Consider the following 57,332-nt stretch of genomic DNA (forward strand, 5'->3'; position numbering starts at 1 on the left):
CGCGAGTCACCGTGGGTTCAAATCCCACACCCACCGCAGAGAGACGGCCCCTGACCAGGCAACCTGGTCAGGGGCCGTTCCCGTGGCCGACGTGGTCGGGACGTGGCCCCGGTGACCGTCTCCGTGGTTGGCGGGGCGGGCGTCGGATCGAGGGCTCGGTCGGCGCTCGCTGACGTCATTTCAGGAGCTGAGCGGCCCCTTCATCGGCTCGGCCGCTGGATGGTCAGGCGGGCGGCCGAGGCGATCGCGGCGCGTGCTTCCTGCTCGGTGAGGCCGGTGGCGACCGCCGCCTCGGTGAGTGCGGGGGCGAGGTCGTCGCCGAAGCCGTGTTCGTACGCGCGGCAGGCGGCCCAGAACAGCCGGGTGTTGCGCTGGCCCTCGTGTGCGGCGCGTACGAACTGGACCAGGCCCTCTCCCTGCCGGGCCTGCCGCTCCGAGGACGCCGGGACGGCGGAGGAGCGGCGGGGGCGTGGTGGCGGTGTGAGCAGGCGCAGGAGGGGGCGGGGGCAGGGGGCCGGTGCCAGATGTGCCGTGCCCGGGGCGAGCCGGTACCGGCCGTGGGTCGTGACCGAGCCGGGGCCGACGAGGTAGCCGCCCGCCCCGCGTACGTCGATACCGGGGGCCAGCCGGCCCGCGGAGTTGGGTACGGAGACCCCCGGCGGGCCCGTCAGCCAGAGGTGCCGGCCGCCGCTGGGCGTGAGCACGGTGACGGTCGGCGGGATCGTGAACAGGTGCTGGAGTGCCAACTGCCGCAGTGCGGCCACGGAGTCGTTGCCGTGCGTGGTGTCGATGTCGAGGTCGATGCCGATCAGCCGGTGCGGCTGCCGTCCGCAGGCGATGCCGTACCCGGTGGCCCTGGGCGCCGCCGCGAAGAGCGCCCGGACGGTGGCCGGGTCGGTGGTGGCGTCGTGGACCCCGTGGCCGGGGAGCCCGCAGGCGCCCCGGCAGTGCACGGGAGGGGTCTCGTCCCGGTGCGGTGAGCGCAGCGCGGGGAGCTTGGAGGCGGACAGGGGGAAGACGGGGAGCCCGCGCTCCGCGGCCGAGAGCGCATGGGCCAGGGCCAGAGTGGCGGTCTGCCGGTCGGTGGTGGCCATGGAGCCATTTTCGTACAAGCGTTCGAAGAAAGGAAGGGGGCAGGGCCTGCCTGCGGTGGAAGGGTCACTCTCGCGGGAGGTTTACCGGGCGGGGCTCATACGTGCGGGGGAAGCGCGCGTCATGGGTGGTTCGGCTCGGATGCGGCGGGCATCTCTGCACCCGCGACGTCGTGACCAGTACCGGGGCGGTCGGCCAACTGCTTCGGAACCAGCCGTATCAAGCCGCATTTTGGGTTCCTGGAGGAATTGACATGGCAACCATCCGTACCGCTCGCGCTCTCGCCGCCGTCGCCGCTCTGCCGCTGGCCGCCGCCCTGTTCGGGGGAGTCGCCGCAGCCGACAACGGTGCGTTCGCGAGTGACGGGTCGAACGCGGGGGTGGCGACCATCGGGTCCGGCGGCGTCGGCGGGGACAACACCGGCAATTCGTCCACGTCGCAGCAGCAGGCCGTGGGCGCCGGTGCTTCCAACCACAGCAACACCGTCCAGGTCAGCCAGTCGCCCTTCGCCTACATCGATCAGTCCACCTACAACGTGTACGTGATCTTCTCGCCGCTCTGGGTGAACTGACCGGGGGCCCTGCGGCGGCGTCGGCCGGCGCCGCCGCACGGGCGGCCCTTGTCGACGGTGCGAGCGCCCGCCCCGGGGTGAGGACCCTGAGGCGGGTGTGCCGTTCCTCCACCTTCAGGAGGTGGGGGCCGCCCGACCCCTACAACCTGAGGCGGACGTGGCTTCGGGACCTGGGGCCGATCCCCTCGTGCGCGCCCGCTCCTAGCGTGGAGGTATGACCACGCCAGTCTGCACCGGCGCCTCCAGGGCGGCCGCTGCCTCCGCCGGACACCGCCGCTATCCGTCGTTCTCGTCGTACGTGCGCGCCCGGGGCCCCGTGCTGCTGCGCACCGCGCGTTCCCTCACCGCGAACCCGAGCGACGCCGAGGACCTGCTGCAGACCGCCCTGACCAAGACGTACGTCGCCTGGGAGCGCATCGAGGACCACCGGGCGCTCGACGGGTACGTCAGACGTGCCCTGGTGAACACCCGGACCTCGCAGTGGCGCAAGCGCAAGGTCGACGAGTTCGCCTGCGAGGAACTGCCCGAGAGGGAGACCGCGCCCGCCCCCGACCCGGCCGAGCAGCAGTCCCTGCACGACGCGATGTGGCGTGCCGTGCTCAAGCTCCCGGACCGGCAGCGGGCCATGGTCGTCCTGAGGTACTACGAGGACCTCAGCGAGGTGCAGACGGCCGAGGTGATGGGTGTGTCCGTCGGCACGGTCAAGAGCGCCGTCTCCCGGGCGCTCGGCAAGCTCCGCGAGGATCCGGAGCTCAGCCCGGTCCGGTGAGCGGGATCCGTCCGTGACCGGACTGCCGTGACCGGACTCCCGTGACCGGACTCCCGTGACCGGACTCCCAATGACCGGACTCCCGTGACCGGACTCCCGCCCGGACGCGACGTCTTCCGCACGGTCGTTCCGGGCGCCTTTCTGCCGGCCGGCACCGGACGACACCGATTCGTACTCCCGGAAGTAGTGACATACCGCTTGGTATGTGAGCAGAATCAGCGCACCCTTACCGCCGCGTAGCGCCCACCGGGAGGACGCCGTGCTGAGCACCATGCAGGACGTACCGCTGACTGTGACCCGCATCCTGACCCATGGGATGACCATCCACGGGAAGTCGCAGGTGACGACCTGGACCGGCGAGCCGGAGCCGCACCGGCGGAGTTTCGCCGACATCGGCGCCCGTGCCTCCCAACTGGCGCACGCCCTGCGCGACGAGCTGGGGGTGGACGGCGACCAGCGGGTCGCGACCCTCATGTGGAACAACGCCGAGCACGTCGAGGCGTATCTGGCGATCCCCTCGATGGGCGCCGTGCTGCACACGCTCAACCTGCGGCTCCCCGCCGAGCAGCTGGTCTGGATCGTCAACCACGCCGACGACAAGGTCGTCCTCGCCAACGGTTCGCTGCTGCCGCTGCTCGCACCCCTGCTCCCCCACCTGCCCTCCGTCGAGCACGTGGTCGTGTCCGGCCCCGGCGACCGCTCGCTGCTCGACGACCTCGCGCCCACGGTGCACGAGTACGAGGAGCTGATCGCCGGCCGTCCCACCTCCTACGCCTGGCCCGAGCTGGACGAGCGCAGTGCGGCGGCCATGTGCTACACCTCCGGGACCACGGGGGACCCCAAGGGGGTCGTCTACTCCCACCGCTCCATCTACCTGCACTCCATGCAGGTCAACATGGCCGAGTCGATGGGGCTGACCGACAAGGACACGACGCTGGTCGTCGTGCCCCAGTTCCATGTGAACGCGTGGGGGCTGCCGCACGCGACGTTCATGACCGGCGTCAACATGCTGATGCCCGACCGTTTCCTCCAGCCGGCCCCGCTCGCCGAGATGATCGAGCGCGAGCGTCCGACCCACGCCGCAGCCGTCCCCACCATCTGGCAGGGGCTGCTCGCCGAGGTCACCGCGAAGCCGCGTGACCTCTCCTCCATGGCCAGCGTCACCATCGGCGGCGCCGCCTGTCCGCCGTCCCTGATGGAGGCGTACGACAAGCTCGGCGTGCGTCTCTGCCACGCCTGGGGCATGACGGAGACGTCGCCGCTCGGCACCATGTCCAACCCGCCCGCCGGGCTGACCGACGAGCAGGAGTGGCCCTACCGCATCACCCAGGGCCGGTTCCCGGCCGGTGTGGAGGCGCGTCTGGTCGGACCCGGGGGCGAACACCTGCCGTGGGACGGCGAGTCCGCCGGTGAGCTGGAGGTGCGGGGTGCCTGGATCGCCGGCGCGTACTACGGCGGTGCGGACGGCGAGGACCTGCGGCCCGAGGACAAGTTCAGCGAGGACGGCTGGCTGAAGACCGGCGACGTCGGCGTGATCAGTGCGGACGGGTACCTCACGCTCACCGACCGGGCCAAGGACGTCATCAAGTCCGGTGGCGAGTGGATCTCCAGCGTCGACCTGGAGAACGCGCTCATGGCGCACCCGGACGTGGCCGAGGCCGCGGTCGTCGCGGTGCCCGACGAGAAGTGGGGCGAGCGCCCCCTCGCGACGGTCGTCCTCAAGGAGGGCGCCACCGCGGACTACGCGGCGCTGAGGACCTTCCTCGCCCAGTCGGTCGCCAAGTGGCAGCTGCCCGAGCGCTGGACGATCATCCCCGCGGTGCCGAAGACGAGCGTCGGCAAGTTCGACAAGAAGGTGATCCGCAGGCAGTACGCGGACGGCGAGCTGGACATCACCCAGCTCTGAGCCGGGGTCGCCCCGGCGCCACGACGCACGACGAGGGCGGTACGGATCCTCCCGTACCGCCCTCGCCGTGTGCGCTGTGCCGCAGGTGCTGTCCCGTGCGTCCGTGCCGCCTGACAGGGTGCTGCTCGCGCCGCACGTGCCGCGTGCCGCCCGTGTCACGTGCCGCCCGTGCCGTGTGGCACGGTGCCGTCCACGTCGCGTGCCACGGTGCCTCTCGTGCCGTCCGCGCGTCCGAGGACGTCCGGCGTCAGTTGGTCCCTATCTTCGCCAGCAGGTCCACGATCCGTGCCTGTACCTCGTCGCTCGTGGAGCGCTCGGCGAGGAAGAGCACCGTCTCACCGGAGGCGAGCCTCGGCAGGTCCCCCTCCTCCATGCCGGCCGAGGTGTAGACGACCAGTGGCGTGTGGTTCAGGGCGCCGTTCGCGCGGAGCCAGTCGATGATCCCGGCACGTCGGCGGCGTACCTGCATCAGGTCCATCACCACCAGGTTCGGCCGCATCCGGGTGGCGAGATCGACCGCCTCGCTGTCGCCCGAGGCCCGGGCGACCTGCATGCCGCGGCGCTCCAGCGTCTCCGTGAGCGCCAGCGCGATCTCCTCGTGCTCCTCGATGACCAGGACCCTCGGCGGATGCTGATCGCTGTCGCGCGGGGCGAGCGCCTTGAGCAGCACGGCCGGGTCGGCGCCGTACGCCGCTTCCCTGGTCGCCTGCCCCAGACCCGCCGTCACCAGCACCGGGACCTCCGCCGCCACGGCCGCCTGACGCAGTGACTGCAGCGCGGTACGGGTGATCGGCCCGGTCAGCGGGTCGACGAAGAGGGCGGCGGGGAACGCCGCGATCTGCGCGTCGACCTCCTCCCGGGAGTGCACGATCACCGGACGGTAGCCACGGTCGCTGAGGGCCTGCTGGGTGGAGACGTCCGGGGCGGGCCAGACCAGCAGCCGGCGCGGATTGTCCAGCGGCTCCGGGGGCAGTTCGTCGTCGACGGGCTGCGGCTGCGGACGGTTCGCCACCTCGACCGCGCCGCCGGGGCCGTCGAGCGGCTCCGGGCCCTCGGCACCCTCGTCGGGGGCTCCTATCGCGTACGCACGCCCCTCGGAGGCGGGCGCGGGCATGAGGCGCCCGGTGCCGGACCCCTGCACGGTGCCTCCCTGCGCGCCGACGGGCTGCGGCGGCACCGGAGCCGGGACGGGCTGCGGTGGCGCGGGGGCCATGGCGGGCGGAGCCTGCCGTTCCGCCTCGGGCGGGGCGGCGAGCTTACGGCGCCGTCCGGCACCGCCGAGCGTCTGGTTCTGCTGATGCGCGAGGTGCTGGGCGAAGGGCACGCCCTGCCCCAGCGTCCGCACGCTGAACGCGCGGCCCTGGGTCGAATCCGCGGAGTCCGGCATCGGCTCCTCGGCGGGCAGCGGCTGGCGTCGCGCGTCCGGAACGGGTGCGGCTACGTCGCCGTCGGCCGGATGCGGCTCAGGGGCGGACGCCTGCGCCGGCGCGGCCGGGGGACCCGCGGGAGCGGCGACGGTGCCGGTGCCGGTGGTGTGCGCGGTGCTGCCGGGAACCGCCCGGGACCCGTCACCGGCCTGGTCCACGCCGTCCACGTGCGCCGGTCCCGGCACCGAGGCGTCGTCCTGCGCCCAGTCGGGCTGCGGAGGGACGGCGGGCAGCGGCTGCCCGGGAACGGGATGGCCCGGCCGGGCCTGCTGCTCAGGTCCCTCCGCGGGCCGTGCCCTCCGGCGGCCGGACGGCGCGGGGTGCGGCTGGGGCGGGGTGTGGTCCGCGTCCGGCGCCGTCCGTACGGCGTCGTGGCGTTCGGGCATCGGGGCGCCCCCGCCCGGGGCCTGCTGGGCGTCGGAGGGTGCCGGCCGGGGCACGGCCGGTGCGGGCACCGGCTGCGGGGCGGGCGAGGCCGGGGCGACGACGGACGGCGGTGCGACGACCGGGGAGCCCGGAGCCGTCGGAGGGATCCGGTCCGCCGCGGCCGGCGGCAGCGCGAACGCGGTACGAGGTCCCGTGGGTTCGGCGGCGGTGGCGCGTTCCTGCGCGGCGGCGAGAGCCCTGCGGGCCCGTCGCCCTCCGGGCTGCTGCTGCCCCTGCTGCGGCTGGTCCGGCCGTGGCTGCTCCTGCCCCGGTGCCTCGGGCGAGGCGAGGGCGGGCAGCGCGGGCTGGGCGGGCTGGGCGCCGCCCTGGCGTGCCGGGCGGCCGGAGGGATTCTGCGGCACGCCCTGGGGGGGAACGGTCGGCCCGAGCTGCGGGCGGCCGCCACCGCCCTGCGCGCCCTCGGCCGCAGTGACCACGGACCCCTCGGAGGGGGAGGAGGCCGCTGCGGGAAGAGCCAGCGCCTGCCGGGGCTGTCCGGCCGGGGACTCCGCGCCCGTCTCGGCCGGGCTGGGCCGGCCGCGCCTGCGGCCGGACCCCTCGCTCGGCCGAGGCGCGGTCATGTCCTGTTCCTGCTCCTGCGGGTCCGCGGACCCACGGCGCGCCCTGCGCCGGCCGGTCGGCTCCGCGGCCGCCGTATCACCGGACTCCGGAGCCGCTCCCCCGTCGACCGGGCTGTCCAGGAACGCGTCCGTCGACGCCCTGCGCGCCCGCCGCCGGCCGCCCTGCGTGGGGGTCTGGGGGGCGGGCTCCGGTACGGCGGGCGCTGCGGTCTCCGCGGGCGCCGGGAGCGGCTCGGGTACGGCGGCCTCCGTGGGCGCCGGGAGCGGCTCGGGCACGATGGTCCCCGCACCTGTGCCGAGCGGCACCTCCAGGACGTACGCGCTGCCGCTCATCCCCGGCATCTCATGGGTCTGGAGCACACCGTCGTGCGCGCGGACGATCCCGCGCACGATCGGCAGGTGCACCGGGTCGCCGCCGGCGAACGGCCCGCGCACCTCGATGCGTACGACCTCACCGCGCTGTGCCGCGGCGACGACGACCGTGGAGTCGACGTACCCGCCGCCCGGTACCTGCCGGGCCTTGCCGGTCGAGTCGACACCGGCCACGTCGGCGACGAGGTGGGCGAGGGCCGTGATCAGCCGGCCGGCGTCGACCTCGGCCTCGATCGGAGGCGCGTGCACCGCGAACTGGGCGCGTCCGGGGCCGATCAGCTCGACCGCCCCGTCGATGCCCGCGGTCACCACGGCGTCGAGCAGCACCGGCTGCTTGACGAGCTCCTCGGTACCGGTGTCCAGCCGCTGGTAGCTCAACACGTTGTCGACGAGTGTCGTCATGCGCGCATAGCCGGCGGCGAGATGGTGCAGGATCTGGTTGGCCTCGGGCCAGAGCTGGCCGGCCGGGTCCGCCGCGAGGGCCGAGAGTTCGCCCCGCAGCTCCTCCAGCGGCCCGCGCAGCGACTCGCCCAGAACGGCCGTCAGCTGGGTGTGCCGGTCGCCGAGGCCCGCGAGACGCTCTGCCTGCTCCTCCAGCTCGGCGGCGTACCGCTCGGTCCGGTCGGCGGTCTCGGCGGCGTGCTGCCCGGTGAGCGCCTCGACTTCGGCGCGGTGCTTCTCGGTGAGCTCGGCGATCTCGGCCGCATGCCGTTCGGTGAGACCGTTGACCTCGTCGTTGTGCCGTTCGGTGAGACCCGTGACCTCGTCGTTGTGCTGCTGGGTCAGTTCCTCGTGGGGTCTGCGGTCGGTGAACGTCATGACGGCGCCGACCAGCTGGTCCCCGTCCCGCACCGGTGCGGTCGTCAGGTCCACCGGCACCTGGTCACCGCTCTTGGACCAGAGGACCTGGCCGCGCACCCGGTGCTTGCGGCCGGACCTGAGGGTGTCGGCGAGCGGCGACTCCTCGTACGGGAACGGGCCGCCCTCCGCGCGCGAATGCAGGATCAGCGGGTGGAGTTCCTGTCCGCCGAGGTCGCTGGCGCGGAAGCCGAGGATCTGGGCGGCGGCGGGGTTGACCAGGACGACCCGGCCGTCCGTGTCCGTACCCACGACGCCTTCGGAGGCCGCCCGCAGGATCATTTCCGTCTGGCGCTGCGAACGGGCCAGCTCGGCCTCGGTGTCGACGGTGCCGGAGAGATCGCGGACGACGAGCATCAGCAGCTCGTCACCGGTGTAGCTGGAGTGGATGTCGTTGTAGCCGGCCTGGCCGCTGTCCAGTGAGGCGCTGGTGACCTCGACGGGGTACTCGGTGCCGTCGGTCCGGCGTGCGATCATCCGCGTCGGCTTGGTCCTGCCCTGCTCGTCCGCAGTGTCCGGCCTCCGCATCGACCCCGGGATCAGCCTGGAGTCGAACTCCGGAAGCAGATCGAGCAGTCCGCGCCCCACGAGCGCGGTGCCCGGGGTCTCGAACATTTCGAGGGCGATGGTGTTGGCGTTGACGACCGTGCCGTTGCAGTTGACGAGCAGCAGCCCGTCCGGAAGGGCGTCGAGTATGGCTGCGAGGCGAGCAGCGCCTCGGGATGGCCTGCTGCTCACGAGACGCTTCCTCCCTGAATACCGCACCTTGCCGACAGCGGGCCCCATCCTGCCCCTCGGGCCTCAGGCTGTCACTGGAGGAGTCTAAAGGCAGGAGCGCACGACGGGCGGCGGATGAGGGGGAGCTCTCACCAAGGTTCTGTGGACACGGTGTACGCCGGTGGCCTGAGTCGTGACCGCGAGCGCCCCCTCTGACGTGCTCCGACGGGATCGACGGGGCGTAGGGGAGACCACCCGAACAGGCCCTGGAGCGTGCGCCGGAGGCCCTCAGGGCGGGGCGGCGCGCGCCCCGGCGTGCGCCGTCCGCCCAGGCTGAAGTTCCGGCGCACGCCCCGCCGAACCGGTTACCGGGCGGAGGGGAGCACCGGCACGAGGTTGTTCCAGCGCGCGATCTCGCAGCCGTTGGCCCGGCTGAAGCGCGCGTCGACGTTTTCCCCCTGCCATGTGCCCTGCACCCGGGCGGCCGCGGGTCCGCCGGCCTGCTGGGTGCACATGGCGTTGCGGTCCGTCGCCACGAACGGGTTGTCGCCCGCTTCCGCGGCCTCGTCCAGCAGGTCACAGGCGCGCTGAGCGGCGGGGTGGCTGCCGCCCGCCGGGTCGCACTCCAGCTCGAAGACGCCGTCGGCCGACGGATTGCCGGACTCCGAGACCGTCACGGTGAGCCGGGTCTCCGTGTCCTGCGCCGTCGGCCAGTCCCCCTGGAGCAGGGGGAGAGGAGGCAGCGGTACAAGAGGGGAGGCGGCGGTGGCGGGCACGGCGGCGGACAGCGCGGCGAGGGACGCGACAGCGGTGAGGGCGATACGGCGCAGCATGCGGGGCTCCTGTTGTTCTGGCGCGCCCAGGAGCGCGCCGGCCCGCTCGGGCACGGGCACCGGGTGGTGGCGCGCGCCGGGCGGCACGGGGGTGTCGGACGGAGGGCGGAGCCCTCGTACTCTCTAACGCTCCTTACGCCCGCACGTTGCGCAACTCATGGGGGGCCGACCGGAAGAGGCACTCCTCGGACACCCGACCGGCGGCGCCGGATGTCGTGGCGGGGTCCGGGGAACCGCGTCCGGCACCAGGAGGACCTCTTGTGGCCACGAAGGGTGGACCGGGTACCCGCCGCCGATGCCACGACGGCCCCGGCCGGGGTGCGTGTCGGCGGGCTGACCCGGGCAGGACATCCGCCGCAGGGCGCTTTGCCTCGTCGGCCGCCCGCCTAGTACCGTGGGCGGCGATTGGTGACAGCGCGCTCGTCTGTGTCATCATCTGCACGCACCACCCGCGCTCGCGTGGGGTGTGCTGGAGGCGTCGCCTAGTCCGGTCTATGGCGCCGCACTGCTAATGCGGTTTGGGTCTTAAAGCCCATCGAGGGTTCAAATCCCTCCGCCTCCGCAGAACCCGAAGCCCCGTGCCCCAGGCACGGGGCTTCGGTCGTTCCCAGGTGCGGAAACCGGCCGCCGAAAGCATGTTTCCGCAGGTCGGAGCAGGTCTGGGCAATGGATTTCGCGTCACGGCGCAGGTCATGTAATGTTGTTCTCGCAACGCCGACCGGGGAGAAAAAAACCGGGGAGCGGGACCGAGGCTCACGCCGAGGACAAGCACTCGTAGCTTAACGGATAGAGCATCTGACTACGGATCAGAAGGTTGCAGGTTCGAATCCTGCCGAGTGCACAGCAGACCAGAGGCCCCCAGGAGAAATCCTGGGGGCCTCTCGCGTTGATGTGTCGGTCTGCCGGTTCAGGGGTGCCGGGGCGGTGCTTGCCCTCGTCCTCGTCCTGGGCGGAGTCCGGAGGGCCCTCCTGTTCCAGGCCTCGTCCGGAGAGTCCTGGAACAGGAGATCGGGCAGGTCACGCGGTTCAGGCTGATTACCGGACCGTCGGGGAGACTCCGGTCCGGTCCTGTGCGAGGCGGCGGGCCCTGGTCGGCATGCCCAGCAGGGGGTTGACGACGCCCCAGGCCGCGCCCTTGCAGACGAGTTCCTTGTAGACGGCGGCGATCCGGCCGGTCAGCGCCGCCCGTACGGCGCGGTCGTCCGCGGTGACGTACTGGATGAGGCCGTCCTTGCGGCCGAGCGAGATGCACTGGTTGAAGTAGCGGAGCGGCATGTCCGGGAGCTTGCCGCCGGTCAGACGTGCCGCGATGGAGTCGGCCGCCTGCCACGCCGTGGGTGTGCCCGAGGCGCACGACATCCGCAGCGGCTTGTCGCCGGGGCCCATGGCCATGGCCGCGTCGCCGATGGCGTACACGTCGGGGTGCGAGACCGAGCGCATGGTCCCGTCGACCACGATGCGGCCCGTGCCGTCGACCTCCAGGGTGGTGGCCCGCGCGATCGGGTGGACCGCGAAGCCGGTGGTCCACACGGTGACGGCGGCCGGGAGGGACGTGCCGTCGGCGGTGGTGACATGGCCGGCCGCCACACCGGTGACAGAGGTGTTCTCGTGCACGGTGACGCCGAGCCTGGCGCAGACCATCCGCACGTGTGCGCGGCCCTTGGGCGAGAGCCAGTCGCCGAGTCCACCTCGGACGGCGAGGGCGACGTCGAGGTCCGGGCGGGTCTCGGCGATCTCGGTCGCGGCCTCCAGCCCGGTGAGGCCGCCGCCCACGACGACCACGGGCTCTCCGACGTCCAGGCCGGCGAGGCGTTCACGCAGCCGCAGTGCTCCGGGGCGGCCGGTGATGTCGTGGGCGTGCTCGGAGATGCCGGGAACGCCCTGGGTGTTCCAGCCGCTGCCGAGGGCGTACACGAGGGTGTCGTACGCCAGCTCCTGGGCGCCGTTCGCGCCATCGACGGTGACCGTCCTGCTGTCGACGTCGACACCGGTGACCTTCGCGAGCTTCAGCTCGACGCCGGTGTCCGCGAACATCTCGCTGAAGGGCCGGGTCCTGAGGTCCTGGCCGACTGCCAGCTGATGCATGCGCACCCGCTCGACGAAGTCGGGCTCGGCGTTGACGAGGGTGATGGCGACGTCCTCGGGGCGCAGTCGCCGGGCGAGGCGGCCGGCTGCGACGGCTCCGGTGTATCCGGCTCCGAGAACGATGATGCGGTGCTTCATGTCCCTGCTCCTGTCTCACGCGGGTTCGCCCCTTGAACCGGGCAGCCCGCCGTTTCCTGACAGGGGAGCGGTGTGAAGCACCTCACACGGCGGTCAGCTCGCGTCGGCACCGCACGGAGCGGCCTCGCGCGGCGGTCAGAAGAGGATGAGCAGGGGCTCCCCGTGGTCGGAGGCGGCCCATCGCCGGGTCGCGCGTTCCAGCTTGTCCGGGTTGACCTGGCTGCGGAGGCCGGTGATGCCGTCGGCTCCGATCTCCATGCACATGACGCCGATGACCCGGTCGTCGACGACCACCACAAGGGCGGGGGCATTGTTGGCGGTCGTGGCGAAGACTGCGGGGGAACCGCCCGCGAGGGCGCGCTTGGCCGGGCCGGGCTTGAACAGACCCCGCATGAACTTCGCGACGGCGAGGGCGCCCTCGACGGCCCTGGCGCGTGCCGGGATCTTCCCGCCCCCGTCGCCGATCGCGACGGCGTCGTCGCTGAGCAGGTGGACGAGCGGTTCGGTCCGGCCGCTGGTGGCTGCGGCGAGGAACTCGTCGACGATCCGCTTCGCGGCGGCCCCGTCGACCTCCGTGCGTGTCCTGCCTTCCGCGACGTGCTTCTTGGCACGGTGGAAGATCTGCTGGCAGGCGGCCTCGGAGATGTCCAGGATCTCCGCGATCCTCCGGTGGGGGTAGCCGAAGGCCTCGCGCAGCACGTAGACCACCCGCTCGTTCGGAGCGAGGCGCTCCATGAGGGCGAGGACCGCGTACGAGACGGATTCGCGCTGTTCGGCGGTGTCCGCGGGGCCGAGCATCGGGTCCCCGGCGAGCAGCGGTTCGGGGAGCCACTGGCCCACGTAGGTCTCGCGCCGTGCGCGGGCGGAGGTGAGCTGATTCAGGCACAGGTTGGTGAGGACCTTCGTCAGCCAGGCCTCGGGTACCTCGATCCGGCCGATGTCCGCGGCCTGCCAGCGCAGGAACGTGTCCTGCACCGCGTCCTCGGCGTCGCTCGCGGAGCCGAGGAGGCGATACGCGATGGCTTCCAGGCGGGGCATCGATGCCTTGAACCGGTCCATGTCGTTCATGGTCAGAGCCATGGCCCGGATCCTAGCCCTCGCGGCTCACGGCCGTCCGTGGGCCACGAGAACGGTGTCGGGCGGTGAGGGGCGATGTCAGGTCGTGGCCCCCGTCGCACCGCCGGTCCCCCGGCCGTGACGCTTCACCGCGGTGATCACGAGGGTCGACGCGGTGGTCGCGAGGAGGCTTCCCACCATGAGCATGGCGACGCCGATCGCGAAGAGTCCGCTGGAGTCGTCCGACCAGTCGTAGGCGGCGGCCACGGTCAGGCCTGCCGTGATGCCGACGACGGGTCCCGCGATGCTCGGCCGGGACGCCGCCCAGTAGAGCGGTGCCAGGAGGGTCAGCACCAGCCCGGCCACCTGCCAGGCGGTGTAGGGGCCGGTCGTCGAGCCGTCGGGGTGTACGTCGTGGTGCTGGTCCCAGCCCAGCCAGGCGGCCCAGAGCACGAGTGCCGCCAGGGCGGGTACCAGGTAGGCCCACAGGTCGGGGGAGGGGTTCGCGAGTCGTCTGTTCATGGATCCAGCCTCCCGGCGCACGCGGAGGCGGACCCGGGTGCGCGTACTCGTCCGGCCCTGAGTACTTCAGGCAACAGGGGCGGTCACCGCGCGCCGAGCAGCGGGCAGGCACGGGCCGGGACCTCGCCCGTCCTGCGGCCGGCAGGCACGGGCCGGTTGTCAGCGGGCGTAGGACCCGAGGCCGATCAGGCAGTACACGTATTCGTTCAGGGTCGCTCCGTTGAGGGTGTACTGGTACGAGAACGCGTACTGCGTGGCGGAGTTGGCGTCGCACCTGCTCATGTCCGACGTGAGGGGGATCGTCTGGATCACCTGGTAGTGGGCGTCCGAGGCCGAGCAGGAGACCTCGTCGACGCCGCTGACCTCCTGGGCGGTCGTGGAGTCGGGCAGGGTCCCGTTGAGGCAGGTGCCGGACTCGTACGGGTCGGGGGCCTCCTGCCCGGAGTCGTACGGGTCCTCCGCGAACGGGTCCTCGGTGGAGGTGTCTTCAGGCTCCTCGGTCTCCACCGGCTCCTCGGCGCCGTCGGACGCCTCCGAGGTGCCGGTCTCCTCGGCGTACGGGTCCTCGGTCTCCTCGGCGTACGGATCCTCGCTGGAGATGTCGTACGTCGACGAGGCGGCCGGGGAGCCCGCGGAGGAGTCCTTGTCCTCGGCCCCGACGACGCCCAGCAGCACCACGGCACCGATCACGGCGGCGACGCCGAGGAAGGCCGCCCACGGGTAGCTGCGCGACCCGCCGGCGGTGACCTGGACGCGCAGCAGGACCTCCTGTCCGCCCACCCGGGCCCGGACGAGGTCGCCGTCCTGGGAGGGCGGGATGCGGATGCGGGTGACGCCGGTCGGCAGGGGGACGGTGACGATGTCGCCTTCGGCGGCCTGCCGTGGCGAGAGCGGGAGTGGAATCTCCGTGGAGGTCACGGGGTCAGTGTGGACCGGCGCCGGAATAATTGGAGGATGTTTCTAGAAACTTGCTCTAGAAAGTCGATGCGGCACGGCGGAGCGGATCCGCCGGCGGGCCCGGCTCGTTAGGGTTTTCCCGGGCCTCACCGCGGGGGTGCGGCCGTCACCGAGCGAGCCGGGAGGGGCGGGGCATGAGCAACTGGCGGTGCACCGGGCTGCGCTGGCCCGACGGTGAGCCCGTCCTCGGCTGGGCGCGCGGCGGCGGGTCCGGAGAGCGGCGCACGAGTGTCCTGGCCTACGGGAAGGAACTCGGCTTCCGCGCCGAGGGCGAGCGGCACTGCGTGGGGGCGCGCGGCCATGTCTGCCCGGTCCGTGCCGTGGTGCCGGTACGGAGCACGGGAGCGCGGTGTCCGGAGTGTGCGCGGCTGGACCGGGCGCACTCGGTGGCCGCCGACACCCTCGCCGACGACCCGGGTACGTACCGCGTCTATCTGGCCTGGTTCGGGCCCGGCATGGTGAAGGTCGGGATCACCGGTGAGGCGCGGGGCGCCGCGCGGCTGCGGGAGCAGGGGGCCGTGGTGTTCAGCTGGCTGGGGCGTGGGCCGCTGATGGCGGCGCGGCGTACCGAGGAACTGCTGCGCTCGGCGCTCGGGGTGCCCGACCGGATCCCGTACGCGCGCAAACGTGCGGTGCGGGGCGAGTTGCCGGGGGCGGCGGAGCGGGCCGCCGAGATCGAAGGGCTGTACCGGTCGGCCGAGGCCCTGGAGGGCGCGGGGTGGCCGGAGGCCCTGGAGCGGCTTCCCTTCGAGGCGGTCGACCACGCCGGGGTGTTCGGGCTGGGCGCCGCGGGCGCCGCCGCGCGGGTGGTCACCGGGCTGATGGACGGCGGAGTGGTGGCCGGGCGGCTGGTGGCGGCGGCCGGGCCGGACCTGCATCTGGAGACGGCGGGCGAGGGGATCGTCGTGCTGGACACACGGCTCGTCACCGGCTGGGACCTGGCGGGCGCCGACGCGCGTGCCGGGCTGAGCGTGCCGGTCGTGGCCCTGGGGGGCGGTGGGGTGCAGGACGGGCTGTTCTGAGATCGTCGCCGGGACCGGAACCTACGCGTACGGGTGCACGAGGCAGGGGTGGGGCGGATGGACAGCGACGACCGTGACCGTGACGACGTCGTCCGGTTCTGGCAGGGGCTCGGGCTGCCGGGGATCATCGACGTCCACACGCATTTCATGCCGGAGCGGGTGCTGAGCAAGGTGTGGGCCTACTTCGACTCGGCCGGCCCGCTGACGGGGCTGGAGTGGCCGATCACCTACCGGCGGGACGAGGACGCACGCCTGGAGCTGCTGCGCTCCTTCGGCGTCCTCCGGTTCACCTCCATGCTGTACCCGCACAAGGCCGGTATGGCTGCCTGGCTCAACGGGTGGGCGGCCGGGTTCGCGGCCCGGGTGCCGGACTGCCTGCACACCGCGACGTTCTTCCCCGAGGCCGGCGCGGAGACCTATGTGCGCGAGGCGGTCGAGGCCGGTGCGCGGGTCTTCAAGTCGCACCTCCAGGTGGGGGGTTACGACCCCAACGATCCGTTGCTGGAGCCCGTGTGGGGGCTGTTGGCGGAGGCCGGGATCCCGGTGGTGACGCACTGCGGGTCCGGCCCGGCCCCCGGCGCGTACACCGGCCCGGAGCCGATCGGCCGGCTGCTGGCCCGCCACCCCCGGCTGAAGCTGGTGGTGGCGCACATGGGGATGCCGGAGCACGCGGAGTTCCTGACGCTGGCGGAGGCGTACCCAGGCGTGCGGCTCGACACGACCATGGCGTTCACGGACTTCACCGAGGGCTTCACGCCGTTCCCGGCGGACGAGACCGAGCGGCTCGCGGATCTGGGGGACCGGATCCTGCTCGGTACGGACTTCCCGAACATCCCGTACCCGTACGTCCATCAGCTGCACGCCCTGGAGCGGCTGGGCCTGGGAGACGCCTGGCTGCGGGCGGTGTGTCACGGCAACGCGAGCGAACTGTTCGGCTGAGACCCGATGGCTCCCGCGCCCGCCCACCCGTCGGCGGCGTGCCCGCGGTGCGTTTCTCAGGGAATTCACAGGTTGCCGAAAGCTCTCTCTCACGGCCGTCTCACAGGCTTGAGCCATGACGACGACCTCGCCCCAGGGGCGTACAGAACTGCTCAGGCCCGACCGCAGCCCCGTTCGCGTACTGGTCGTGGACGACGAGGCTCCGCTGGCCGAGCTGCTCTCCATGGCCCTGCGCTACGAGGGGTGGGAGGTGCGCAGCGCTGGTGACGGCGCGGGTGCCGTGCGTACCGCGCGTGACTTCCGGCCCGACGCGGTGATCCTCGACGTGATGCTCCCCGACATGGACGGGCTCGCCGTGCTCGGCCGCCTGCGGCGTGAGCTCTCCGATGTGCCCGTGCTGTTCCTGACCGCGCGTGACTCGGTGGAGGACCGGATCGCCGGGCTCACGGCGGGCGGCGACGACTACGTCACCAAGCCGTTCAGCCTGGAGGAGGTCGTGGCACGGCTGCGCGGTCTGATCCGGCGGTCCGGCACGGCCTCGGTGCGCAGCGAGTCGACGCTCGTCGTCGGTGACCTGGTCCTGGACGAGGACAGCCATGAGGTGCACCGCGGCGACGACTCGATCCACCTCACGGCGACCGAGTTCGAGCTGCTGCGCTTCCTGATGCGCAATCCGCGCCGGGTGCTCAGCAAGGCGCAGATCCTCGACCGGGTCTGGAACTACGACTTCGGCGGCCAGGCCAACGTCGTCGAGCTGTACATCTCCTACCTGCGCAAGAAGATCGACGCGGGGCGCACCCCGATGATCCACACCCGGCGCGGGGCGGGATACCTGATCAAGCCCGGTGAATAGCCACGTGAGCGGGAGGAACACGGGCCGCCCCTGGACGCTGCGGACCCGGCTCGTCGTGTACGCGGTCACGCTCATCGCGGTCGTCGCGGCGGTGATCGGCTCGGTCACCGCGATCGCCTTCCACGAGTACATGTACGGGAAGCTCGACGGGCAGCTGCACGACATCTCCCGCATGGCCGAGTCGCGCCCGCCGGGAAGCGGCAAGATCACCCCGGGTGTTCCCGAGAAGCGGGAGCCGCTGGACTTCGTCGGCATGGGCGGGGGCCAGCCGTTCAACACGTTCGGGGCGGTCGTCACCGACGGCTCCCTCACCGGGTCGAAGGTGGTGAAACGGGCCGGCAGTCCGGGGGCCCAGCAGACCACCGAGGCGCTGACGGGCGCGCAGACCGCCGTACTCGACGCCGCCGGGGTGACCGCGGGCGGAGAGCCCCGCGACGTCGAACTTCCGGGGCTGGGCGGTTACCGCGTGGAGGCCGTGCCGTACGGCGGCACCACGACCGTCCTCGTCGGCATCCCCACGGCCGAGGTGGACAAGGCCGTCAACACCCTGATCATCGTCGAGGTCTGCGTCACCGGGGCCGGGCTCATCGCCGCCGGCATCGCCGGTGCCGCCATGGTCGGCATGGCGCTGCGCCCGCTGCGCAGGGTGGCCGCCACCGCGACCCGGGTCTCCGAACTACCGCTGCACAGCGGAGAGGTGGCTCTGTTCGAACGGGTTCCGGAGGCCGAGGCCGATCCGCGTACCGAGGTCGGCCAGGTCGGTGCCGCCCTCAACCGGATGCTGGGTCACGTCGGTTCGGCGCTGGACGCCCGTCAGAAGAGCGAGACACGGGTGCGCCAGTTCGTCGCGGACGCCAGCCACGAGCTGCGTACGCCGCTCGCCTCGATCCGCGGTTACGCCGAACTGACACGCCGGGGACGGGAGATGGCCGGGCCCGACACCCGTCACGCCCTGGGGCGCATCGAGTCCGAGGCCGAGCGCATGACCGGCATGGTCGAGGACCTGCTGCTCCTGGCGCGCCTCGACGCCGGACGGCCGCTCTCGTACGAGAGCACCGATCTCTCGCCGCTCGTCATCGACGCGGTGAGCGACGCCCGGGCCGCGGACCGGGCCCCCGGCGGATCGTCCGGCGCCGCCCATCACTGGCGGCTGGAGCTCCCGGAGGTCCCCGCGACGGTGCTCGCCGATCCGACCAGGATCCAGCAGGTGCTGGTCAACCTCCTGGCCAACGCCAGAACGCACACACCGCCCGGCACCACCGTCACGGTCCGCGTGCGGGAGGCGCGCGGGGAGCTGCCCTGGGTCACCCTGGAGGTCCAGGACAACGGGCCCGGGATCCCGGCCGAGCTGCAGCCCCACGTCTTCGAACGGTTCGCGCGCGGCGACGCCTCACGGTCGCGGAACGCCGGATCGACCGGGCTCGGCCTCGCCATCGTGCAGGCCGTCGCGGCCGCGCACGGAGGGCTGGCCGAGGTGCGCTCGGTGCCCGGCGACACGGTGTTCGCCGTCCACCTGCCGGCGGACGCGGTGTACGGACAGGGCACGGACGGTGCCGCGCCCGCCCACGGGCACCGGACGGACGGTGCCGGGGAGGCCCACGGGCATCGGACGGGCGGTGCCGGGGCCGGAGACGCTCCCTCGTGGAGTGCGGGCCCCGCGCCCGGCGGGGCCGCCGGGCCGTGGCCGAACGGGTTCGCCCGCACGCCTGTGACCTGGGAGAACAGTGCCGATTCCGCCCCCGTGGCGCACTCACAGGCCGACCACAGGCTCAGCACACGGATGTGACAGCGCGGTTGGCGAGTGTCGTGGTCATGCGAACCGACACTCCTTGGAGCACCCTGCCGGCCCGGGAACACCTCCCGGCCGCATCGGTCGGCGCTGCCGGCGCTCCCGCACTCGTTCCCGTCCCCGTCCTCGACGTGGTGATCCCCGTGTACAACGAGGAGAAGGACCTCGAAACGTGCGTGCTGCGCCTGCACGACCACCTGGCGCGGACGTTCCCCTACGGCTTCCGGATCACCGTGGCGGACAACGCGAGCACCGACCGCACGCCCCGGGTGGCGGCACGGCTGGCCGATCTGATCCCCGAGGTGCGGTCGTACCGGCTGGAGGAGAAGGGCCGGGGCCGGGCGCTGCGTACCGTCTGGTCCCATTCGGACTCCCCGGTCCTCGCCTACATGGACGTCGATCTCTCGACCGACCTCAACGCCCTTCTTCCGTTGGTCGCGCCGCTGATCTCGGGCCACTCGGACCTGGCCATCGGCTCGCGGCTGGCCCGCAGTTCGCGGGTGGTGCGCGGCTCCAAGCGCGAGTTCATCTCCCGGACCTACAACCTGATCCTGCGCTCCTCGCTGGCCGCCCGGTTCAGTGACGCCCAGTGCGGTTTCAAGGCCATACGGCGCGAGGTCGCGCAGCGGCTGCTGCCGATGGTCGAGGACACCGGGTGGTTCTTCGACACCGAGATGCTGGTCCTCGCCGAACGGGCCGGGCTTCGCATCCACGAGGTGCCGGTCGACTGGGTCGACGACCCGGACTCCACCGTGCACATCGTGAGGACCGCGACCGACGACCTCAAGGGTGTCTGGCGGGTGGGCCGGGCCCTGGCCACCGGAGCGCTGCCGCTGGACCGGCTGGCGCGGCCCTTCGGGGACGACCCGCGTGACCGGGTCGTGCCCGGGGTGCCGCGCGGACTCGCCCGGCAGCTGGTCGGCTTCTGCGTCGTCGGCGCCCTGTCCACCCTGGTCTACCTCGCCCTGTACTCCCTCTTCCGGCTGGGCGTCGGGCCGCAGTTCGCCAACGCCGCGGCCCTCCTCGTCTCCGCCGTGGCCAACACCGCGGCGAACCGGAGACTCACGTTCGGCGTACGCGGCCGGGGCGGTGCCGTACGCCATCAGGCGCAGGGGCTGGTCGTCTTCGCGATCGGGCTCGCCCTGACCAGCGGTTCGCTCGCCGCCCTGGGTACCGCGTCGGGATCTGCGTCGCACGGCACAGAACTCGCCGTGCTGATCGCGGCCAACCTCGCGGCGACGGTGCTGCGGTTTCTGCTCTTCCGCGCCTGGGTCTTCCCCGACCGGCGCACCGACCACCAGGACGCCCGCAAGGGTGCCGCACACGAACTGAGGGACGTCCGATGACCGCCGCCACACACGCCGATCACGTCCAGGCCCGGCCCGGCACCCCAGGGGCGCCCGCGCACGCCGCGGGCAGCCGGGAGCCGCTGGTGCGCCGTGTGCGCCGGGGCAGGCCCGAGGACCCGCGCTGGGCGAGGCCCGCCTTCCTCGCCATGCTGCTGGTCATCGCGCTCGCGTACCTGTGGAACCTGAGCGCTTCCGGATACGCCAACTCCTTCTACTCGGCGGCGGTGCAGGCCGGCAGCCAGAGCTGGAAGGCCTTCTTCTTCGGTTCGCTGGACTCCGCGAACGCGATCACCGTCGACAAGCCCCCGGCCACGCTCTGGCCGATGGCCCTGTCGGTACGGATCTTCGGTCTGAGCTCCTGGGCGATCCTCGCGCCCCAGGTGCTGATGGGCGTCGCCACGGCGGGCGTCCTGTACGCGGCCGTGCGACGCCGCTTCAGTGCGGCCGCCGGGCTGATCACGATGGCCGTCTTCGCGCTGACGCCGGTGGCCGCGCTGATGTTCCGCTTCAACAACCCGGACGCGCTGCTCGCGCTCCTGATGACCGCCACCGTCTACTGCGTGCTGCGCGCGTTCGAGGGCGGCCGGACGAAGTGGCTGGTCTGGGCGGGCGTCGCGGTGGGGCTCGCGTTCCTGTCGAAGACCCTCCAGGCCTTCCTGATCCTTCCGCCCCTGGCCGTGCTGTACGCGGTGTTCGCGCCGGTGTCCGTGCGGAAGCGGTTCGGCCAGCTCGGTCTGGCGGCGCTGGCGACGGTCGTGTCCGCCGGGTGGTGGGTGGCGATCGTCGAGCTCTGGCCCGCCTCCTCACGTCCGTACATCGGCGGCTCGCAGAACAACTCCTTCCTCGAGCTCACCTTCGGCTACAACGGGCTCGGCCGGATCAACGGCGAGGAGACGGGCAGTGTCGGCGGTGGCGGCGGAGGCGGCCAGGGCGGCGGATGGGGCGAGACCGGCATCGGCCGGATGTTCAACTCCGAGATCGGCGGCCAGATCTCGTGGCTGCTGCCCGCCGCGCTGATCCTGCTGGTCGCGGGAGTTTGGCTGACCCGGCGGGCGAAGCGGACCGACACGGCCCGCGCGGCGTTCCTCGCCTGGGGCGGGTCGCTGCTGATGACGGCGTTCGTCTTCAGCTTCATGGCCGGCATCTTCCATCAGTACTACACCGTGGCCCTGGCCCCCTCCATCGCGGCGCTGGCCGGCATGGGCGCGTCGGTCCTCTGGGAGGAGCGGGGCAGGTGGTGGGCGGGCGCCGTGCTCGGCGTCACCGTCGCGGCGACGGCCGTCTGGTCGTACGTCCTGCTCGGGCGCACGCCGGACTACGTCCCGTGGCTGCGCTGGGCCGTCCTGGCCGGCGGCCTGGTGGCCGCGGTGGGGCTGCTGTTCGCGGCCCGGCTCGGCCGGGCGCTCGCGCTGGGTGCGGTGGGCCTGGGCCTCGCGGCGTCGCTGGCCGGGCCGACGGCGTACACGATCAGCACGCTGAACACCGGACACCAGGGCTCGATCGTCACCGCGGGCCCGTCCGCCGGCGGTATGGGTGGCCCCGGCGGTGGCATGGGCGGCGGCAGGCCCCCCGGCCAGGGAACCCAGCAGGACGGCGGCCAGGGAATGCCGCAGGGCGGTCAGGCCCCGGGCAACGGGCCGGGCAACGCCCAGGGCGGCGGCTTCCCCGGCGGTGGAGCGCCCGGCCAGGGACAGCAGGGGCAGGGCCAGGGCCGGATGCCCGGTGGTCAGCAGGGCGGTATGCCCGGCGGCGGCACGGGTGAAGGCGGCGGAGGCGGCGGTATGGGCGGCCTCCTCGACGGCGCATCGGTCGACTCCGAGGCGAAGACGCTCCTGAAGCAGAACGCCGACGCCTACACCTGGACCGCCGCGGCCATCGGTTCGCAGAACGCCGCGAGCTACCAGCTCGCCACCGGGGACCCGGTGATGGCGATCGGCGGATTCAACGGCAGCGACCCGTCCCCGACGCTCGCCCAGTTCAAGAAGTACGTCGAGGACGGAGAGATCCACTACTTCGTCTCCGGCGGCATGGGAGGCGGAGGCATGGGTGGCGAGGGCAGCTCGTCCCGGATCTCGGCGTGGGTGCAGGAGAACTTCGAGGAGGTCACGGTGGGAAGCGCGACCTTCTACGACCTCACGCGGCCGACGGGCTGAGACAGGGCGGGCGGACCGGCCGACCGCAGAACGGCGATGACAGGGCGGTGGCCCCGGAGCGGAGGCTCCGGGGCCACCGCCCTGCCGCGTCCCGGGGTGCGGCACCCGGTTAAGCGTTGTACGGCGTACAGGAAATGCCCTACGGTGGCGGTGAGCCATTCCCATACACCGTACAAGAGCACCGGAATCAGGAGCCCGTATGACGGCGACCGCCGCCGAGCAGAACGACCTCGCCCCCGGGGGCGCCCATGCGCGGCGCTGGCTGATCCTCGGTGTCATCTGCCTCGCCCAGCTCACCGTGCTGCTCGACAACACCGTCCTGAACGTGGCGATCCCCTCGCTCACCGCGGACCTCCACGCGTCCACCGCCGACGTGCAGTGGATGATCAACGCCTACGCGCTCGTCCAGTCCGGTCTCGTGCTCACCGCGGGCAGCTCCGCCGATCGCTACGGCCGCAAGAAGATGCTGGTCGCCGGGCTCGCGCTGTTCGGCGTCGGCTCACTGGCGGCCGGACTCGCGCAGTCCTCCGGCCAGCTGATCGCCGCACGCGCGGGGATGGGCGTCGGCGGCGCGCTGCTGATGACGACCACCCTCGCGGTCGTGGTGCAGATCTTCGACGACGCCGAGCGGGTCAAGGCGATCGGCATCTGGTCCACCGTCAGCTCCCTGGGCTTCGCCGCCGGCCCGCTGATCGGCGGGGTGATGCTCGACCACTTCTGGTGGGGCGCGATCTTCCTGGTCAACATCCCCGTCGCGGTCGTCGGACTCGTCGCCGTCGTCCGGCTCGTACCGGAGTCGAGGGACCCCCGGGGCGAGCGCCCCGACCTGGTCGGGGCGGTGCTCTCCACCCTCGGCATGACGGCCGTCGTGTACGCGATCATCTCCGGCCCCGAGCACGGCTGGGGCTCCGCGCAGGTCCTGCTGACCGCGTTCGCCGGGGTCGCCGTCCTGACCGGATTCGTCCTGTGGGAGCTCCATGTCCCTCACCCCATGCTGGACATGCACTTCTTCCGCAACCAGAGGTTCACGGGAGCGGTCGCGGGCGCGATCCTGGTGGCCTTCGGCATGACGGGGTCACTCTTCCTGCTCACCCAGCACCTGCAGTTCGTCCTCGGGTACGAGCCGCTGGAGGCCGGGTTGCGGACGGCTCCGCTCGCCCTCACCGTCGTCGCGCTCAACCTCACGGGCCTCGGCGCCCGGCTCGTGGTGAAGCTGGGGACGCCCGCCGTCATCGCGGCCGGCATGAGTCTGCTGGCCGCCGGACTCGCGGCGATCGCACTGCTCGGCGGACGGGACTACGGCGGCATGCTGCTGGGCCTGCTCATCATGGGAGCCGGTGTCGCGCTCGCCATGCCCGCGATGGCCAACGCGATCATGAGCGCCATCCCGCCCGAGAAGGCGGGCGTCGGCGCCGGGGTGAACGGCACGCTCGCGGAGTTCGGCAACGGGCTCGGGGTCGCCGTGCTCGGCGCCGTCCTCAACTCCCGTTTCGCCGCGCTCGTACCGGGTGCGGTGGGTGCGGCCTCACTGCCCGCGGCGCTCGCCGCCGCCGACGGACCGGCCGAGCGTGAGCGCATCACGGACGCCTTCGCGTCCGGCCTGGAGACCAGCCAACTGGTGGGCGCACTCGCGGTGCTGGCCGGCGGGCTGCTGGCCGGGGCGCTGCTCAGGAGGGCGGAGCGCACCCAGGCGGACTGAGAGGCGCAGGTGGCGGGCATAGCATCGGACAGGGGTGCCGGTACGCAGGAGTGCCACCGCAAGACAAGGAGCGTGCGCCATGGGGTCCGCGGCAGACCGTGTGAAGAACCCATCCCGGGTCAGTGTGTGGCTGGACCGGCGCACACCCTCGCGGACACGCAAGGCGGACCAGCCGGCCGGTCTCGACCGGGACCGGATCACGGCGGCGAGCGTCCGGCTGCTGGACGCCGACGGCCTCGCGAAGTTCTCCATGCGCCGCCTCGCCGCCGATCTCGACGTCACGGCGATGTCCCTGTACTGGTACGTCGACACCAAGGACGACCTGCTGGAACTCGCCCTGGACACCGTCTTCGGCGAGATCCCGGCCGCCACCGAGGACCTCGGCTGGCACGACCGGCTGCGCGAACTGGCCACGAACTACCGGCGGATGCTGGTGCGCCACCCCTGGGTGTCGACGCTGATCGGCAGCTTCCTGAACATCGGGCCGCACTCGATGCTGTTCTCGTACGCGGTCCAGGACGTCATCCGGGCCACCGGACTGCCCCTGGCGAACCGGACGGGCGCGATGTCGGCCGTCTTCCAGTTCGTCTACGGCTTCGGCACCATCGAGGGGCACTTCGTGCAGCGGACGGTGGAGGCGGACCTCAGCCAGGACGAGTACTTCCGGCAGGTGATGGGCACGATCCGCGCGGACCCCGAGATCAAGAGGGCCATGGAGCCTTCCGAGAGCCTGATGGAGGCGCGCGGCGGGAACACCGTGGAGGAGATGCGCGAGCGGGACTTCGTGTTCGCGCTGGACCTCCTGATCGCGGGCATCGAGGCGATGTGCGACCGCGCGTCCCGCCCGGCGTGACCCCCGCCGGAGACCGGCCGGGCGCTCTCCGGGTGTGATCAACCCCGTGGGGGACCGGCGGGCCGCTCAGTAACCGCGTCGGGTGTCCACGGTCAGTGCGGGCGTACGCCCCTCCGCGATCGCGTCCCAGCACGCCTCGAAGTCGGCGACGACGTCCTCGTCGGCCGTGATGCCGGCCGAGTGCGAGGTGATCACCGTGCGCGGCAGCCGCCAGGCGCGGTCCCCCGGACCCGCCGGTTCCTCGGGCAGCACGTCGAGGACGGCCCGGCGCACCGACCCGCCGCGCAGCGCCGTCTCCAGCGCGGCCGTGTCGACGGTCGCGCCCCTGCCCACGTTGACGAAGGTGGCGCCCCGCATCGCGGCGAACCTGGCGCCGCCGAAGAAGCCCTCCGTGGCGCCGGTCAGGGGCAGGGTGGACACCACCCACCGGGCGTCCGCCAGCGCCGCGGTCTCTTCCTGCGACCCGGCCGTGACGACCCGGTCGAAGCCCGTCGGCAGGGCCCCGGGGGCGGTGCGGGACACGCCCACCGTGCGCACGGAGCAGGCCCGCAGCAGGACCGCGACCGCGGAACCGATGTGCCCGGTGCCGTGGATGACCGCGGTCCGGCCGGCGGCGAGTTCGGACGGCAGCCGGCGCCACTCCGCACGGGCGTGCTGGGCGGTGTGCTCCGGGACCGACTGGCACTCGGCGAGCACCCAGGCCAGCGTGTACTGGGCGATCCGCTCGCCCATCCGGCCCACGGTCCGGGTCAGCAGGGCGCCTTCGGGCCAGGGCCCGGCGGCGAGGAGGGCGTCCGTGCCCGCGTTGACGCTGTGGAACCACAGCAGCTCGGGCGTCCGCAGTGCCTCGGGCAGGGTGTCGCCCACGTACACGAAGGGCCCGGTGGTGTGACCGGGTCCGGCCGGCCGCCCGGTGATCCGTTCCAGCTCACGGACCACGGAGGGCCCCACGGACGGGGAGGTGAGCAGGCGGGCGCGGGCGAGCGTGCCGGGGTGGGGCGGTTCCATCGCCGCGTCAGCCGCCGCCGGCCAGGTGGGCCGGGAAGCCGCCGGTGGCGACCGGGCCCCAGCGCTCCGGGGTGATCCGGATGATGGACTTCCCCTGCTTGAGCATCGCCGCCCGGTACTCGTCCCAGTCGGGGTGCTCCCCGGAGATGTTCCGGAAGTACTCGACGAGCGGCTCGACCGAATCCGGTGAGTCGATCACCTCGGCCGAGCCGTCGACCTGGACCCACGGGCCGTTCCAGTCGTCCGACAGGACGATCACGCTGACCCGCTCGTCCCGCTTCGCGTTGCGGGTCTTGGCCCGTTCGGGGTAGGTCGAGACGACGATGCGTCCGGCGTCGTCGACGCCGCAGGTGAGCGGGGAACCCTGGGGGCGGCCGTCGGCCCGGGTGGTCAGCAGGATCGCCCGGTGCCTGGGCCGCACGAAGTCCAGGAGTTCCCCGAGCTCCACGGCGGTGTTGGTCGCGATGTTGGGTGCCATACCGGCAACCCTAGGCCCTCCCGCGGGGCTTATCCGGGGATGGAGTCGCCCTGGACCGCCTGGATGTCGAGCTCCACCCGGAGGGTCGTGCCGATCGCGGAGATGCCCGCCTGCAGAACCTGGTTGTAGTTCATGGCGAAGTCCTCGCGGCGCAGCTCGGCGGTGGCGTGGAAGGCCGCGCGCACCCCGCCCCACGGGTCGGGGCCGGTGCCCAGGTAGCTGAGGTCGAGGTCGATGTCCCGCGCGATGCCGTGCATGGTGAGCACACCGTGGACCGTCCAGCGGTCGGGACCCGCGGGGGTCAGCGCACGGGACCGGTAGGTGATCTCCGGGAAGACCTCGACGTCCAGGAAGTCCGCCGAGCGCAGGTGCTTGTCCCGCATGGCGTTGCCCGTGTCGATGCTGGTGGAGGAGATGGACGCCTCGACCCGGGAGCGCTGGACGTCCTCGGCGATCTCGATGCGGCCGCCGAACTCGGTGAAGCGGCCGTGCACGCTGGAGATCCCCAGGTGCTGGGCGACGGCGGCCACCGAGGAGTGCACCGGGTCCAGCGACCAGGTGCCCGGAGGCGGCAGCTCCACGCCGCCCTGCCGGGCCAGGACGACGGTCCCGGCCTCGACCCGGCCGCTGGCCGTGACGAGTGCGGTGGACGCGGCGGGGGCGTACCCCACCGCCGTGACGATCACCGTGTACGCGCCGGCCTGGAGGAGATCGTCGGTGCGGACGGCCCCGTTCTCGTCGGCTGCGGCACGGAGCACCTGGGTGCCCGTCATGTCGGTCACCGTGACGACGGCGTGCTGGACCGCCCAGCCGTCCCGCGTACGTACCTGTGCGCGAAGTCCCATCCCGTGTTCTCTCCTTGCTCAAATCACTCGTGAAGCAGCGACTCAATGAGTCGGGCCCCGGGCGGGATCGGCAGGCCGTCCCCTGCCTGCCGATCCCACCGCGGGGCCCATTTCCGCCGGCGGCCACAGCCTCTCCGCTCGAAGCGCTGTACCGCCAGGGGTCTTTGTGTAACTTCCGGTTCTTACTCGCCCGGGTGGGCGAGCTCGATGTCGTGACCGTCGATCCCGCTGCCGTTCACCGTCAGCGAGCCGGCCACCGGCGGGTAGCCGGTCGCGATCACGGAGTACTCACCGGCGTCCAGGTCGGTGAAGGCGTACACGCCGTCCTCCCCGGTCGTCGACGTGGCGACCACGTTGCCGGCCGCGTCGATCAGCGTGACCCGGGCGTCGTTCAGCGGTGCCCGGCCGGAGCCGGCCCTGACGACGCCCCGGACCAGCGCGCCGGAGCGCAGGGACACGTCGACCCGGGTGACACCCTGGCCGCCGACCTCCACCGGCAGGGCCAGCGGACGGTAGCCCGCTGCCGTGACGGCGACGGTCACCGAGCCGGGGACGAGCTCACCGAAGGTGAACTCGCCCGCCTCGCCGGAGACACCCGTGGCCAGCACGTCGCCGCGCACGTCGGTCACGAGGACCATGGCGCCCTGGACGGGGGCGTTGCCCTCGTCGGTCCGTACGGTCCCGGAGAGACCGCTCGTACCGGCGAGCAGGATGTCGAAGGCCAGCGGCTCGTCGCCGACGACGACGGTGGACGCCTGCGGCTGGAAGCCGTCGGCGGAGGCGATCAGGACGTAGCTGCCGGAGCCGGGGGCGTCCAGCACGTAGCCGCCGTCGGCCTGGGCGACGGAGCGCCCGAGCTGCCGGCCGCCCAGCGAGATCAGTGTGACGGCCGCACGGGCGACGGGTGCGCCCTCGGCGCCCCGCACCACACCGCGTACAGGGGTTCCCCGGACGGTCGGCGTGCCGGTGGCGGCCGGCTCGTCGGAGGTGTCGACCGAGGTGACCCCGGCCGTTCCCTCGGCGAGCAGCGCGGTGCCGGTGGTGGCCTCGACGGACTCCGTCGCGGCGGAGACCTCGGCCGGGGCGTCGTCGTTGCCCGCCCTCGTCTTCAGGGCGACCTCCTTGATGAAGAGGGTCAGGACGAAGGCGACCAGCGCGGCGGGCGCGGCGTACAGGAAGACGTCGGCGACACCGTGGCCGTAGGCGACCTCCATGACGGTGCGGAACGGAGCGGGGAGCTTGTCCAGGTCGGGGATGCCCCCGCCGCCCGTGCCGCCGTGACCGAAGGCGGCGCCCTCGGGGCCGAGGTCGGCGAGGCCGTCCTTGACGTAGTGGGTGACGCGGTTGCCCAGGACGGCACCCAGCGCCGAGACGCCGATCGCACCACCGAGGGAACGGAAGAACGTCACGACGGAGCTGGCCGCGCCCAGGTCGGAGGGCGCCACCTGGTTCTGCGTGGCGAGCACCAGGTTCTGCATCATCATGCCGATGCCGAGGCCCATGACGAACATGAAGATCGCGATGTGCCAGTACTCGGTGTCGTACCGGATGGTGCCCAGCAGTCCGAGGCCCGCGGTGAGCAGGAAGCCACCGGATACGAGCCAGGCCTTCCAGCGGCCCGTCTTGGTGATGATCTGACCCGACACGGTCGAGGACAGGAACAGTCCGGCGATCATCGGGATGGTCATGACGCCGGACATCGTCGGCGACTTGTCCCGCGCCAGCTGGAAGTACTGGCTGAAGAAGACGGTGCCCGCGAACATTCCGATGCCGACGAACAGCGAGGCCGCGGAGGCCAGCGTGATCGTGCGGTTGCGGAAGAGGCGCAGCGGGATGATCGGCTCGCTGGCCTTGGACTCGATCAGCAGGAACAGGGCGATGAGGACGACGGTGCCGGCGAGCATCGTCCAGGTCTGCCAGGAGATCCAGTCGTACTTGTCACCGGCGAAGGTCACCCAGAGCAGCAGCAGCGAGACCGCGGCGCTGATGAAGAACGCGCCGGACCAGTCGACCTTGACCTCGCGCTTGACCACGGGGAGCTTCAGGGTCTTCTGGAGCACGATGAGGGCGATGACCGCGAACGGCACGCCCACGTAGAAGCACCAGCGCCAGCCCATCCAGCTGGTGTCGGTGATGACACCGCCGAGCAGCGGGCCGCCGACGGTGGCGACGGCGAAGACCGCGCCGAGGTAGCCGCTGTAACGCCCGCGCTCGCGCGGGGAGATCATCGCGGCCATCACGATCTGGGCGAGGGCGGAGAGTCCGCCGACGCCGATGCCCTGGACCACGCGGCAGGTGATGAGCATGCCGCTGCTGGTCGACAGGCCGGCGACTATGGAGCCGCCCACGTAGATGATCAGGGCGATCTGGACCAGCAGCTTCTTGCTGAACAGGTCAGCGAGCTTGCCCCACAGCGGGGTGGTGGCGGTCATGGCCAGCAGCGAGGCCGTGACGACCCAGGTGTAGGCGCTCTGGCCGCCGCCGAGGTCGGAAATGATCTCCGGCAGGGCGTTGGAGACGACCGTGGACGACAGGATCGCGACGAACATGCCGAGCAGCAGCCCGGTCAGTGCTTCCATGATCTGCCGGTGTGTCATCGGCGCGCCCGAGGGGGCTTCGACGGCCCCGTGCTTGGCGTGGCCGCCCCGCACACCGGATGGTGTGGTCGTAGCCATTTAAATCCTTGTCTTTGCTTCTGTTACACAGGTGTACGGGTGTGTGCGTCGTCGGCGTGCCCGGCGCGGCAGTCGCCGCTGTGCTTTCCGGGGGGACACCCTCCGGAGCCGCGGCAGGAGAAGCTGTCGCGCAGCCGGGACAACAACGTGTTGAGCTGTCCGACGTCTTCGTCGGACCAGTCGATGAGGTTGTGGGCGAACATCTCCGTGGTCCGCCGGGTCAGCTCGTCGAGCAGTTCCTCGCCCGCGGGGGTCAGCCGCAGGATGCGGGACCGCTTGTCCGCCGGGTCCGCGAACCGCTCGACCCAGCCGCTCTCCACCGCGTGAGTCACATGACGGCTGGTCACCGACATGTTGACGGACAGGAGTTCGGCGAGCCGGGTGATCCGCATCTCGCCGTACCTGGCCAGCAGCGTCAGCACGCCGGCGGAGCCACCGGGGCACTCGGCGGGCAGGATGCGGACGAGCCCCCGTTTGACGGCTCCGACGGCGCTGAGCTGCCGGGCCAGTTCTTCGTACTGGCTCCGTGCTGCCACTGACCCTCCAGGACGTCTCGCGAGGTCATCTTGTTGCTTAGGGCAACGATAGAAGCAGTTGGTTGCCGCAGGCAAACGAAATGGGGCTTGCAGAAGTAAAGGAACGCAAAAGGCTGCGTAGGGGCCCGGTCAAGCGTGCAGCGCACGGGGGGTGGGCCACGCCGACTGTGTTCCCCGTCACGGTGCGCGGCCCCTGGCCGGGGTCGTGGGAGCGGTGCGGAACGCGTCGGCGGACCGCCGGGCGGCGCGTGGAGGCGGAGGAGGAGCATCGACCGCCGGGGGCCCGGGGGTTGGGCGGAAGGCCCGGGTTCGCTAGGGTCCTGGACCATGGCACACAACCCCCACGCCCCGCAGCCGGGCCCCGAGGGCACTCACGACCCGGCGGGCAGCACGCAGATGTTCCGCGCCTTCGTCGACGAGGGCGAGCCGCAGCGCGGTCCGCAGCCCGCCGCGACCTCGTCCGGCTCGAAGAACGGGGTGATCCTCGCGATCGTCGCGGTCGTCCTCGTCCTCGGCGCCGTCGCCTGGCTCGCACTCGGCTGACCGACCCGTCACCGGCGGGTCCCGTCGCCCCGTCCGGGGTCCGAGGGCCCGCCCCGGCGTCCACGTCATGTGTACGCCGCCTGCCCGCACCGCTCCCGTGCCGCCCCGTCGGCGCGGGAGCGTTCGCCTTCCCGGCGCGGTAGGGGCCTCCCGGACACGGCGAGGCCGCCGGGGAGGCTGTCGTTCTTCCCCGGCGGCCGGTGAGCCTCGGTGAGCCGTCCGTACGGACCCCGCACGGGGTCAGTCGGCGATGAGCCCCTCCCTGAGCTGGGTGAGCGTCCGGGTCAGCAGCCGGGAGACGTGCATCTGCGAGATGCCGACCTCCTCGCCGATCTGCGACTGCGTCATGTTGGCGAAGAAGCGCAGCATGATGATCTGCCGCTCGCGCGGGGCGAGCTTGGCCAGCAGCGGCTTCAGCGACTCGCGGTACTCCACGCCCTCCAGCGCCGCGTCCTCGTATCCCAGGCGGTCCGCCAGCGAGCCCTCGCCGCCGTCGTCCTCGGGGGACGGGGAGTCCAGGGACGAGGCCGTGTAGGCGTTGCCCACGGCCAGGCCGTCGACCACGTCCTCCTCGGAGACCCCGAGCGCCTTGGCCAGCTCCGGCACCGTCGGCGAACGGTCGAGCTTCTGGGCGAGCTCGTCGCTGGTCTTGGTGAGGGCGAGCCGCAGCTCCTGGAGCCGGCGCGGCACCCGCACGGACCACGAGGTGTCGCGGAAGAAGCGCTTGATCTCCCCCACGACGGTCGGCATCGCGAACGTCGGGAACTCCACGCCCCGTTCGCAGTCGAAGCGGTCGATCGCCTTGATCAGGCCGATCGTCCCGACCTGGACGATGTCCTCCATGGGTTCGTTACGGCTCCGGAACCGTGCCGCCGCGTACCGCACCAGCGGGAGGTTGAGCTCGATGAGTGTGTCCCGCACATAGGCCCGCTCGGGGCTGTCCGTTCCGTCGGGACCCGAGGCGGGGCCCAGTGCGGCAAGCCGCAGGAACAGGGAGCGGGACAGGGTGCGGGTGTCGATGGCTTCCGGCGAGCTGGTGAGCACGGCGGGTGCCGGCACGCTCTTCGTGAGCGTGAGCACCTTCGAGCTGCCCTGTTCTGTGGACATGCCACCCCCTTGAGGTCGCGGACGGTCGCGGTGGCCACGACCATCGGAGGAACGCAGCCTCCACCTGAATACCGGAGGTGGAGCTGCGGCAAACGCGGTTCCAGCAGAATGTCACATGTCGGCAACACGCTGTAGTGACATGTCGACAAGTCAGCGGCGAAACCGTGCAGGAAACAGGGGGTGTGCGGCTTTTACGCCCCCGGATCCAGCCCTCGTGGGGTCTACCCGTTCTGACTACGCTTCGATCCTGTTTGCTGATCGCAGACGGGCGAAACTTCTGGCCAGAAGCCTTGACACATGCATCTGGGAGACGCCCAGTTCGGCACTGATCTGCGACTGCGTCAGGTTGTTGTAGTAGCGCAGCAGCAGGATCCGCTGCTCGCGCTCGGGCAGCTGTACGAGCAGGTGCCGTACCAGGTCGCGGTGTTCGACCCCGGCGAGGGCCGGGTCCTCGTAGCCGAGCCGGTCCAGCAGTCCGGGCAGCCCGTCGCCCTCCTGGGCGGCTTCCAGCGAGGTCGCGTGGTACGAGCGGCCGGCCTCGATGCAGGCGAGGACCTCGTCCTCGGAGATCTTCAGGCGCTCGGCGATCTCCCCCGTGGTCGGCGAGCGGCCGTGAGCGGTCGTCAGGTCCTCGGTGGCGCCGGTGACCTGGACCCAGAGCTCGTGCAGCCGCCGCGGCACGTGCACGGTCCGTACGTTGTCCCGGAAGTAGCGCTTGATCTCGCCGACCACCGTGGGCATGGCGAACGTGGGGAACTGGACGCCGCGTTCCGGGTCGAAGCGGTCGATGGCGTTGATCAGGCCGATGGTGCCGACCTGGACCACGTCCTCCATCGGCTCGTTGCGGCTGCGGAAACGGGCCGCCGCGTAGCGTACGAGCGGCAGGTTCGCCTCGATCAGCGCGGTGCGCACCCTGTGGTGCTCCGTGGTGCCGGGTTCGAGGCCCTTGAGGCGGCCGAACAGGACCTGGGTCAGTGCCCGGGTGTCGGCGCCCCGGGTCCTGGCGGGCGCGGCGGGGTCGGGGGTCTCGGTCTGGATGTCGTCCGTCTGGACGTTCTGGGGCGGGACTTGAGGCGCTGTACTGGCCGGCACGGTGTCGCCACCCCTTTGCGGTCAACTACGGTCAACTCATCCGTCAAAAGCGGTCATAGCATCACAAGACATGTCCACTGTGTGCAAGCACCGCATGGATCCGTGTTGGGGGTGTTGGGGTTTAAACATGACGAAAAGCCCCTCCCCGCACGGGGAGGGGCCGGTGGGGCCGGAGATCCGAAAGAGTCAGAAGGGGTAGTCGGCGATCACCCAAGTGGCGAACGCGCGCCACTGTCCGGCCGCGGCCTGGTGGTCGGGGTGCTCGATGTACCGCAGGAGCGCGTCCTCGTCGGCCACCGCCGAGTTGATGGCGAAGTCGTAGGCGATCGGCCGGTCGGTGATGTTCCAGGCGCACTCCCAGAACTCCAGCTCGGGGATCTTCCCGCCCAGCTCCCGGAAGGCCTCCGCGCCCGCGACGACCCGCGGGTCGTCCCGCTCGACGCCGTCGTTCAGCTTGAACAGGACCAGGTGGCGGATCATGGTGGTTCTCCTACTTCACGAGCTCGGACATGAAGTCTCCGACGCCCTGGGCGGCGCTCGAAACACCCTCGAACCCTATTTGAACGAGGTCGGCGCTCCGCTCCGGAGAGGTGATGATCGTGTACAGCACGAAGACCACAATCATGTAGAGCGCGATCTTCCTCGCTTGCACCACAGCCCCGCCCCTCCCCTTCGATCACCTGTGCAGTCGGGTGATTCTAGCCGCACGAACGGCCGTATCCGCTGGCCGTTCGCGATCACTGATGTGGCTTTTAGGGTCCAAGGACCCGTCGATTCGGGTCCTTTGTCGGCAGGCGCGGCTTACGGCAGGAGGGAGTATGGGCAGTGGGTCCGCCGTACCGGCAGGAATGCGCGGACCCAGGAACGGGACCTCCACGAGGTTCCCACCGCGTGCTTCCCCCCTGACCGCGGCGGAGACCTCCGGTCCCCGTTCTCACCGGGGGAAGCGGCTTGTCCCCCCGATGCCGCTTCCCCCGACCTCACGTACGAAGGGCCCGGCGCACAGCGCCGGGCCCTTCGTGCCGTCCGTCCGGGTCAGTCCTTCTTCAGGCCGACCGTGCCGGGGGCGGAACCGTCGCGGGGCGCCGGGACGGTGGCGGCGGTGACCACCGCGGCGTCCTCGGCGGCCAGGCGTTCCATGCCGCTCGTCGTCTTGAGGGGCTTCTCCTTGATGAAGAGCACCGCGACGAGTCCGAGGAAGGCGAACGGGGTGGCGATGAGGAAGAGGTCGCCGGTCGCGACGCCGTAGGCGTGCTCGACGATGTTCTTCAACGGCTCGGGCAGCGTGGTCATGTCGGGCACGGCACTGCTGTGTCCGCCGCCGGTCGCCGGGATGCCGTTCTCCGCGAGCCCCTTGGTCATCTCGCTGGCCACCCGGTTGGCGAGGATCGCGCCGAGCACGCTGGTGCCGATGGTGCCGCCGAGGCTGCGGAAGAAGGACAGCACCGAGGTCGCCGCGCCCAGCTCGTGCGCCGGGACGTCGTTCTGCGCGGCGAGCACGAGGTTCTGCATCAGCATGCCGACGCCGATGCCCATGAAGGCCATGTAGACGCTGAGCAGACCGAAGTGCGTGTCCGCGTCGATGGTCGAGAGCAGGCCGAGGCCGGCCGTCATGACGACGCCACCCGCGACGAGGTAGATCTTCCACTTGCCGGTGGCGGAGATGATCTGCCCGGCGACGGTCGAGGAGACCAGCAGACCACCGATGAGCGGGAGGCTCATGAGGCCCGCGACGGTCGGGGACTTGCCCAGCGAGATCTGGAAGTACTGGGAGAGGAACACGGTCCCGGCGAACATCGCGATACCGACGAAGAAGCTCGCCAGGGTCGTGAGCGACACCGTGCGGTTGCGGAAGATGTCCAGCGGGATGATCGGCTCCGCGGCCCTGGACTCGACGAAGACCGCCGCCACCAGGAACACCACGCCGGTGGTGACCAGCGCGGCCGTCTGCCAGGACGCCCAGTCGAAGCTGTTGCCCGCGAGCGACGTCCAGATCAGCAGCGCGCAGACACCGGCGACGATCAGGAAGGCGCCCAGCCAGTCGATCCTGACCTGACGGCGCACGGTCGGCAGCTTCAGGGTGCGCTGCAGCAGCACGATCCCGGCCAGTGCGAACGGCACACCGATGAAGAAGCACCAGCGCCAGCCGAGCCAGGAGGTGTCCACGAGGACACCGCCGATCAGCGGTCCGGCGACCGTGCCCACGGCGAACACCGCGCCGAAGATGCCGGCGTACTTGCCGAGCCGGCGGGGCGGGATGATGGCGGCCATCACGATCTGGGCCAGCGCCGTCAGACCACCGGCGCCGATGCCCTGGATGACGCGGCTGATGATCAGGGTCACGACGTCCTGGGAGAAGCCGGCCACGAGGGAACCGACCACGAACAGACCGAGTGAGAGCTGGAGCAGCAGCTTCTGGTTGAACAGGTCGGCGAGCTTGCCCCAGAGCGGCACGGTGGCCGTCATCGCGAGCAGTTCGGAGGTCACGACCCAGGTGTACGAGGACTGGCTCGCACCGAGGTCGGCGATGATCCTCGGCAGGGCGTTGGCGACGACCGTGCCCGCGAGGATGGCGACGAACATGCCCGCCATCAGGCCGGACATCGCCTGCAGTATCTGACGGTTGGACATGGAGGTGGGCGCCTGCTCGGGCGCCTCGGTTGCGGTCACGGTGTCCTTCTTCGGTTCTGTGGCTGAGCAGGATCGGTGGCGCGTGGGGCTCACCGGAGGCCGGACGGACTACGCCGACGGCCGCGGGAGGCCTTGCGCCAGCTGGGCGAAGACCTCCTGGAAGGTGTTCGCGAGTACGTTCTCGCCGGGGTGGTCGCACCAGTGCTCGATGGCGACCCGCAGGGCGGTCTGGGTGACGGCGGCGAGCAGGCGGGCGAAGAGATCGGTGCCGGAGGGCCCCTCCGTGCCCGGCCGCGTGGCGTCGAGCCAGTCGGTGATGGCGACGGCCAGAGCCCGTTCCTCGGCCACGTGGGCCTTGAGGCCGCGGTGGATGAGGTGCGGTGACCGCTGGAGCACCTTGGACTGGAGGGCCCACAGCTCCTGACGGGCCTCGAACCCGTCCAGCTCGGTGACGAGGGCCTCGCGCACGACGTCGAGCGGCGGCCGGTCGGCGGGAGCGCGGCGCACGGACTCCCTGATCCGCTCGCCCACCTCGTCGTCGACCAGGACGAACGCGTCGTCGTGGCTGGGGAAGTAGTTGAAGAACGTACGCGGTGAGACGCCTGCGGCCTCGCTGATGGCCTCGACGGTGACGTTCTCGACCCCGTGCTCGGCGGCGAGCCGCACGGCGGCCTCGGCAAGGGCCCTGCGCGTGGCCTGCTTCTTGCGCTCCCGAAGCCCGGGTGCGGATGTCCTCGTCTTCGGCACAACGTGCATAGTAGGCAAAGATGCACAGCCTGCAAAATTATTTAGGGCGGGGTTGAAGGCCCCGAAAGCCGCCCGGAACGCAGTGAAGGGACCGACCCTGACGGGTCGGTCCCTTCATCTCGCTGCGGTAGCGGAGGGATTTGAACCCTCGGTGAGTTTCCCCACACTCGCTTTCGAGGCGAGCTCCTTCGGCCGCTCGGACACGCTACCGAGAGAGAGCTTAGACCATGCCGGCCCCTGGTCCGAAATCCGATTCCCGGAGAGGGCCGCGAGCGCCCTCCGGGTGCCCTCAGCGTTCCCGGAAGAACGCCGTCAGCAGGTCCGCGCAGAGGTCCTCCAGGACGCCGTGGATCACCTCGGGCCGATGGTTCAGCCTGCGGTCGCGTACGACGTCCCAGAGCGAACCCGCCGCGCCGGCCTTCTCGTCCCGGGCCCCGTAGACCACCCGGGCGACCCGGGACTGGACGAGCGCGCCCGCGCACATCGTGCAGGGCTCCAGGGTGACGACCAGGGTGCAGCCGGTCAGCCGCCAGGATCCGAGGGCGGCGGCGGCACGGCGCAGGGCGAGCACCTCGGCGTGCGCCGTCGGGTCGTGGGACGCCTCGCGCTCGTTGTGGCCCGTGGCGAGCAGGGCGCCGTCCGGGCCCAGCACGACGGCGCCGACCGGCACATCGCCGGCCGACGCCGCCTGCGCGGCCTCGTCGAGGGCCTGGCGCATGGGTGCCTGCCACGGGTCCCGAACGGGGTCGGGGGGAGGCGGTGAGGAGGGGGTGGGTGGTGGAGCGGTCACCCGCGGACCCTAACGGACGGACTCCAGGACCTCGGATGCCCCGAGCGCGTCCGCGATCTCCACGAGTGCGTCGGTGCGCAGGGTCAGCAGATCCTTCTCGGACAGCCCGAGGTCCGCGAGGAGCCCGAGATCGCCGAGCGGCCCCGCCGGTACGGCGTCGGGGTCGTGGTCCAGGTCGGTTTCGGTGACGGCGTCGCGGGCGCTGCCGGCATCGGACGGGGTCTCGTCGGGCTCGTCGCCCTCCGTACCGTCGAGGTCGACGAGTTCCTCGAGTGCGGCGATCTCGTCCTCGGCCCCCGGTTCACGGCCGAGCAGTTCGTCGGTGAGCAGGATCTCCCCGTACGAGGAGCGGGCGGCGGCGGACGCGTCCGACACGTAGATACGGGGGTCCTCCTCACCGTCCACCCGGACGACGCCGAACCAGGCGTCCTCCTGCTCGATGTAGACCAGGACCGTGTCCTCGTCCACCGAGGCCTCATGGGCCAGATCCGTCAGGTCGGACAGGGTCTCCACGTCGTCGAGCTCCGTATCGCTCGCTTCCCACCCGTCTTCGGTGCGCGCGAGCAGTGCGGCGAAGTACACCGTGACTCTCCCACTGGTCTTAGGCGATTCGGTCCGACGGGAGGGCAGTCGGTCGTCCGGCTGCTCTGGGCCCCGCCCAATCGGCATCGTGGCAGAAACGAGCGCGATGCGAGACCTCTTCGACCGTTGCGTCGGCATCAGTTACCCGAGTGCGTGTCCGCCGTTTGTGCTCCAGCGGCGCCTAGGGAGGGTGGTCCGGCCGCCCCCGGGGACGGCCTCACCAGCGGAACGTCCGCATGCGCATCTGTTGGCGCATACGGGCCGCCCGGGCCCGGCGCGGCTGCACGCGGTCGCGCAACTGCTTCGCCTCGTGGAGCTCACGGAGGAACTGCGCCCTGCGTCTCCGGCGCGCCGCTTCACTCTCCTGCGCGTCCGGCACATCGTCCGGAGCGTCGGGCAGGTCGCGCGCGTCGCGTCCGGCCTGCCGCTGATTCCGCTGCTCCCCGTCGGGCAATCCACACACCACCCCAAGCCTGGGTCCGTATGGACCCACCTTCCCTCCGAACAGCTGCTTGATGCCAGTGCAGACTGGCGGGAAGCCCGGCCGGGGCCCGGTTACTGTTGACGGCATGCGGATCCACGTCGTCGACCACCCGCTGGTGGCGCACAAACTCACCACACTGCGCGACAAGCGCACCGACTCCCCGACCTTCCGGCGGCTCGCCGACGAGCTGGTCACCCTCCTCGCGTACGAGGCCACCAGGGATGTGCGGACCGAGCAGGTCGACATCGAGACCCCGGTGACGCCCACGACCGGTGTGAAGCTGTCGCATCCGCGCCCGCTGGTCGTCCCGATCCTGCGCGCCGGGCTCGGCATGCTGGACGGCATGGTGCGGCTGCTCCCCACCGCCGAGGTCGGCTTCCTGGGCATGATCCGCAACGAGGAGACGCTCCAGGCGGAGACGTACGCCACGCGGATGCCCGAGGACCTCTCCGGCCGTCAGGTCTACGTCCTGGACCCGATGCTGGCCACCGGCGGCACCCTCGTCGCGGCCATCCGTGAGCTGATCAAGCGTGGTGCGGACGACGTCACCGCGGTCGTGCTGCTCGCGGCGCCCGAGGGTGTCGAGGTCATGGAGCGCGAGCTGGCCGGCACGCCGGTCACGGTCGTCACCGCCTCGGTGGACGAGCGGCTCAACGAGAACGGCTACATCGTGCCGGGACTCGGTGACGCCGGTGACCGCATGTACGGCACCGCCGACTGACCGGGAGCCTTCCCGTCGGCCGGCCCGGGAGATCCCGGCCCGGTTCCGCCGCCCCGCGCCCGTCCTGAGGCCTCAGCAGGAGGACGGTGCCGGGGCGGGCTTCGTGAGGGCCGTGAGCGCCGTCGCCGCCGCCGCGGGGGTGCTGAACGCCTTGAACTTCGTACCGATGATCAGATCGACGTCGGCCGTCCTGCGGGCGTCGGTCTTCTGTGCGGCCCCCGGCAGCTGTGTGGCGAGCACCGGGAAGGAGCCGTTCATGGCCGCCGGGCCGCCGAGCAGCATGCCGGCGCCGGGCACCTTCTTGTCGTAGGCGGCCGGGGCGTTGTCCACCTTGCCGATGGCGAAGCCGCGCTTCTTCAACTCGTCCGCGGCGGCCTTGGCCAGCCCGCTGCGGGGCGTCGCGTTGTAGATGTTGACCTTGATCGCGGCCGGCTTCGGGAGAACCTTCGCGGCGGCCGTGGCGCTCGGGGAGGGGCAGACCTTCGGGCGGTCCGCCGCGTTGGCCTGCTTGTTGCCGCCGGTGAAGACGTCGACGATCTGGAGTGTGCCCCAGCCGGCCAGCCCGAGGGCCACCACGGCGGCGGTCACCGAGAGGACCAGCTTGCGGCGATGGCGGGGGCGGCGCATGCGGGGATACGTGTTACCCGTGATGCGGTACTTTCCGCCCATGCCGGGAGGGGTCAGCATGCTCATGGGCGCAGCGTAGTGCGACCTGGTGATGATGCCTACTAAACGATCAACCTATGGCACCCGTACGAGCATAAAAGCACCCGAAAGGCCCGAAATGCTCCACGGGTGGGAGTGGCGGGTTCAGCCCATCTCGAGCACGCGTGCGTGCAGCACCTGGCGCTGCTGCAGGGCGGCCCGCACGGCACGGTGCAGCCCGTCCTCGAGGTAGAGGTCGCCCTGCCACTTCACGACGTGGGCGAACAGGTCGCCGTAGAACGTGGAGTCCTCGGCGAGCAGGGTCTCGAGGTCGAGCTGGCCCTTGGTGGTCACCAGCTGGTCCAGGCGGACCGGACGCGGCGCGACATCCGCCCACTGTCGGGTGCTTTCCCGGCCGTGGTCGGGATATGGCCGACCATTTCCGATGCGCTTGAAGATCACACGGAAAGCCTACCGGGCAAGGGGCTCTTGGCGCAGCCGGGGAACAGACTGCGCCGCTCACCAAAACGTGATGTACCGGCATCAAGCGTCGCGCGCTCCGTCATGTCGGTGAGGCAGGTGCGTGAGGGTGCGCCGGATTGCCGCGCGGCGGCCTCCCGGTCGCGGCCGGCCGTCCGCGGAGCACCGGGCGCGGCTACCCGGTGACGCCGTGAGGGTGCCCCTCCCGCGGCACGCCGCCGCCGCGGGGCTCGCCGGTGGCGGGCGCCGCCGGAGCGCGTCGGGGCAGGGAGCCCAGGTCGTAGGCGTAGGTGCCCGCCAGGTGGGCGATCACGTCGATGTTGGTGTCGAAGTGCCCCGTGCCGATGTTGTCCAGGTCGTCGCACGCCGCGTGGTAGCAGGGGTCGTACGCGACACCGGCCTTTCCGCCGTACGTCTCGGCCTCGGCGGCCGTCTTGATGCCCTCGGCGCCCGTGTCCGTCCCGCCGGACGGGATCCCCGCCTCGATGAACGGCCCGTAGTCGGAGCGCCCGGTGAAGTCCGTGCCGGTGTGCGGCTTGCCCTCGCCGTCCAGGAACGCGTTGATGTCACGCTCCAGCAGGTCGGAGCCGGCGGGGCCCGGCCCTTCGCCCTCACCGTCCGAGTCGTCGCCGTCGAGGACGAACTGCGCCCCGTTCGGGGAGGCGATCATGTCGAAGTTGAGGTAGAGCGCGATTTTCTCGCGCTGTGCCGCCGGGAGTTGCGCGAGGTACGCCTCCGAGCCGAGCAGGCCGTTCTCCTCCGCCGACCACCAGGCGAACCGCAGCTTGTTGGCAGGGGTACGGCCGGACCCGGCCAGCTTCAGGGCGACTTCGAGCAGCCCGGCCGCGCCCGACCCGTTGTCGTTGATGCCGGGGCCGTCGGTGACGGAGTCGAGGTGCGCCCCGAGCATGACCGTCCTCGCGGCGTCACCTTCGGCGGTCTCGGCGACGACGTTGTGGGTGGTGCGCTCCTCGCGGAACTCACGGATCTCCAGGGAGACCTTCACCTCGCCCTTCGCGAGGTCCGCCACGAGCTTCTTCCCCTCGTCCTGGGTGACTCCGCCGGTGGGGATCTTTCCCGCCTCCGCGTCGCCGAGGGTGCCGGAGAGGGCCCCTTCGGTGTTGTTCCAGATCACCGCGCCGGTCGCGCCCGCCGCCGCCGCGGCCGCCTGCTTCTGGGCGAAGGAGCAGCCGCCCCGCTTGATGAGGGCGATCCTGCCGGTGAAGCCGTCCGGTGCGTAGTCGGCAGCCTCGCAGCCGGTGGTGTCGTCGGCGGGGACGGCGGCGAGGGCGGCGGTGATGCCGCCCTCGCCGGTGGAGGCCGTGTACGTCATCGCCCGGATCGAGACCTCACGCGGTGCGGGGGAGACCACGGAGAACTTCTCGGCGCGGGTCTCGGTGTAGACGAAGTCGAAGGCCTGCCGTTCGACCCGGTACCCGGCCTTCCGGAGCAGCTGTCGGACGTACGCGGCGGAGGCGTCGTATCCGGGTGAGCCGGCCGCGCGGTGGCCCTCCGCCTCGTCGGCGATGGCCTGGAACCGTTCCAGGTGCCGGTGGGCGTCCTCGGCGGACGAGCGGTCGACCAGGTGCCGTGAGAGCGCGGCGGCGTTCTCCGCCGGATCGGGCGGCGCCTGGCCGGGGTCCGGGGACGCGGCGAGGAGGAGCGGTGCTGTCAGGGCGGTGGCGGCGACGACGGCCACGGCTCTGCGACGGGTCGCGTACACGGGTGTCCTTCCGGTGCGAACGGTGGTGGGCAGGGCCTGGAGCGCCGGGCCGGCACGGTCATGCGGACCGGGACGCCGCCCTGGCCGCCGCCTTCGCCTGCTGCTTGTAAGCCCGCACCTCGGCGAGCGAGTCGGGGCCGGTGATGTCGGCGACCGAGCGGTGCGAGCCCTCTTCGCCGTACGCCCCGGCGGCCTCCCGCCAGCCCGTCGGACGTACGCCGAACTGCTTGCCCAGCAGGGCCAGGAAGATCTGCGCCTTCTGGGCGCCGAAACCGGGCAGCGCCTGGAGCCGTTCCAGCAGCTCGGCCCCGGTCGAGGCATCCGCCCAGACCGCTTCCGCCCGCCCCTCGTACTCGGCCACCAGGTGCCGGCAGAGCTGCTGGACCCGCTTGGCCATGGAACCCGGATACCGGTGCAGTGCCGGCTTCTCCGTGAACAGCGCGGTGAAGGCGTCCGGGTCGTACGCGGCGATCTTCCGGGCGTCCAGATCCTCCGACCCCATGCGCTGCGCCAGCGTGTACGGGCCGGTGAACGCCCACTCCATGGGGACCTGCTGGTCCAGCAGCATGCCGACGAGGGCGGCCAGTGGGCTGCGGCCCAGCAGTTCGTCCGCGGCGGGCTCCTGGGCGATCCGTACGCTGCGGGCCTTGCCGCCGTCGCTCTTGGTCATGTCTTCGATGATTCCGAGAGAGCGGGGGATCGGCGACTCGGTGCGACGCTCCGCGGTGCCCCGCCCACCCGGCGGGCGGCGGTGGCGGACGGTCGGCACGCATCCGCAGACGGCGGCCCTCGGGTGCGCTGAGCGTGTGGTCCGCCGCCCGCCGCCAGGCGGAGCGCGCCGCTTCGACTTCTCTACTCCGGGCCGGCCGCGACTTCGCCGTCGTCGATCGGCCGGATCAGGACCGGGTGGACGGGTGTGCCCTCGGGCTGCGGACACCGGGCGACGCGCGCGGCGATCTCGGTGACCCTCTCCAGACTCTCGCAGTCGAGCACCCAGTACCCGGCGATCTGCTCCTTCGTCTCCCCGTACGGGCCGTCCGTGATCACGGGCCGGCCGTCGGGGCCGGCCAGCACCGCACGCGTCCTGGCGGGCTCGACCAGGCCGTTGGCGTCGACCATCTCACCGGACTCGGCCAGATCGTTGTTGATGCTCTCCATGAAGGCGAACATCTCCTGCATGTCCTTCTTGCTCCAGGCAGGGCTCCCGCCGGACGACTCGCCGCTCATGGCCGCGTAGTCGGCCTGTGAACCCTGGACCATCACGAGGTACTTCATCGTCGCTCCTCGGCTCTCGCTCGTCGCCCCTTGCGGGCGACCTCCACAGAGGACGTCGAAGCCCGTGAGGGGTTCTCGCCACCACGCGGGAGGATTTCCGAAATCACTCCGCCGCGCGGGCCGGAAAGCGGCCCCCGTAGAGTTCGGCTGCCTTGTCCGACCAACCCCGAGGTGCCGGCCGTGTCCCCCGCATCACCCCTTCCCGCCGTCCCGGCGCCCGCGTCCGCCGTGAGCGTCGTGGGGATAGGTGCCGACGGCTGGGCGGGCCTGCCGGAGACCGCGCGCGCGGTGCTCCTGGACGCCGAGGTCCTGATCGGCGGTGAGCGCCAGCTGGGTCTGCTCCCGCCGGAGTGCGGGGGCCGGCGCGTGCCCTGGCCCTCGCCCCTGCGGCCCGCCGTGCAGCCGCTGCTCGCGGCGCACGCGGACAGCAGGACCGCCGTGCTGGCCAGCGGCGACCCCATGTTCTACGGCATCGGCCGGGCGCTCACCGAGGAGCTGGGCGCCGACGCGCTCCGCGTGCTGCCGCACCCGTCCTCGGTGTCGTACGCCTGCGCCCGGCTCGGCTGGCCCGTGGAGGACACCGAGACGGTCACTCTGGTCGGCCGCCCCACGGCCCGGCTGACGCGAGCGCTGCACGACGGTCGCCGGCTGCTGGTGCTCTCCGCGGACGCCACCACGCCCGCCGCGGTCGCCGCACTGCTCCGGGACCGAGGCTTCGGGCCCAGCCGGATCCGGGTGCTGGAACAGCTCGGCTCGGAGGCGGAGGACTGCCTGGACGGCACTGCCGACGCCTGGGAGCACCCGCCCGGGGACCCGCTCAACGTCATCGCGGTGGACTGCCGGAGCACCCCCGGCGCGCTGCGCCTCGGAGCGGTGCCCGGTCTGCCCGACGAGGCGTACGAACACGACGGCCAGCTCACCAAACGCCATGTCCGCGCGGCCACACTCGGTGTGCTCGCACCCGCCCCCGGAGAACTCCTGTGGGACGTCGGCGGCGGTTCCGGTTCGATCGCGGCCGAATGGATGCGGGCCCACCCCTCCTGCCGGGCCGTCACCGTCGAACGCGATCCGGAACGGGCACGGCGCATCGCCCGCAACGCGGACCGGCTCGGGGTCCCCGGGCTGCGCGTGGTCACCGGTCGCGCACCGGACGCCCTGGCCGGACTGCCGGTGCCGGACGCCGTGTTCATCGGGGGCGGGCTGACCGCACCCGGGCTGCTCGACGCCTGCTGGGAGGCGCTGCCCCCGGGCGGTCGCCTCGTCGCCAACACGGTCACGCTGGAGTCGGAGGCGCTGCTCGCCGAGTGGTACAAGCGGCTCGGCGGTCAGCTGGTCCGCCTCGCGGTGGCCCACGCCGTACCCGTAGGCACGTTCACCGGGTGGCGTCAGGCCATGCCCGTCACCCAGTGGTCCGTACAGAAAACCTCGCACGCTCCAGGAGACGACAGATGACCGTGTACTTCATCGGCGCGGGTCCCGGCGCCGCCGACCTGATCACGGTGCGCGGCGCCCGCGTCCTCGCCGCCAGTCCGGTCTGCCTGTACGCGGGCAGCCTGGTCCCCCGTGAACTGCTCGCCGAATGCCCTTCGGACGCCCGGCTCGTGGACACAGCCCTGCTGGACATCGACCAGATCACCGCCGAGCTGGTGCGGGCCCACGGAGAGGGCCAGGACGTCGCCCGGCTGCACTCCGGCGACCCCTCGGTCTTCAGCGCCGTGAACGAGCAGATGCGCCGGCTCGACGAGGCGGGCGTGCCCTACGAGGTGGTCCCCGGGGTCCCCGCCTTCGCGGCGGCGGCAGCGGCGCTCAAGCGGGAGCTGACGGTGCCCACGGTCGGTCAGACCGTGATCCTCACCCGGATCGCCCAGCGGGCCACGGCGATGCCCGAGGGCGAGGACCTGGCCACCCTGGGCCGCAGCGGTGCGCTGATCGTGCTGCACCTCGCCGCGCGGTACGTGGACCGGGTGGTCGACGAACTGCTGCCGCACTACGGGGCCGAGTGCCCGACCGCCGTGGTCGCCATGGCCTCGCGCCCGGACGAGATCATCCTGCGCGGCACGCTGGACTCCATCGCGGAGCAGGTGAAATCGGCAGGGGTGATCCGGACGGCTGTGATCATGGTCGGCCGGACCCTGGGAGCGGAGCAGTTCCGCGACAGCCATCTGTACTCCCCGGCGCGCGACCGCCACACCTGCTGACGACGGCGCGGCGGATGCCGGTCCCTGGGCGGGCGGGCGCGACGGACACCGTCGCGCCCGCCCCTGCTCAGCGCGGGTCGCTGCGCCCCACGACGGCGCCCGCCCGGTCGATGCAGATGACGTCCACCGCGACCGGAGCTCCCCGCAGCACCGACAGCGCCTCGTCCCGTGCCGCCACCGCGACCAGGTCGCCCAGCGGGACGCCTGCCGCCATGCACAACTGCAGAGCGGCGAGGCCGGTGTTGGCGACCTCGATCTCGGCCGCCAGCTCCTCGCTCGCGCCCCCCTGACGTGCCAGCCGCGCCAGGAACGGCTTGTCCACCTGGGAACGGCCCGAGTGAAGGTCCAGATGTCCGGCGGCCAGTTTGGACAGCTTGGCGAACCCGCCGCAGATGGTCAGCCGCTCCACCGGATGCCGCCGCACGTACTTCAGCACGGCGCCCGCGAAGTCACCCATGTCCAGCAGGGCGATCTCCGGCAGCCCGTACTCGGCCACCACCGTCTTCTCCGAGGTCGAGCCCGTGCACCCCGCGACATGCCGGTGTCCGGCCGCGAGCGCCACGTCCACCCCGCGGCGGATCGAGTCGATCCAGGCCGAGCAGGAGTAGGGCACCACGATGCCCGTCGTGCCCAGGATCGAGATTCCGCCCAGGATGCCCAGGCGAATGTTCCACGTGAAACGTGCGATCTCCTCACCGTCGTCCACCGAGACCGTGATCTCGACGTCGCCGGTGCCACCGTGTTCCGCCGCCACCCGCGCGATGTGATCCCGCATCATCTGGCGGGGAACGGGGTTGATCGCGGGCTCTCCGACCTCGAGCGGGAGCCCGGGGAGTGTCACCGTTCCCACGCCGGGCCCCGCCTTGAACACCACCCCGGACCCCGCGGGCAGCAGCCGTACGGTGGACCGCACCAGGGCGCCGTGGGTGACGTCCGGATCGTCGCCCGCGTCCTTGACCACGCCTGCCGTGGCCCGTCCGTCGCCGAGCTCCTCCACCGCCAGCGCGAAGGCGGGGGTCTGGCCCTTGGGCAGGGTGATGGTCACCGGGTCGGGGAACTCGCCGGTCAGCAGCGCGGTGTACGCGGCCGTGGTCGCCGCCGTCGCGCAGGCCCCGGTCGTCCATCCCGGCCGCAGACCGGTGTGCTTGAGTTGGGCGGTGCGCCCGCCCTGCGCCTCACTGCTCATGGATGGACCGATCGGATGCCCTTGCACGTACTCGTCCTCGGCGGCACGACGGAGGCCCGCAGAGTGGCGGAGTCCCTGGTGGCCCTCGACGGGGTCCGGGTGACCAGCTCACTCGCCGGTCGCGTCGCCCAGCCGAAGCTGCCGCCGGGCGAGGTGCGCGTCGGTGGCTTCGGTGGAGCCGAAGGCATGGCCGATTGGCTCCGCGCACACCCTGTGGATGCGGTCATCGACGCCACCCATCCCTTCGCCGGCACGATCAGTTTCAACGCGGCCGCTGCCGCTGCCGCTGTCCATGTTCCCCTGCTGGCCCTCCGGCGGCCCGGCTGGGTGCCCGTGGAGGGCGACCGGTGGCACGTCACCGACTCCCTCGCGGGTGCGGCGGAGCTGCTGCCCGGGCTCGGGTCGCGCGTCTTCCTCACCACCGGGCGCATGGGGCTGGCGGCGTTCGCCGCCCTGGACGCGCTGTGGTTCCTGATGCGTTCGGTGGACGCCCCCGAGGCTCCGTACCCCGTGCGGATGGAGGTCCTGCTCGACCGGGGTCCGTTCTCGCTCGAAGGCGAGAGGGAGCTGATCCGGCGACACCGTATCGACGTCCTGGTCACGAAGGACAGTGGCGGTGACGCGACCGCACCGAAGCTGACAGCCGCCCGCGAGGCGGGGATTCCCGTGGTGGTGGTCGGACGGCCACCGGTCCCGCCGGGCGTTCCGGTGGCCGGGACGCCGGAGGAGGCCCTCGCCCTGCTGAGGACCGTCACCAGCGGTTGAAGGCGCGGAGGGCCCGGGCCGCGCCGGCTCTCACCGGCCGGAGCCCCCGTGCCGGCGGAGCGCGCGTGCTCCGCCGGCACGGGGCCCGGGACTGTCAGTGGTCGCGACTAGCGTCGTCCGCAGATCCACTGACCGCCGACCCGGGCGTGACGCGCCATCAGGAGACCTCCATGCAAGCGACGTTCGCAGACTTCTCCGCCACGCCGGCCGGTGTGTCCAACGCGGGGATCAGGTACCGCCACTGTCACAAGGCCTCGTCGCACCTGGTGATGGGCGCCGACGCGAGCACCGAGCTGGAATTCGAGATCGACGACGAGGAGCGGATCGCCGAGGCGACGCTGAAGGTGACCGCGCTGGTCTCCAAGCTGGGCGGGTCTCCGGGGTACGCCCCGGTCGACGTCCTGGTGAACGGGAAGGCCCTCGTGCAGGGGTTCACCGTGCCCGGCGGCGGTGACCTGCCGCAGGACAACGTGCTCGCGGTCCCTGGCGACCTGCTGCGTCAGGGCACCAACACGCTGGAGATACGCACCGGTGCCGACGCGCGGAGCATGTTCTGGCTCTACCGCGTCACCCTCGACTCCGTGTACGAGCGTGGCCGCTCGGAGCGCGCGATGGCCACCGAGGCGGCCCGTGACACGGTCTTCACCTACACCACGGAGCGCCGCCTGCCGTTCACCTCGACCTGGCGGCCCGGCCCCCCGCTGCTGTTCCACGTGGACCGGGGCGAGCAGTCGCTGCCCGCCCAGCTGGGGTGGCGGGGGCAGGACGGCGCGGAGTCGGCGATCAGTTTCCAGTCGAACATGTCCGACTTCCACGGCCATCACCGGGCCGCCGACGGCACACTCGCCGAGTTCCGCGGCCGTGTCATAGCGCGTGGGACGTTCCCGGAGGGGACCGAAGGCCTCCGCGTGCACCGTTTCCTCACCGAGGAGGGATGGGGCGGTGCCTGGCACTCCTCCGGAGAGCTGAGGCTTCTGGTGGAGGACGGCTCCGGGCCCGTCGAGCGTGTGACCTGGCGTGACCAGCGGGGCAACTCCGGGACGGCCGCGCTGTGCGTCGCCGACGGGCTTCCGGGAGCCGCGCAGGACGTCACCGGCCAGGCGACGGTCGTCGAGGTCAGCGACGAGTTCGAGGAGGCCGGGGAGGTCGCGGTGAACCTGCTGCGGGACTCACGGGAGAAGTGGCTGGCGGGGGAGTGCGAGGCGACCGTGGAATTCGCCTTCGACCGGCCCACCACCCTCACCGGCTACACGCTGGTGTCCGCCAACGACTTCCCGGACCGCGATCCCCGGGACTGGACCCTGTCCGGCTCGCAGGACGGCGTCCACTGGACGGAGCTGGACTCCCGGACCGGCCAGGGCTTCGGCAGGCGCTTCGAGAGCAGGAGTTTCGGGATCGGCGCCGCCCCGGCGCCCTTCTCCCGCTACCGCCTCGACATCACGGGCAACGGGGGCGCCCACGAGACACAGCTCTCCGGTGTGCGGTTCGCGGGGTTCGCCGCGGATCACTTCAGCGGTTACTACCAGCGGCACGACGAAGGCCCCATCGGTTACCGGGGCACGGCCGTCGCCGTCCGGGGCGACGTCGCGGCGGGCGAACGGACGGCGCGGCTCGCCGTGGAACTGGAGCGGGCGGCCCGCAGCCTGGCCGAGGCGGCCAGGTCCATCGGCAAGCTGGCCGAGCAGGTCCGGGAGCGCTGATCCGGACGCCGCCCGGCGGCCGCCCCGGGGACCGGGCCCGTCCCGGTCCCCGGCCGCGTCAGTCCTCCGGGTAGCGGCGCGGCGTCCAGACGATCTGACGGTCACCGCCCCGGTGCACCCACCGGGTCTGCGAGGAGCCGACGATGAGGATCGTCCGCATGTCGACCTCGGCCGGGTCCAGGTCGCCCAGCCGCACCGTCCGTACGCTCTCCGCCGGGCCTCCGACGTCACGGCCGAGCACCACGGGCGTGTCCGGGGAGCGGTGCTCCAGCAGCAGGTCACGGGCCTTTCCGACCTGCCATGTCCGGCTGCGTGAGCCGGGGTTGTACAGCGCCATGACCAGGTCCGCGGTGGCTGCCGCGCGCAGCCGTCCGGCGACGACCTCCCAGGGCTTGAGCCGGTCCGAGAGCGAGATGGTGGCGTAGTCGTGGCCCAGCGGCGCACCCGCCCTGGCGGCGGCGGCGTTGGCCGCGGTCACCCCCGGCAGCACCCGCACCGCGACGTCCGCGTAGGTCTCCTGCGAGGCCACCTCCAGGACGGCCGTGGCCATCGCGAAGACCCCGGGGTCGCCCCCGGACACCACGGCGACACGGTGTCCGCGGCGTGCCAGGTCGAGGGCGAACTCCGCGCGCTCGGACTCCACCTTGTTGTCGGACCCGTGACGCCGCTGACCGGGGCGGACGGGCACCCGGTCCAGGTACGTCGTGTAGCCGACCACGTCGTCGGCGGCGGCCAGCGCCCCCCGGGTCTCGGGCGTCAGCCACAGCGGTCCGGCCGGCCCCGTGCCGACCACGACGACCTCACCGCGGCCGGGGACCGGCTCGGGCCGGGGCGCGTCGATCCGGCTCGGCAGCACGGCGACGGCGAAGTACGGAACGGTGTCCGCGTCGGTGTCGGCGAGGTCGCCGGTCCGCTCGCCGGCCATGGTGGCACGCTCGACGTACCGCGCCTCGGGGAGCCGCCCGGACGCCTCGAACGCCCGGCGCACGGCGGGGAACGTCCGCCCCAGCTTCATCACCACGGCCGAGTCGGTGGCCGCCAGACGTGCCGTCAGCTCCTCCTCCGGCAGCGTGCCCGGCAGGATCGTCAGCACCTCCTCGGCCTCGACGAGCGGGGTGCCGAGGCGGGCCGCGGCGGCACTGACCGACGTGACTCCCGGGATGACCTCGGTCTCGTAACGGTCCGCGAGCCGCTTGTGCATGTGCTGGTACGAGCCGTAGAAGAGCGGGTCGCCCTCCGCGAGCACGGCGACGGTGCGCCCGGCGTCGAGGTGGACCGCGAGGCGTGCGGCCGCCTCGGCGTAGAACTCGTCCAGCGCGCCCCGGTAGCCGCCGGGGTGGTCCGTGGTCTCCGTCGTGACGGGGTAGACCAGCGCCTCCTCGATGTGATCGGCGCGGATGTACTGCGCCGCGATCGAGCGGGCGATGGAGCGGCCGTGCCGGGCGGAGTGATAGGCGACGACATCGGCCTCGCCGATGATCTGCACCGCCCGCACGGTCATCAGGGCCGGGTCGCCCGGGCCGAGGCCGACGCCGTACAGCCGTCCCGCGCCGCCTGTCTGCTGCTGCTCGGGCACGCTCACTCCTCCTCGCTCGCGATCGCGTTGAGGGCGGCGGCGGCGATCGCGCTGCCCCCGCGCCGCCCCCGCACGACGAGGTGCTCGAGCCCGGACGGATGGGAGGCCAGGGCCTCCTTGGACTCGGCGGCCCCGATGAAGCCGACGGGCACACCGATGACGGCGGCGGGGCGCGGGGCGCCCTCCTCGATCATCTCCAGCAGCCGGAACAGGGCGGTGGGCGCGTTGCCGACCGCGACGACCGCACCCTCCATCCGGTCCCGCCACAGCTCCAGGGCGGCCGCGCTGCGCGTGGTGCCCAGCTCGGCGGCCAGTCCGGGAACGGCCGGGTCGGACAGGGTGCAGATCACCTCGTTGTCCGCGGGCAGCCGCTTGCGGGTGACACCGCTGGCGACCATGGCCACGTCGCACAGGATCGGTGCGCCGGAGCGCAGGGCCGCGCGGGCGTCGGCCACCGCGTCCGGCGAGAAGGCGAGATCGCGTACGAGGTCGACCATGCCGCAGGCGTGGATCATGCGGACGGCGACCTGACTCACGTCGGCGGGCAGCCCTGCCAGATCCGCCTCCGCGCGGATGGTGGCGAACGACTGGCGGTAGATCGCCGGTCCGTCCTTCTCGTACTGATGCACAGTGCCGTCGCTTTCTTCAGTCTTCCTCGCCGAACAGTTCGAAGAGGGCCGGACAGGGGGTCGTGCGTGAGGATCAGGTGCGTGCGCCGCGGGCCTTCGCCACGGCGGCGCCCAGCGCCACCGGGTCGTTCCGTACCGTCGCCGTCCCGCTGACGAGGTCGCCCTGCCTGTGGGAGATCCGGTGTCCGCCGGGGGTGGCCACCACGTCGATCCACTCCCCGTGCGGATGGCCGCAGCGGCGTTCGCACCCCGACCAGTACACAGGGAGCCGTCCGGCCGGTCCGACGGCGGCCCCCGCCTCGGCCCGCACGTCGGCCAGCGACTTGGCACAGCCCGGCCGGCCGATGCAGGCCCCGACCCCGGCCCACGGGGAGCCGGGCCCGGTGATCAAGCCGGCCTCGGCGAGGCCGGCCGACAGGGCCTCCGACCGGCCGGGGCGGATACCGGTGACGACGATTCCGCGCCACGGGGTGAGGCGCAGTTCCCCGGCGCCCGACAGCAGCCGCCACTGGGCCGGGACCAGCCGTCCCAGCGGTACACCGACGGACAGGGCGGCGGACTCGCGGCTGCCGCCCGGTACGGGACCGTGGGGCGGCGGCAGCACGTCGACGGCGCGGGGGCGGTGGTCCGTCGTGACGGTGGTCCCCGTCCGCCGCAGCCGGCGGGCGACCTCGGCCGGCAACGCCGCCGCGGTGACGTCCGGCAGGTCCTTCACACGCCAGGCGCCGGTGTCCCGGGCGGAGTCGAGGAAGGCCTCCGCCGCGGTCAGCGCCGCCGGGGGGCCGTCGGCGCGGGGCACGCGGAGGACCTCGTCGCCGTGCCCGACGCGCAGCAGGGCGTCTCCGTCGTGGCCCAGCAGGGTGAGGTCCGCGCCGAGGGCGTCCACATCGCCGCGGCCGTCGTCGAGCGCGAACAGGAAACGTCCGGAAAGCGCCGTCGTGTGTGTGCTTCCGCACAGGAGACGGTCGAGGTCGGTCAGCCAGGGTCTGACGTCGACGGAACCGAGGCCGTCGAGCCCGGACAGCGGGGACGCGACGACGTTGCGTACGCGTTCATGCCGCGGGGAGGGGAGCAGTCCGGCCTCGTCCAGCAGTCCGGCCAGCTCGGCACCGCAGTCCGGTGCGAGCCCGCGCAGCTGAACGTTTCCGCGTGAGGTGAGATGCAGCTCACCGTCGCCGAGGCGCTCGGCGGCCTGCCCCAGCGTCTCGGCCTGGCGGGGTGTCAGCACCCCGCCGGGTATGCGGATCCGCGCCAGCGCGCCGTCGTCCGCCCGGTGCAGTCGCAGTGCGCCGGGGCAGGCGTCACCGCTGCCCCGGGCACCGGCATCGCCCGGCGAACGGGACGGAAGGGGGGTGGCGGACATGGCGGCGAGCATACCGACCGTGACCGTGACACATCCCTGCGGTCACTGTGACCTACGGGACACCGGCCACGGCCGGGGCGGGGCCGTCTGGTCAGGACCCCCCTCCTCCCGCCTACTATGCCTAGCGGCGGTCCGTGGGGTCCGCCACCGCCGTACGGCGGTGAGGGAGGAAGCCCGGTGAGATTCCGGCGCGGTCCCGCCACTGTGAGCCCGGCCCCCCGGCCGAGCGAGTCAGGAACTCCCTTTCCCAGGCTCTCGGTCCCGCCGAGCAGCCGATCCGACACTGCCCGGGGCGTGGACACCCCGAGGAGGGCTGACGCCGCATGATCCTGCTCCTGTCGACGTCCGACACCGACCTGCTGAGCGCCCGTGCCGCGCAGGGACCGGTCAGCTACCGCTACGCCAACCCCTCCCGGCTCTCCCTCGACGCCCTCCCGCAGCTGCTGGAGGGGACCGACCTCGTCGTCGTACGCCTCCTGGGCGGTGTCCGCGCGTGGCAGGAAGGGCTGGACCAGGTACTGGCCACCGGCCGGCCCGTCGTCGTGCTGACAGGTGAACAGGCCCCCGACGCCCAGCTGATGGCCGCGTCGACCGTGCCCGTCGGCATCGCCGCCGAGGCGCACGCCTACCTCGCGCACGGCGGCCCCGCCAACCTGGAGCAGCTCGCCCGCTTCCTGTCCGACACCGTCCTGCTCACCGGCCACGGCTTCGAGCCGCCCGCCCCGGCGCCCGCGTGGGGCCCGCTGGAGCGGACCGCCCGGGACGTCACCGGGCCGACCGTCGCGGTGCTCTACTACCGCGCCCACCACATGAGCGGGAACACCGCGTTCGTGGAGGCGCTCTGCGCGGCCGTGGAGGACGCGGGGGCCCGCCCCCTCCCGCTGTACGTCGCCTCCCTCCGGTCGCCCGAACCCGAGCTCATCGACGAACTCCGGGCCGCGGACGCCATAGTGACCACCGTCCTCGCGGCGGGCGGCACCAAACCCGCCACGGCGTCGGCCGGCGGCGACGACGAGTCCTGGGACGCGGGTGCCCTCACCGGCCTCGACGTCCCGGTGCTCCAGGCGCTCTGCCTCACCAGCCCGCGCGCCGCCTGGGAGGAGAACGACGAGGGCGTCTCCCCGCTGGACGCGGCCACCCAGATCGCCGTGCCGGAGTTCGACGGGCGCCTGATCACCGTGCCGTTCTCCTTCAAGGAGATCGACGAGGACGGCCTGCCCGCGTACGTCGCCGACGCCGAGCGCGCCGCCCGCGTCGCCGGGATCGCCGTACGGCACGCGAGGCTCCGTCACATCCCCGCCGCCGAGAAGCGGATCGCGCTCGTCCTGTCCGCCTACCCGACCAAGCACTCCCGCATCGGCAACGCGGTCGGCCTCGACACCCCCGCCAGCGCCGTCGCCCTGCTGCGCAGGCTCCGCGAGGAGGGCTACGACTTCGGGCCCGAGGAAGAGATCCCGGGCCTGGTCTCCGGTGACGGCGACGAGCTGATCTACGCGCTCATCGAGGCCGGCGGCCACGACCAGGAGTGGCTCACCGAGGAGCAGTTGGCCCGCAACCCGGTCAGGATCCCCGCCGCCGACTACCGCCGCTGGTACGCCACGCTTCCCGCCGAACTGCGCGAGGCCGTGGAGGAGCACTGGGGCCCGGCCCCCGGCGAGATGTTCGTCGACCGGTCCCGCAACCCCGAGGGCGACATCGTGCTCGCGGCCCTGCGCCGCGGCAACCTGCTCATCCTCATCCAGCCGCCGCGCGGCTTCGGCGAGAACCCGATCGCGATCTACCACGATCCGGACCTGCCGCCCTCGCACCACTACCTGGCCGCGTACCGCTGGATCGCCGCGTCCGCCGAGGACAACGGATTCGGCGCGGACGCGATGATCCACCTCGGCAAGCACGGCAACCTGGAGTGGCTGCCCGGGAAGAACGCCGGTCTCTCCGCCGCCTGCGGTCCCGACGCAGCGCTGGGCGACCTGCCCCTGGTCTACCCGTTCCTGGTCAACGACCCGGGCGAGGGCACCCAGGCCAAGCGCCGGGTGCACGCGACGCTGGTCGACCACCTCGTGCCGCCGATGGCACGCGCCGACAGCTACGGCGACATCGCCCGCCTCGAACAACTCCTGGACGAGCACGCACAGATCGCCGCGATGGACCCGGCCAAGCTGCCGGCCGTCCGCGCCCAGATCTGGACCCTGATCCAGGCGGCGAAGCTCGACCACGACCTGGGCCTGGAGGGCCGGCCCGAGGACGAGGGCTTCGACGAGTTCATCATGCATCTCGACGGCTGGCTCTGTGAGATCAAGGACGTCCAGATCCGCGACGGTCTGCACGTCCTGGGTGGCGCCCCCGCCGGCAAGGACCGCGTGAACCTGGTCCTCGCCGTCCTGCGCGCCCGTCAGATCTGGGGCGGCACGGCCTCGCTGCCCGGTCTGCGCGAGGCGCTCGGCCTGGACGAGTCGGCGGCCACCCGTACCGCGGCCGACGAGACCGAGGAGAAGGCCCGCGCGCTGGTCCAGGCGATGGACGACGCGGACTGGGACCCGGCGGCCGTCGCCGCCGTGGCCGCGGGGCACCCGCAGGCCGTGGCCGACATCCTCGACTTCGCCGCCCGCGAGGTCGTGCCCCGCCTCGCCGCGACGACCGACGAGCTCGACCACGCGGTCCACGCGCTGAAGGGCGGTTTCGTCCCGGCGGGTCCGTCCGGGTCCCCGCTCCGCGGCCTGGTCAACGTCCTGCCGACCGGCCGCAACTTCTACTCCGTCGACCCCAAGGCGGTGCCCTCCCGGCTCGCCTGGGAGACCGGTCAGGCCCTCGCCGACTCGCTCCTGGAGCGCTACCGCGCCGACAACGGCGACTGGCCGACCTCCGTCGGCCTCTCCCTGTGGGGCACCAGCGCGATGCGCACCGCGGGTGACGACATCGCCGAGGCGTTCGCCCTGCTCGGCGTCCGCCCCGTCTGGGACGACGCCTCGCGGCGGGTCACCGGCCTGGAGGCGATCCCGTACGAGGAACTGGGGCGCCCGCGCATCGACGTCACGCTGCGCATCTCCGGCTTCTTCCGGGACGCCTTCCCGCACACGATCGGCCTCCTCGACGACGCCGTACGCCTGGCGGCCTCGCTCGACGAGCCGGCCGAGCGGAACTTCGTACGCGCCCACACCCAGGCCGACCTCGCCGAACACGGCGACGAGCGGCGTGCCACCACCCGGATCTTCGGCTCCCGGCCCGGTACGTACGGCGCCGGGCTGCTCCAGCTCATCGACTCGCGCGACTGGCGCACCGACGCCGATCTCGCCGAGGTGTACACGGTGTGGGGCGGGTACGCCTACGGCCGTGAGCTGGACGGGCGTCCGGCCCGGGACGAGATGGAGACCGCGTACAAGCGGATCGCGGTGGCGGCGAAGAACACCGACACCCGCGAGCACGACATCGCGGACTCGGACGACTACTTCCAGTACCACGGCGGCATGGTCGCGACCGTGCGCGCGCTGAAGGGCACCGCCCCCGAGGCGTACATCGGGGACTCGACCCGCCCCGAGACGGTCCGCACGCGCACCCTGGTCGAGGAGACGTCCCGGGTCTTCCGCGCCCGGGTGGTCAACCCGAAGTGGATCGAGGCGATGCGCCGCCACGGCTACAAGGGCGCCTTCGAACTGGCCGCGACGGTCGACTACCTCTTCGGGTACGACGCGACGACGGGCGTGGTCGCGGACTGGATGTACGACAAGCTCACCGAGACGTACGTCCTGGACCCCACGAACCGCGAATTCCTCCAGCAGGCCAATCCGTGGGCCCTCCACGGCATCACGGAACGCCTCCTGGAGGCGGAGTCCCGGGGGATGTGGGAGAAGCCCGACCCGGCGGTGCTCCAGGCGCTCCGCCAGGTGTTCCTGGAGACCGAGGGCGAGCTGGAGGGCGAGGACTGAGCGGTGGCGGGCGCACCGGCCGGGAAGCCCGCCGGCCGGTGCGCCGCCGCCCTGTCTTGCCTGCCTCCTGCGGCGGGTCCAAGCTTGTGGGATGGGTGACCGAGCGGGCCACGCGCCCATGAACTCTGTCCAGCAGGCGTTCCGCCTGCTGGAAGCGGTGGCGGCGCACGAGCGTGGAGTGTCCGAGGAGCGGCTGGCGCGGGAGGCCGGGCTGCCGGTGGAGGCGGCCGTGCGGGCGCTCCGGGCCCTCACGAAGGACGGGTATCTGCGCAGGCTCGAGGACGGCGGGTTCGTGCTGGGCGACAACCCGGGCGTGGACCCGGGGGGCGACCACTCCGCGCAGGCCCTGATGAACCGGATCCGCCCGGCCCTCGCCTCGCTCCGGGACGACCTGTCGGCCGCCGCCTACCTCACCTTCTACGAGGAGGGAGAGATCAGGATCGCCGAGATCGTCGACGGCCCGCAGACACCCAAGGTCGACCTCTGGGTGGGGTTCAAGGACGCGGGACACGCGACGGCGCTCGGGAAATGCGTACTGCGGGAGCTGGACGACGACGCCAGGGCCGAGTACCTCTCGCGGCACACGCTCGCCGATCTCACTCCCCGCACGATCACGCACCGGGAGGAGCTGCTCAGGCAGCTCGAATCGTCGCTTCCGGCGCC

49 protein-coding genes, 3 tRNA genes and 1 riboswitch (1 of these 53 cut by a window edge) are annotated in these 57,332 nt (G+C 72.2%); of the genes, 21 read left to right on the forward strand and 31 right to left on the reverse strand.

Annotated elements, in window-relative coordinates:
- Positions 1-200 precede the first annotated feature (200 nt).
- Positions 201-1,094, reverse strand: a complete 894-nt coding sequence (locus tag IA22_RS0107815) for a bifunctional DNA primase/polymerase (protein ID WP_030123124.1) — start codon at positions 1,092-1,094, stop codon at positions 201-203.
- A gap of 251 nt (positions 1,095-1,345) precedes the next feature.
- On the opposite strand from IA22_RS0107815, the gene IA22_RS0107820 reads away from it, so the two are divergent.
- The 3 genes from IA22_RS0107820 (at position 1,346) to IA22_RS0107830 (ending at position 4,338) form a co-directional block, all read left to right on the forward strand.
- Complete coding sequence (locus tag IA22_RS0107820) at positions 1,346-1,663, forward strand: hypothetical protein (RefSeq protein WP_014155127.1); 318 nt, start codon at positions 1,346-1,348, stop codon at positions 1,661-1,663.
- Positions 1,664-1,877: 214 nt separating this feature from the next.
- On the forward strand, positions 1,878-2,432 hold the full coding sequence (locus tag IA22_RS0107825) for a SigE family RNA polymerase sigma factor (protein WP_014155126.1): 555 nt from the start codon (positions 1,878-1,880) through the stop codon (positions 2,430-2,432).
- A gap of 259 nt (positions 2,433-2,691) precedes the next feature.
- Positions 2,692-4,338, forward strand: a complete 1,647-nt coding sequence (locus tag IA22_RS0107830; RefSeq protein ID WP_015577991.1) for a long-chain fatty acid--CoA ligase — start codon at positions 2,692-2,694, stop codon at positions 4,336-4,338.
- A gap of 247 nt (positions 4,339-4,585) precedes the next feature.
- On the opposite strand, the gene IA22_RS0107835 is transcribed toward IA22_RS0107830, so the two are convergent.
- On the reverse strand, positions 4,586-8,740 hold the full coding sequence (locus IA22_RS0107835; protein ID WP_030123125.1) for a hybrid sensor histidine kinase/response regulator: 4,155 nt from the start codon (positions 8,738-8,740) through the stop codon (positions 4,586-4,588).
- Positions 8,741-9,084: 344 nt separating this feature from the next.
- The gene (locus IA22_RS0107840; RefSeq protein WP_014155123.1) at positions 9,085-9,552 is read right to left on the reverse strand and encodes an SSI family serine proteinase inhibitor; all 468 of its coding nucleotides are present in this window, start codon (positions 9,550-9,552) and stop codon (positions 9,085-9,087) included.
- Between the two features lie 471 nt (positions 9,553-10,023).
- Between IA22_RS0107840 and IA22_RS0107845 the strand changes: the two genes are divergently transcribed.
- Positions 10,024-10,114, forward strand: a tRNA-Ser gene (locus IA22_RS0107845).
- A 206-nt stretch (positions 10,115-10,320) separates the two neighbouring features.
- Positions 10,321-10,393, forward strand: a tRNA-Arg gene (locus tag IA22_RS0107850).
- A gap of 194 nt (positions 10,394-10,587) precedes the next feature.
- Here the strand turns inward: IA22_RS0107850 and IA22_RS0107855 are convergent.
- From IA22_RS0107855 to IA22_RS0107870, 4 genes are all read right to left on the reverse strand, one after another.
- A complete protein-coding gene (locus IA22_RS0107855) occupies positions 10,588-11,775 on the reverse strand; it encodes an NAD(P)/FAD-dependent oxidoreductase (protein WP_030123126.1) in 1,188 nt (395 codons plus the stop codon).
- A gap of 135 nt (positions 11,776-11,910) precedes the next feature.
- Positions 11,911-12,855: an RNA polymerase sigma factor SigJ gene (gene sigJ / locus IA22_RS0107860; protein ID WP_030123127.1), complete on the reverse strand. Its 945-nt coding sequence runs from the start codon at positions 12,853-12,855 to the stop codon at positions 11,911-11,913.
- Between the two features lie 75 nt (positions 12,856-12,930).
- Complete coding sequence (locus tag IA22_RS0107865; RefSeq protein ID WP_030123128.1) at positions 12,931-13,353, reverse strand: hypothetical protein; 423 nt, start codon at positions 13,351-13,353, stop codon at positions 12,931-12,933.
- 159 nt (positions 13,354-13,512) lie between these two features.
- Entirely contained in the window at positions 13,513-14,271 is a 759-nt protein-coding gene (locus tag IA22_RS0107870) for an LppU/SCO3897 family protein (RefSeq protein ID WP_030123129.1), read from the reverse strand.
- A 173-nt stretch (positions 14,272-14,444) separates the two neighbouring features.
- Between IA22_RS0107870 and IA22_RS0107875 the strand changes: the two genes are divergently transcribed.
- From IA22_RS0107875 to IA22_RS0107910, 8 genes are all read left to right on the forward strand, one after another.
- On the forward strand, positions 14,445-15,332 hold the full coding sequence (locus IA22_RS0107875) for a DUF2797 domain-containing protein (RefSeq protein WP_030123130.1): 888 nt from the start codon (positions 14,445-14,447) through the stop codon (positions 15,330-15,332).
- A gap of 57 nt (positions 15,333-15,389) precedes the next feature.
- Complete coding sequence (locus tag IA22_RS0107880; RefSeq protein WP_030123131.1) at positions 15,390-16,271, forward strand: amidohydrolase family protein; 882 nt, start codon at positions 15,390-15,392, stop codon at positions 16,269-16,271.
- Between the two features lie 115 nt (positions 16,272-16,386).
- On the forward strand, positions 16,387-17,124 hold the full coding sequence (locus tag IA22_RS0107885) for a response regulator transcription factor (protein ID WP_014155116.1): 738 nt from the start codon (positions 16,387-16,389) through the stop codon (positions 17,122-17,124).
- Positions 17,125-17,128: 4 nt separating this feature from the next.
- On the forward strand, positions 17,129-18,910 hold the full coding sequence (locus tag IA22_RS0107890; RefSeq protein ID WP_038271932.1) for a HAMP domain-containing sensor histidine kinase: 1,782 nt from the start codon (positions 17,129-17,131) through the stop codon (positions 18,908-18,910).
- Between the two features lie 26 nt (positions 18,911-18,936).
- Positions 18,937-20,259, forward strand: coding sequence for a bifunctional glycosyltransferase family 2/GtrA family protein (locus IA22_RS0107895; protein ID WP_030123133.1), 1,323 nt, complete (start codon positions 18,937-18,939; stop codon positions 20,257-20,259).
- Entirely contained in the window at positions 20,256-22,415 is a 2,160-nt protein-coding gene (locus IA22_RS0107900; RefSeq protein WP_030123134.1) for an ArnT family glycosyltransferase, read from the forward strand. The genes IA22_RS0107895 and IA22_RS0107900 overlap by 4 nt, the downstream gene beginning before the upstream one ends.
- A 199-nt stretch (positions 22,416-22,614) precedes the next feature.
- Complete coding sequence (locus IA22_RS0107905; protein WP_030123135.1) at positions 22,615-24,114, forward strand: MFS transporter; 1,500 nt, start codon at positions 22,615-22,617, stop codon at positions 24,112-24,114.
- A gap of 79 nt (positions 24,115-24,193) precedes the next feature.
- Positions 24,194-24,967, forward strand: a complete 774-nt coding sequence (locus IA22_RS0107910; RefSeq protein ID WP_014155111.1) for a TetR/AcrR family transcriptional regulator — start codon at positions 24,194-24,196, stop codon at positions 24,965-24,967.
- Between the two features lie 66 nt (positions 24,968-25,033).
- Here IA22_RS0107910 and IA22_RS0107915 read toward each other — a convergent pair whose 3' ends face one another.
- From IA22_RS0107915 to IA22_RS0107935, 5 genes are all read right to left on the reverse strand, one after another.
- Positions 25,034-25,975: a D-2-hydroxyacid dehydrogenase gene (locus IA22_RS0107915; protein WP_014155110.1), complete on the reverse strand. Its 942-nt coding sequence runs from the start codon at positions 25,973-25,975 to the stop codon at positions 25,034-25,036.
- Between the two features lie 7 nt (positions 25,976-25,982).
- A complete protein-coding gene (locus tag IA22_RS0107920) occupies positions 25,983-26,453 on the reverse strand; it encodes a PPOX class F420-dependent oxidoreductase (protein WP_014155109.1) in 471 nt (156 codons plus the stop codon).
- A gap of 29 nt (positions 26,454-26,482) precedes the next feature.
- On the reverse strand, positions 26,483-27,298 hold the full coding sequence (locus IA22_RS0107925; RefSeq protein ID WP_014155108.1) for a YceI family protein: 816 nt from the start codon (positions 27,296-27,298) through the stop codon (positions 26,483-26,485).
- Positions 27,299-27,480: 182 nt separating this feature from the next.
- A complete protein-coding gene (locus tag IA22_RS0107930; protein ID WP_458575872.1) occupies positions 27,481-29,895 on the reverse strand; it encodes an MFS transporter in 2,415 nt (804 codons plus the stop codon).
- Positions 29,896-29,996: 101 nt separating this feature from the next.
- Positions 29,997-30,509: a MarR family winged helix-turn-helix transcriptional regulator gene (locus tag IA22_RS0107935; protein ID WP_014155106.1), complete on the reverse strand. Its 513-nt coding sequence runs from the start codon at positions 30,507-30,509 to the stop codon at positions 29,997-29,999.
- Between the two features lie 327 nt (positions 30,510-30,836).
- On the opposite strand from IA22_RS0107935, the gene IA22_RS0107940 reads away from it, so the two are divergent.
- Complete coding sequence (locus IA22_RS0107940; RefSeq protein WP_014155105.1) at positions 30,837-31,052, forward strand: hypothetical protein; 216 nt, start codon at positions 30,837-30,839, stop codon at positions 31,050-31,052.
- A gap of 240 nt (positions 31,053-31,292) precedes the next feature.
- Here IA22_RS0107940 and IA22_RS0107945 read toward each other — a convergent pair whose 3' ends face one another.
- The 10 genes from IA22_RS0107945 to IA22_RS0107990 all read right to left on the reverse strand — a co-directional run bounded on the left by IA22_RS0107945 (position 31,293) and on the right by IA22_RS0107990 (position 38,455).
- Positions 31,293-32,159, reverse strand: coding sequence for an RNA polymerase sigma factor SigF (locus tag IA22_RS0107945; protein ID WP_014155104.1), 867 nt, complete (start codon positions 32,157-32,159; stop codon positions 31,293-31,295).
- Positions 32,160-32,393: 234 nt separating this feature from the next.
- On the reverse strand, positions 32,394-33,251 hold the full coding sequence (locus IA22_RS0107950; RefSeq protein ID WP_014155103.1) for an RNA polymerase sigma factor SigF: 858 nt from the start codon (positions 33,249-33,251) through the stop codon (positions 32,394-32,396).
- 186 nt (positions 33,252-33,437) lie between these two features.
- Positions 33,438-33,731, reverse strand: a complete 294-nt coding sequence (locus tag IA22_RS0107955) for a Dabb family protein (RefSeq protein ID WP_014155102.1) — start codon at positions 33,729-33,731, stop codon at positions 33,438-33,440.
- A 10-nt stretch (positions 33,732-33,741) separates the two neighbouring features.
- The gene (locus IA22_RS37070; RefSeq protein ID WP_014155101.1) at positions 33,742-33,906 is read right to left on the reverse strand and encodes a hypothetical protein; all 165 of its coding nucleotides are present in this window, start codon (positions 33,904-33,906) and stop codon (positions 33,742-33,744) included.
- A 380-nt stretch (positions 33,907-34,286) separates the two neighbouring features.
- Complete coding sequence (locus IA22_RS0107965) at positions 34,287-35,882, reverse strand: MDR family MFS transporter (protein WP_086010459.1); 1,596 nt, start codon at positions 35,880-35,882, stop codon at positions 34,287-34,289.
- Positions 35,883-35,990: 108 nt separating this feature from the next.
- The gene (locus IA22_RS0107970; protein WP_014155099.1) at positions 35,991-36,638 is read right to left on the reverse strand and encodes a TetR/AcrR family transcriptional regulator; all 648 of its coding nucleotides are present in this window, start codon (positions 36,636-36,638) and stop codon (positions 35,991-35,993) included.
- A 116-nt stretch (positions 36,639-36,754) separates the two neighbouring features.
- Positions 36,755-36,839 (reverse strand) — tRNA-Ser (locus tag IA22_RS0107975).
- A gap of 79 nt (positions 36,840-36,918) precedes the next feature.
- On the reverse strand, positions 36,919-37,347 hold the full coding sequence (gene tadA, locus IA22_RS0107980) for a tRNA adenosine(34) deaminase TadA (protein ID WP_014155098.1): 429 nt from the start codon (positions 37,345-37,347) through the stop codon (positions 36,919-36,921).
- A gap of 81 nt (positions 37,348-37,428) precedes the next feature.
- Positions 37,429-38,001, reverse strand: coding sequence for a tRNA adenosine deaminase-associated protein (locus IA22_RS0107985; protein ID WP_014155097.1), 573 nt, complete (start codon positions 37,999-38,001; stop codon positions 37,429-37,431).
- A 217-nt stretch (positions 38,002-38,218) separates the two neighbouring features.
- Positions 38,219-38,455 (reverse strand): hypothetical protein, encoded by a 237-nt coding sequence (locus tag IA22_RS0107990; RefSeq protein WP_030123136.1) that lies wholly within the window; start codon positions 38,453-38,455, stop codon positions 38,219-38,221.
- Between the two features lie 115 nt (positions 38,456-38,570).
- On the opposite strand from IA22_RS0107990, the gene upp reads away from it, so the two are divergent.
- Positions 38,571-39,206, forward strand: coding sequence for a uracil phosphoribosyltransferase (upp, locus tag IA22_RS0107995; RefSeq protein WP_014155095.1), 636 nt, complete (start codon positions 38,571-38,573; stop codon positions 39,204-39,206).
- A gap of 72 nt (positions 39,207-39,278) precedes the next feature.
- On the opposite strand, the gene IA22_RS0108000 is transcribed toward upp, so the two are convergent.
- The 5 genes from IA22_RS0108000 to IA22_RS0108025 all read right to left on the reverse strand — a co-directional run bounded on the left by IA22_RS0108000 (position 39,279) and on the right by IA22_RS0108025 (position 43,329).
- Positions 39,279-39,875: a LytR C-terminal domain-containing protein gene (locus tag IA22_RS0108000; RefSeq protein ID WP_030123137.1), complete on the reverse strand. Its 597-nt coding sequence runs from the start codon at positions 39,873-39,875 to the stop codon at positions 39,279-39,281.
- A gap of 141 nt (positions 39,876-40,016) precedes the next feature.
- The gene (locus IA22_RS0108005) at positions 40,017-40,313 is read right to left on the reverse strand and encodes a type II toxin-antitoxin system VapB family antitoxin (RefSeq protein ID WP_014155093.1); all 297 of its coding nucleotides are present in this window, start codon (positions 40,311-40,313) and stop codon (positions 40,017-40,019) included.
- Positions 40,314-40,506: 193 nt separating this feature from the next.
- Positions 40,507-42,054 (reverse strand): M20/M25/M40 family metallo-hydrolase, encoded by a 1,548-nt coding sequence (locus tag IA22_RS0108010; RefSeq protein ID WP_030123138.1) that lies wholly within the window; start codon positions 42,052-42,054, stop codon positions 40,507-40,509.
- Between the two features lie 58 nt (positions 42,055-42,112).
- Positions 42,113-42,724, reverse strand: coding sequence for an HhH-GPD-type base excision DNA repair protein (locus IA22_RS0108015; protein ID WP_030123139.1), 612 nt, complete (start codon positions 42,722-42,724; stop codon positions 42,113-42,115).
- 182 nt (positions 42,725-42,906) lie between these two features.
- Positions 42,907-43,329 (reverse strand): YciI family protein, encoded by a 423-nt coding sequence (locus tag IA22_RS0108025; RefSeq protein ID WP_030123140.1) that lies wholly within the window; start codon positions 43,327-43,329, stop codon positions 42,907-42,909.
- 180 nt (positions 43,330-43,509) lie between these two features.
- Here IA22_RS0108025 and IA22_RS0108030 point away from each other — a divergent pair, with 180 nt between their 5' ends.
- Complete coding sequence (locus tag IA22_RS0108030) at positions 43,510-44,781, forward strand: bifunctional cobalt-precorrin-7 (C(5))-methyltransferase/cobalt-precorrin-6B (C(15))-methyltransferase (RefSeq protein ID WP_030123141.1); 1,272 nt, start codon at positions 43,510-43,512, stop codon at positions 44,779-44,781.
- A complete protein-coding gene (gene cobM, locus IA22_RS0108035; RefSeq protein ID WP_030123142.1) occupies positions 44,778-45,527 on the forward strand; it encodes a precorrin-4 C(11)-methyltransferase in 750 nt (249 codons plus the stop codon). The genes IA22_RS0108030 and cobM overlap by 4 nt, the downstream gene beginning before the upstream one ends.
- 67 nt (positions 45,528-45,594) lie before the next feature.
- On the opposite strand, the gene IA22_RS0108040 is transcribed toward cobM, so the two are convergent.
- Entirely contained in the window at positions 45,595-46,713 is a 1,119-nt protein-coding gene (locus IA22_RS0108040; RefSeq protein WP_030123143.1) for a cobalt-precorrin-5B (C(1))-methyltransferase, read from the reverse strand.
- Between the two features lie 15 nt (positions 46,714-46,728).
- On the opposite strand from IA22_RS0108040, the gene IA22_RS0108045 reads away from it, so the two are divergent.
- Both IA22_RS0108045 and IA22_RS0108050 read left to right on the forward strand, forming a co-directional pair.
- Positions 46,729-47,478, forward strand: coding sequence for a cobalt-precorrin-6A reductase (locus tag IA22_RS0108045; protein WP_014155086.1), 750 nt, complete (start codon positions 46,729-46,731; stop codon positions 47,476-47,478).
- A gap of 170 nt (positions 47,479-47,648) precedes the next feature.
- On the forward strand, positions 47,649-49,178 hold the full coding sequence (locus tag IA22_RS0108050) for a hypothetical protein (protein ID WP_030123144.1): 1,530 nt from the start codon (positions 47,649-47,651) through the stop codon (positions 49,176-49,178).
- Positions 49,179-49,236: 58 nt separating this feature from the next.
- On the opposite strand, the gene cobJ is transcribed toward IA22_RS0108050, so the two are convergent.
- The 3 genes from cobJ to cobG all read right to left on the reverse strand — a co-directional run bounded on the left by cobJ (position 49,237) and on the right by cobG (position 52,758).
- The gene (gene cobJ, locus IA22_RS0108055; RefSeq protein WP_038271937.1) at positions 49,237-50,754 is read right to left on the reverse strand and encodes a precorrin-3B C(17)-methyltransferase; all 1,518 of its coding nucleotides are present in this window, start codon (positions 50,752-50,754) and stop codon (positions 49,237-49,239) included.
- A gap of 2 nt (positions 50,755-50,756) precedes the next feature.
- A complete protein-coding gene (locus IA22_RS0108060) occupies positions 50,757-51,383 on the reverse strand; it encodes a precorrin-8X methylmutase (RefSeq protein ID WP_030123146.1) in 627 nt (208 codons plus the stop codon).
- A 73-nt stretch (positions 51,384-51,456) separates the two neighbouring features.
- Positions 51,457-52,758 carry a precorrin-3B synthase gene (gene cobG, locus IA22_RS0108065; RefSeq protein ID WP_030123147.1) on the reverse strand — a complete coding sequence of 434 codons (1,302 nt, stop codon included), beginning with the start codon at positions 52,756-52,758 and terminating at the stop codon, positions 51,457-51,459.
- Positions 52,759-52,893: 135 nt separating this feature from the next.
- Positions 52,894-52,987: riboswitch (cobalamin riboswitch) on the forward strand.
- A gap of 82 nt (positions 52,988-53,069) precedes the next feature.
- On the opposite strand from cobG, the gene cobN reads away from it, so the two are divergent.
- Complete coding sequence (cobN, locus tag IA22_RS0108070; protein WP_030123148.1) at positions 53,070-56,669, forward strand: cobaltochelatase subunit CobN; 3,600 nt, start codon at positions 53,070-53,072, stop codon at positions 56,667-56,669.
- Positions 56,670-56,760: 91 nt separating this feature from the next.
- Positions 56,761-57,332, forward strand: partial view of an IclR family transcriptional regulator gene (locus IA22_RS0108075; protein ID WP_015578018.1) — the 5' portion only. 190 nt of this gene lie beyond the right edge of the window; only the first 572 of its 762 coding nucleotides appear in the window; its start codon is at positions 56,761-56,763; the stop codon falls past the right edge of the window.

Origin of the sequence: Kitasatospora papulosa (genome assembly GCF_000717245.1) — a bacterium.
Lineage (GTDB): Bacteria > Actinomycetota > Actinomycetes > Streptomycetales > Streptomycetaceae > Streptomyces > Streptomyces papulosus.

Bases quoted from the DNA above. Each gene is read 5' to 3' on its own strand.
- IA22_RS0107920 (WP_014155109.1), bottom strand. From the start codon at position 26,453: ATGGCACCCAACATCGCGACCAACACCGCCGTGGAGCTCGGGGAACTC.
- IA22_RS0107820 (WP_014155127.1), top strand. From the start codon at position 1,346: ATGGCAACCATCCGTACCGCTCGCGCTCTCGCCGCCGTCGCCGCTCTG.
- IA22_RS0107900 (WP_030123134.1), top strand. From the start codon at position 20,256: ATGACCGCCGCCACACACGCCGATCACGTCCAGGCCCGGCCCGGCACC.
- IA22_RS0107855 (WP_030123126.1), bottom strand. From the start codon at position 11,775: ATGAAGCACCGCATCATCGTTCTCGGAGCCGGATACACCGGAGCCGTC.
- IA22_RS0107875 (WP_030123130.1), top strand. From the start codon at position 14,445: ATGAGCAACTGGCGGTGCACCGGGCTGCGCTGGCCCGACGGTGAGCCC.
- IA22_RS0107955 (WP_014155102.1), bottom strand. From the start codon at position 33,731: ATGATCCGCCACCTGGTCCTGTTCAAGCTGAACGACGGCGTCGAGCGG.
- IA22_RS0107840 (WP_014155123.1), bottom strand. From the start codon at position 9,552: ATGCTGCGCCGTATCGCCCTCACCGCTGTCGCGTCCCTCGCCGCGCTG.
- IA22_RS0107815 (WP_030123124.1), bottom strand. From the start codon at position 1,094: ATGGCCACCACCGACCGGCAGACCGCCACTCTGGCCCTGGCCCATGCG.
- IA22_RS0107940 (WP_014155105.1), top strand. From the start codon at position 30,837: ATGGCACACAACCCCCACGCCCCGCAGCCGGGCCCCGAGGGCACTCAC.
- IA22_RS0107895 (WP_030123133.1), top strand. From the start codon at position 18,937: ATGCGAACCGACACTCCTTGGAGCACCCTGCCGGCCCGGGAACACCTC.
- IA22_RS0108050 (WP_030123144.1), top strand. From the start codon at position 47,649: ATGCAAGCGACGTTCGCAGACTTCTCCGCCACGCCGGCCGGTGTGTCC.
- tadA (WP_014155098.1), bottom strand. From the start codon at position 37,347: ATGCGCCAGGCCCTCGACGAGGCCGCGCAGGCGGCGTCGGCCGGCGAT.
- IA22_RS0107945 (WP_014155104.1), bottom strand. From the start codon at position 32,159: ATGTCCACAGAACAGGGCAGCTCGAAGGTGCTCACGCTCACGAAGAGC.
- IA22_RS0107930 (WP_458575872.1), bottom strand. From the start codon at position 29,895: ATGACACACCGGCAGATCATGGAAGCACTGACCGGGCTGCTGCTCGGC.
- IA22_RS0107965 (WP_086010459.1), bottom strand. From the start codon at position 35,882: ATGTCCAACCGTCAGATACTGCAGGCGATGTCCGGCCTGATGGCGGGC.
- IA22_RS0107865 (WP_030123128.1), bottom strand. From the start codon at position 13,353: ATGAACAGACGACTCGCGAACCCCTCCCCCGACCTGTGGGCCTACCTG.
- sigJ (WP_030123127.1), bottom strand. From the start codon at position 12,855: ATGGCTCTGACCATGAACGACATGGACCGGTTCAAGGCATCGATGCCC.
- cobM (WP_030123142.1), top strand. From the start codon at position 44,778: ATGACCGTGTACTTCATCGGCGCGGGTCCCGGCGCCGCCGACCTGATC.
- IA22_RS0107925 (WP_014155108.1), bottom strand. From the start codon at position 27,298: ATGGGACTTCGCGCACAGGTACGTACGCGGGACGGCTGGGCGGTCCAG.
- upp (WP_014155095.1), top strand. From the start codon at position 38,571: ATGCGGATCCACGTCGTCGACCACCCGCTGGTGGCGCACAAACTCACC.
- cobG (WP_030123147.1), bottom strand. From the start codon at position 52,758: ATGCTCGCCGCCATGTCCGCCACCCCCCTTCCGTCCCGTTCGCCGGGC.
- IA22_RS0107915 (WP_014155110.1), bottom strand. From the start codon at position 25,975: ATGGAACCGCCCCACCCCGGCACGCTCGCCCGCGCCCGCCTGCTCACC.
- IA22_RS0107970 (WP_014155099.1), bottom strand. From the start codon at position 36,638: ATGCACGTTGTGCCGAAGACGAGGACATCCGCACCCGGGCTTCGGGAG.
- cobN (WP_030123148.1), top strand. From the start codon at position 53,070: ATGATCCTGCTCCTGTCGACGTCCGACACCGACCTGCTGAGCGCCCGT.
- IA22_RS0107910 (WP_014155111.1), top strand. From the start codon at position 24,194: ATGGGGTCCGCGGCAGACCGTGTGAAGAACCCATCCCGGGTCAGTGTG.
- IA22_RS0108015 (WP_030123139.1), bottom strand. From the start codon at position 42,724: ATGACCAAGAGCGACGGCGGCAAGGCCCGCAGCGTACGGATCGCCCAG.
- IA22_RS0108045 (WP_014155086.1), top strand. From the start codon at position 46,729: ATGCCCTTGCACGTACTCGTCCTCGGCGGCACGACGGAGGCCCGCAGA.
- IA22_RS0108025 (WP_030123140.1), bottom strand. From the start codon at position 43,329: ATGAAGTACCTCGTGATGGTCCAGGGTTCACAGGCCGACTACGCGGCC.
- IA22_RS0107885 (WP_014155116.1), top strand. From the start codon at position 16,387: ATGACGACGACCTCGCCCCAGGGGCGTACAGAACTGCTCAGGCCCGAC.
- IA22_RS0107905 (WP_030123135.1), top strand. From the start codon at position 22,615: ATGACGGCGACCGCCGCCGAGCAGAACGACCTCGCCCCCGGGGGCGCC.
- IA22_RS0107825 (WP_014155126.1), top strand. From the start codon at position 1,878: ATGACCACGCCAGTCTGCACCGGCGCCTCCAGGGCGGCCGCTGCCTCC.
- IA22_RS0108040 (WP_030123143.1), bottom strand. From the start codon at position 46,713: ATGAGCAGTGAGGCGCAGGGCGGGCGCACCGCCCAACTCAAGCACACC.
- IA22_RS0107880 (WP_030123131.1), top strand. From the start codon at position 15,390: ATGGACAGCGACGACCGTGACCGTGACGACGTCGTCCGGTTCTGGCAG.
- IA22_RS0108000 (WP_030123137.1), bottom strand. From the start codon at position 39,875: ATGGGCGGAAAGTACCGCATCACGGGTAACACGTATCCCCGCATGCGC.